At 67.1% G+C, this 57,463-nt stretch carries 48 protein-coding genes and 1 tRNA gene (2 of these 49 only partly in view); 28 read left to right on the forward strand and 21 right to left on the reverse strand.

What is annotated here, in order from left to right; genetic code table 11:
- The first annotated feature begins 100 nt into the window (after positions 1-100).
- On the forward strand, positions 101-1,927 hold the full coding sequence (gene glmS, locus U742_RS0118965) for a glutamine--fructose-6-phosphate transaminase (isomerizing) (RefSeq protein WP_029355902.1): 1,827 nt from the start codon (positions 101-103) through the stop codon (positions 1,925-1,927).
- Between the two features lie 7 nt (positions 1,928-1,934).
- Here the strand turns inward: glmS and U742_RS0118970 are convergent, their stop codons facing one another.
- From U742_RS0118970 to queF, 3 genes are all read right to left on the reverse strand, one after another.
- Entirely contained in the window at positions 1,935-3,029 is a 1,095-nt protein-coding gene (locus tag U742_RS0118970) for a glycosyltransferase family 2 protein (RefSeq protein ID WP_156034274.1), read from the reverse strand.
- Positions 3,030-3,034: 5 nt separating this feature from the next.
- Positions 3,035-3,976, reverse strand: coding sequence for an NAD-dependent epimerase/dehydratase family protein (locus U742_RS0118975; protein ID WP_029355906.1), 942 nt, complete (start codon positions 3,974-3,976; stop codon positions 3,035-3,037).
- Between the two features lie 99 nt (positions 3,977-4,075).
- Positions 4,076-4,528 carry a preQ(1) synthase gene (gene queF / locus U742_RS0118980; protein ID WP_029355908.1) on the reverse strand — a complete coding sequence of 151 codons (453 nt, stop codon included), beginning with the start codon at positions 4,526-4,528 and terminating at the stop codon, positions 4,076-4,078.
- 107 nt (positions 4,529-4,635) lie between these two features.
- Between queF and eno the strand changes: the two genes are divergently transcribed.
- The 10 genes from eno (at position 4,636) to U742_RS0119030 (ending at position 14,429) form a co-directional block, all read left to right on the forward strand.
- Entirely contained in the window at positions 4,636-5,919 is a 1,284-nt protein-coding gene (gene eno, locus U742_RS0118985; RefSeq protein WP_029355910.1) for a phosphopyruvate hydratase, read from the forward strand.
- 189 nt (positions 5,920-6,108) lie between these two features.
- Positions 6,109-6,441, forward strand: coding sequence for an FtsB family cell division protein (locus tag U742_RS0118990; RefSeq protein WP_029355912.1), 333 nt, complete (start codon positions 6,109-6,111; stop codon positions 6,439-6,441).
- Between the two features lie 222 nt (positions 6,442-6,663).
- Positions 6,664-7,764 (forward strand): pyruvate dehydrogenase (acetyl-transferring) E1 component subunit alpha, encoded by a 1,101-nt coding sequence (pdhA, locus tag U742_RS0118995; protein ID WP_081853100.1) that lies wholly within the window; start codon positions 6,664-6,666, stop codon positions 7,762-7,764.
- Positions 7,765-7,781: 17 nt separating this feature from the next.
- Complete coding sequence (locus U742_RS0119000; RefSeq protein WP_029355916.1) at positions 7,782-8,102, forward strand: hypothetical protein; 321 nt, start codon at positions 7,782-7,784, stop codon at positions 8,100-8,102.
- Between the two features lie 37 nt (positions 8,103-8,139).
- Positions 8,140-9,558: a pyruvate dehydrogenase complex E1 component subunit beta gene (locus U742_RS0119005; RefSeq protein WP_029355918.1), complete on the forward strand. Its 1,419-nt coding sequence runs from the start codon at positions 8,140-8,142 to the stop codon at positions 9,556-9,558.
- Between the two features lie 15 nt (positions 9,559-9,573).
- A complete protein-coding gene (locus tag U742_RS0119010; RefSeq protein WP_029355920.1) occupies positions 9,574-10,929 on the forward strand; it encodes a pyruvate dehydrogenase complex dihydrolipoamide acetyltransferase in 1,356 nt (451 codons plus the stop codon).
- A gap of 159 nt (positions 10,930-11,088) precedes the next feature.
- Complete coding sequence (gene lpdA, locus U742_RS0119015) at positions 11,089-12,510, forward strand: dihydrolipoyl dehydrogenase (RefSeq protein ID WP_029355922.1); 1,422 nt, start codon at positions 11,089-11,091, stop codon at positions 12,508-12,510.
- A gap of 33 nt (positions 12,511-12,543) precedes the next feature.
- Entirely contained in the window at positions 12,544-12,822 is a 279-nt protein-coding gene (locus U742_RS0119020; RefSeq protein WP_029355924.1) for a GlsB/YeaQ/YmgE family stress response membrane protein, read from the forward strand.
- 134 nt (positions 12,823-12,956) lie between these two features.
- Positions 12,957-13,943, forward strand: coding sequence for a lipoyl synthase (lipA, locus tag U742_RS0119025; protein ID WP_029355926.1), 987 nt, complete (start codon positions 12,957-12,959; stop codon positions 13,941-13,943).
- Positions 13,944-13,952: 9 nt separating this feature from the next.
- On the forward strand, positions 13,953-14,429 hold the full coding sequence (locus U742_RS0119030; RefSeq protein ID WP_029355927.1) for a type II toxin-antitoxin system RatA family toxin: 477 nt from the start codon (positions 13,953-13,955) through the stop codon (positions 14,427-14,429).
- A gap of 69 nt (positions 14,430-14,498) precedes the next feature.
- On the opposite strand, the gene U742_RS0119035 is transcribed toward U742_RS0119030, so the two are convergent.
- Together U742_RS0119035 and U742_RS0119040 are read right to left on the reverse strand one after the other, a co-directional pair.
- Positions 14,499-15,005, reverse strand: coding sequence for a CinA family protein (locus U742_RS0119035; protein ID WP_029355929.1), 507 nt, complete (start codon positions 15,003-15,005; stop codon positions 14,499-14,501).
- Positions 15,006-15,032: 27 nt separating this feature from the next.
- Positions 15,033-16,199, reverse strand: coding sequence for a bifunctional 2-C-methyl-D-erythritol 4-phosphate cytidylyltransferase/2-C-methyl-D-erythritol 2,4-cyclodiphosphate synthase (locus U742_RS0119040; protein WP_029355931.1), 1,167 nt, complete (start codon positions 16,197-16,199; stop codon positions 15,033-15,035).
- Positions 16,200-16,383: 184 nt separating this feature from the next.
- On the opposite strand from U742_RS0119040, the gene dusB reads away from it, so the two are divergent.
- The 5 genes from dusB to U742_RS0119065 all read left to right on the forward strand — a co-directional run bounded on the left by dusB (position 16,384) and on the right by U742_RS0119065 (position 23,796).
- Positions 16,384-17,415 carry a tRNA dihydrouridine synthase DusB gene (gene dusB / locus U742_RS0119045; protein WP_051661338.1) on the forward strand — a complete coding sequence of 344 codons (1,032 nt, stop codon included), beginning with the start codon at positions 16,384-16,386 and terminating at the stop codon, positions 17,413-17,415.
- Entirely contained in the window at positions 17,415-18,542 is a 1,128-nt protein-coding gene (locus U742_RS0119050; protein ID WP_038362208.1) for a two-component system sensor histidine kinase NtrB, read from the forward strand. The genes dusB and U742_RS0119050 overlap by 1 nt, the downstream gene beginning before the upstream one ends.
- An 8-nt stretch (positions 18,543-18,550) precedes the next feature.
- A complete protein-coding gene (gene ntrC, locus U742_RS0119055; protein ID WP_029355937.1) occupies positions 18,551-19,996 on the forward strand; it encodes a nitrogen regulation protein NR(I) in 1,446 nt (481 codons plus the stop codon).
- 135 nt (positions 19,997-20,131) lie between these two features.
- Positions 20,132-22,411, forward strand: a complete 2,280-nt coding sequence (locus U742_RS0119060; RefSeq protein ID WP_029355939.1) for a sensor histidine kinase NtrY-like — start codon at positions 20,132-20,134, stop codon at positions 22,409-22,411.
- A 23-nt stretch (positions 22,412-22,434) separates the two neighbouring features.
- Positions 22,435-23,796, forward strand: coding sequence for a nitrogen assimilation response regulator NtrX (locus tag U742_RS0119065; RefSeq protein WP_029355941.1), 1,362 nt, complete (start codon positions 22,435-22,437; stop codon positions 23,794-23,796).
- Between the two features lie 60 nt (positions 23,797-23,856).
- Here U742_RS0119065 and bla read toward each other — a convergent pair whose 3' ends face one another.
- Complete coding sequence (gene bla, locus U742_RS0119070) at positions 23,857-24,762, reverse strand: class A beta-lactamase (RefSeq protein WP_029355943.1); 906 nt, start codon at positions 24,760-24,762, stop codon at positions 23,857-23,859.
- Positions 24,763-24,877: 115 nt separating this feature from the next.
- On the opposite strand from bla, the gene trkA reads away from it, so the two are divergent.
- The 4 genes from trkA to hflX all read left to right on the forward strand — a co-directional run bounded on the left by trkA (position 24,878) and on the right by hflX (position 29,622).
- The gene (gene trkA, locus U742_RS0119075) at positions 24,878-26,254 is read left to right on the forward strand and encodes a Trk system potassium transporter TrkA (RefSeq protein WP_029355945.1); all 1,377 of its coding nucleotides are present in this window, start codon (positions 24,878-24,880) and stop codon (positions 26,252-26,254) included.
- Positions 26,255-26,275: 21 nt separating this feature from the next.
- Complete coding sequence (locus U742_RS0119080; protein WP_029355947.1) at positions 26,276-27,724, forward strand: TrkH family potassium uptake protein; 1,449 nt, start codon at positions 26,276-26,278, stop codon at positions 27,722-27,724.
- A 235-nt stretch (positions 27,725-27,959) separates the two neighbouring features.
- A complete protein-coding gene (gene hfq, locus U742_RS0119085) occupies positions 27,960-28,214 on the forward strand; it encodes an RNA chaperone Hfq (RefSeq protein WP_029355949.1) in 255 nt (84 codons plus the stop codon).
- A 115-nt stretch (positions 28,215-28,329) separates the two neighbouring features.
- Complete coding sequence (gene hflX / locus U742_RS0119090) at positions 28,330-29,622, forward strand: GTPase HflX (protein WP_248310437.1); 1,293 nt, start codon at positions 28,330-28,332, stop codon at positions 29,620-29,622.
- A gap of 6 nt (positions 29,623-29,628) precedes the next feature.
- Here hflX and mazG read toward each other — a convergent pair whose 3' ends face one another.
- Positions 29,629-30,456: a nucleoside triphosphate pyrophosphohydrolase gene (gene mazG / locus U742_RS0119095; RefSeq protein ID WP_029355954.1), complete on the reverse strand. Its 828-nt coding sequence runs from the start codon at positions 30,454-30,456 to the stop codon at positions 29,629-29,631.
- A gap of 237 nt (positions 30,457-30,693) precedes the next feature.
- Between mazG and U742_RS22675 the strand changes: the two genes are divergently transcribed.
- Positions 30,694-32,274 (forward strand): GGDEF domain-containing protein, encoded by a 1,581-nt coding sequence (locus tag U742_RS22675; protein ID WP_197028293.1) that lies wholly within the window; start codon positions 30,694-30,696, stop codon positions 32,272-32,274.
- Between the two features lie 12 nt (positions 32,275-32,286).
- On the opposite strand, the gene U742_RS0119105 is transcribed toward U742_RS22675, so the two are convergent.
- The 7 genes from U742_RS0119105 to U742_RS0119135 all read right to left on the reverse strand — a co-directional run bounded on the left by U742_RS0119105 (position 32,287) and on the right by U742_RS0119135 (position 39,578).
- Positions 32,287-33,084, reverse strand: a complete 798-nt coding sequence (locus tag U742_RS0119105) for an MBL fold metallo-hydrolase (RefSeq protein ID WP_029355958.1) — start codon at positions 33,082-33,084, stop codon at positions 32,287-32,289.
- A gap of 12 nt (positions 33,085-33,096) precedes the next feature.
- A complete protein-coding gene (locus U742_RS0119110) occupies positions 33,097-33,870 on the reverse strand; it encodes a TatD family hydrolase (RefSeq protein ID WP_029355960.1) in 774 nt (257 codons plus the stop codon).
- Positions 33,871-33,875: 5 nt separating this feature from the next.
- The gene (gene metG, locus U742_RS0119115; RefSeq protein ID WP_029355963.1) at positions 33,876-35,423 is read right to left on the reverse strand and encodes a methionine--tRNA ligase; all 1,548 of its coding nucleotides are present in this window, start codon (positions 35,421-35,423) and stop codon (positions 33,876-33,878) included.
- 33 nt (positions 35,424-35,456) lie between these two features.
- Positions 35,457-36,500, reverse strand: a complete 1,044-nt coding sequence (locus U742_RS0119120) for a DNA polymerase III subunit delta' (RefSeq protein WP_029355966.1) — start codon at positions 36,498-36,500, stop codon at positions 35,457-35,459.
- Positions 36,497-37,201 carry a dTMP kinase gene (tmk, locus tag U742_RS0119125; protein ID WP_029355968.1) on the reverse strand — a complete coding sequence of 235 codons (705 nt, stop codon included), beginning with the start codon at positions 37,199-37,201 and terminating at the stop codon, positions 36,497-36,499. Before tmk ends, U742_RS0119120 begins: the two co-directional genes overlap by 4 nt.
- Before the next feature lie 2 nt (positions 37,202-37,203).
- Positions 37,204-38,442, reverse strand: a complete 1,239-nt coding sequence (locus U742_RS0119130; protein WP_081853102.1) for a D-alanyl-D-alanine carboxypeptidase family protein — start codon at positions 38,440-38,442, stop codon at positions 37,204-37,206.
- Between the two features lie 77 nt (positions 38,443-38,519).
- A complete protein-coding gene (locus U742_RS0119135) occupies positions 38,520-39,578 on the reverse strand; it encodes a septal ring lytic transglycosylase RlpA family protein (RefSeq protein ID WP_248310438.1) in 1,059 nt (352 codons plus the stop codon).
- A gap of 769 nt (positions 39,579-40,347) precedes the next feature.
- On the opposite strand from U742_RS0119135, the gene U742_RS0119140 reads away from it, so the two are divergent.
- Positions 40,348-40,437 (forward strand) — tRNA-Ser (locus tag U742_RS0119140).
- Positions 40,438-40,657: 220 nt separating this feature from the next.
- Here the strand turns inward: U742_RS0119140 and U742_RS0119145 are convergent.
- Together U742_RS0119145 and U742_RS0119150 are read right to left on the reverse strand one after the other, a co-directional pair.
- Positions 40,658-43,186, reverse strand: a complete 2,529-nt coding sequence (locus U742_RS0119145) for a toll/interleukin-1 receptor domain-containing protein (RefSeq protein ID WP_081853103.1) — start codon at positions 43,184-43,186, stop codon at positions 40,658-40,660.
- A 323-nt stretch (positions 43,187-43,509) separates the two neighbouring features.
- Positions 43,510-44,829: an NAD(P)/FAD-dependent oxidoreductase gene (locus U742_RS0119150; protein ID WP_029355975.1), complete on the reverse strand. Its 1,320-nt coding sequence runs from the start codon at positions 44,827-44,829 to the stop codon at positions 43,510-43,512.
- A gap of 348 nt (positions 44,830-45,177) precedes the next feature.
- On the opposite strand from U742_RS0119150, the gene choX reads away from it, so the two are divergent.
- Positions 45,178-46,122, forward strand: a complete 945-nt coding sequence (gene choX / locus U742_RS0119155) for a choline ABC transporter substrate-binding protein (RefSeq protein WP_029355977.1) — start codon at positions 45,178-45,180, stop codon at positions 46,120-46,122.
- On the opposite strand, the gene U742_RS0119160 is transcribed toward choX, so the two are convergent.
- On the reverse strand, positions 46,117-47,082 hold the full coding sequence (locus U742_RS0119160) for a GlxA family transcriptional regulator (protein WP_029355978.1): 966 nt from the start codon (positions 47,080-47,082) through the stop codon (positions 46,117-46,119). The two genes, choX and U742_RS0119160, sit on opposite strands and share 6 nt — an antisense overlap.
- Positions 47,083-47,174: 92 nt before the next feature.
- Here U742_RS0119160 and U742_RS0119165 point away from each other — a divergent pair, with 92 nt between their 5' ends.
- From U742_RS0119165 to U742_RS0119185, 3 genes are all read left to right on the forward strand, one after another.
- Entirely contained in the window at positions 47,175-48,077 is a 903-nt protein-coding gene (locus tag U742_RS0119165; protein ID WP_029355979.1) for a 3-dehydrocarnitine:acetyl-CoA trimethylamine transferase BcoG, read from the forward strand.
- Between the two features lie 12 nt (positions 48,078-48,089).
- Positions 48,090-49,598 carry a carnitine 3-dehydrogenase gene (locus U742_RS0119170; RefSeq protein ID WP_029355980.1) on the forward strand — a complete coding sequence of 503 codons (1,509 nt, stop codon included), beginning with the start codon at positions 48,090-48,092 and terminating at the stop codon, positions 49,596-49,598.
- A 621-nt stretch (positions 49,599-50,219) separates the two neighbouring features.
- The gene (locus U742_RS0119185) at positions 50,220-51,257 is read left to right on the forward strand and encodes an aliphatic amidase (protein WP_029355985.1); all 1,038 of its coding nucleotides are present in this window, start codon (positions 50,220-50,222) and stop codon (positions 51,255-51,257) included.
- Positions 51,258-51,304: 47 nt separating this feature from the next.
- Here the strand turns inward: U742_RS0119185 and U742_RS0119190 are convergent, their stop codons facing one another.
- From U742_RS0119190 to U742_RS0119205, 4 genes are all read right to left on the reverse strand, one after another.
- Complete coding sequence (locus U742_RS0119190) at positions 51,305-53,596, reverse strand: VWA domain-containing protein (protein WP_029355987.1); 2,292 nt, start codon at positions 53,594-53,596, stop codon at positions 51,305-51,307.
- An 11-nt stretch (positions 53,597-53,607) separates the two neighbouring features.
- On the reverse strand, positions 53,608-54,408 hold the full coding sequence (locus U742_RS0119195; protein ID WP_029355989.1) for a CbbQ/NirQ/NorQ/GpvN family protein: 801 nt from the start codon (positions 54,406-54,408) through the stop codon (positions 53,608-53,610).
- 202 nt (positions 54,409-54,610) lie between these two features.
- Positions 54,611-55,255 (reverse strand): ANTAR domain-containing response regulator, encoded by a 645-nt coding sequence (locus U742_RS0119200; RefSeq protein WP_029355991.1) that lies wholly within the window; start codon positions 55,253-55,255, stop codon positions 54,611-54,613.
- 32 nt (positions 55,256-55,287) lie between these two features.
- Positions 55,288-56,418, reverse strand: a complete 1,131-nt coding sequence (locus U742_RS0119205) for a transporter substrate-binding domain-containing protein (protein ID WP_029355993.1) — start codon at positions 56,416-56,418, stop codon at positions 55,288-55,290.
- A 249-nt stretch (positions 56,419-56,667) separates the two neighbouring features.
- Between U742_RS0119205 and U742_RS23640 the strand changes: the two genes are divergently transcribed.
- A protein-coding gene (locus tag U742_RS23640) for an ImuA family protein (protein WP_038362184.1) crosses the window boundary here: on the forward strand, positions 56,668-57,463 show its 5' portion. 23 nt of this gene lie beyond the right edge of the window; the window shows 796 of its 819 coding nt (coding positions 1-796); it begins with the start codon at positions 56,668-56,670; its stop codon lies beyond the right edge, outside the window.
- Positions 57,452-57,463 carry the start of a Y-family DNA polymerase gene (locus tag U742_RS0119215; RefSeq protein WP_248310422.1) on the forward strand. 1,476 nt of this gene lie beyond the right edge of the window, so only the first 12 of its 1,488 coding nucleotides appear in the window; it begins with the start codon at positions 57,452-57,454; its stop codon lies off the right edge, out of view. The genes U742_RS23640 and U742_RS0119215 overlap by 35 nt, the downstream gene beginning before the upstream one ends.

Here is a 57,463-nt window from a genome sequence, read left to right on the forward strand (position 1 = left end):
ATGAAACGACATCCGAATTGATTTCCGCGCGCTGGTGACGGCCGGTTAAATCCCGATTCAGTAAAATCCACCGATTTATTTGCGGAGATCGCTGGCATCCATGTGCGGCATCATTGGCATCGTCGGCAACGTGCCGGTCGCCGACCGACTCGTCGATTCCCTCAAGCGCCTCGAATATCGCGGCTATGATTCCGCCGGCATCGCCACGCTGGAGGGCGGGCGGCTGACCCGCCGGCGCGCCGAGGGCAAGCTGCGCAACCTCGATGCGGTGCTGCGGCAGTCGCCGCTCGAAGGGCGCATCGGCATCGGCCACACGCGCTGGGCGACCCACGGCCGGCCGAGCGTGTCGAACGCCCATCCGCATGCGACGACGCAGGTGGCGGTGGTCCATAACGGCATCATCGAGAATTTCCGCGAGCTGCGCGAGGAGCTGCGCGACGACGGCGCCAATTTCGAGAGCGAGACCGACACCGAAGTGGTGGCGCACCTGGTCAGCCGCGAGATGCGCAGCGGGCGCGACCCGGTCGACGCGGTGGCCGCCACGCTGCCGCGCCTCAAGGGCGCCTTCGCGCTCGCCTTCCTGTTCGACGGCGAGGACGACCTCCTGATCGGCGCGCGCAAGGGCAGCCCGCTGGCGCTCGGCTATGGCGAGGGCGAGATGTATCTCGGCTCGGACGCGCTCGCGCTTGCGCCCTTCACCGACCGCATCTCCTATCTCGACGACGGCGATTGGGCGGTTCTGCATCACGACCGGATCGAGACCTATGACAGCTCCAACCGCGCCGTGCAGCGGGCGGTGCAGCGCACCTCGACCGGCGCCTTCATGGTCGAGAAGGGCACCTTCCGCCATTTCATGGCGAAGGAGATCCACGAGCAGCCCGAGGTCGTCGCGCACACGCTGGCGCATTATCTCGACATGGCGAACGAGACGGTGCAACTGCCGAGCGCGCTGCCCTTCGATTTCGCCAAGCTCGACCGCCTGTCGATCGCCGCCTGCGGCACCGCCTATTACGCCGGCCTCGTCGCCCGCTACTGGTTCGAGCGCTTCGCCCGGCTGCCGGTGGAGATCGACGTCGCCTCCGAGTTCCGCTACCGCGAGGCGCCGCTCGACAAGGGCGGCCTGACGGTCGTCATCTCGCAGTCCGGCGAGACCGCCGACACGCTCGCCTCGCTGCGCTATGCCCGCGAGCAGGGCCAGCACGTGCTCTCGGTGGTGAACGTGCCCACCTCGACCATCGCCCGCGAGAGCGACGTGGTGCTGCCGACGCTCGCCGGCCCGGAGATCGGCGTCGCCTCGACCAAGGCGTTCACCTGCCAGCTCGCGACGCTGGCGGCGCTCGCCATCGCCGCTGGCCGCGCCCGTGGCGCACTCTCGGCGGCGGATGAGCAGGAGATGGTCCGCGCGCTGGTCGAGGTACCGCGGCTGATGAACGAGGCGCTTAAGCTCGGCGGCGAGATCGAGGCGCTGGCCCGCGCCTTCGCCAAGACGCAGGACGTGCTCTATCTCGGGCGCGGGACCTCCTATCCGCTGGCGCTCGAAGGCGCGCTGAAGCTGAAGGAAATCTCCTACATCCACGCCGAGGGCTATGCCGCCGGCGAGCTGAAGCACGGCCCGATCGCGCTGATCGACGAGAAGATGCCGGTGGTGGTGATAGCCCCGCACGACGCGGTTTTCGAGAAGACCATGTCGAACATGCAGGAAGTGGCGGCGCGCGGCGGCCGGATCATCCTCGTCACCGACGCCACCGGGGCGCGCCACGCCTCGATGCCAACCGAGGCGACGCTGGCGCTGCCGGACATGCATGCGGTGGCGACGCCGCTGGTCTATGCGGTGCCGATCCAGTTGCTCGCCTATCACACGGCGGTGGTGATGGGCACTGACGTCGACCAGCCGCGCAACCTCGCCAAGTCCGTCACCGTGGAATGAAGCCGGCTCACAAGTTCGGCTTCTGCAGCACGACGCGAAGCACGTCGCGCAGATAGCGGCGCGGGCGGCGCAGAGGCGGGTTGCGGCCCAGCGACAGGAAGGCGGCCAGCGGCGCTTTTCCCGGTCGGGACTCGTCCGTCGTCGGCTGCTGCTGCGGGGCCGCGCCGGCTTCAGGGAGATGCGCACCCTCATCGTCCGGCGTGACGTGCCGTCGTGGCGTCGGGAGATGTTCCAGAGGCGCGATCGAGCCCGGATCGTGCGCGAGGCGGTCCATCAGGTCGCGATAGCGGGCGATCTCACGCGCGGACGGGTTGGGCTTGGTCGCGAACTCCAGCGGCAGCAGCGCGGCGCAGTTGGCCTGAAGCCCGATCCGTTCGGCGCAGTGGTTCAGCGTGCAGCGCTTGGCCAGCGATTCCCGATAGTCGGATGCGGCGGTCTGGTTGGAGTGCCAGGCGTTCTCGCCGTGGATGCGATAGCGCACACCATTCGTCGGCAAATAATATTTGCGGGCACCATAGACGCCGGCCGACAGATGCACGCAGGCATCCGCGCAGATGCGCCACATGCGCATGAACGGCTCGGGAAAGTCGGTGCAGCGCAGCGCCCAGTCGCGGCGCATCGACAGCGCCGAAGTCGAGGCGCCGTACCAGGCGCCGGTGAGCCAGGTCATGACGGCAGTATGGCCGAGGTCCTCCTCTTGCTCCGCGAAGGCCTCGACGTCGCTCGCCCGGCCGAATTTGCGGAGATTGGAGAAGACGAAATCGACATCGGGGCGGGCGTCGTAAAGCGTGCCGAGCGCGGCGAGATAATGCGGCTCCCACAGATCGTCGGCGTCGAGGAAGCAGACCACATCGGCTTGTGCGCGCGCCGCGCCGTTGGCGAAGCCGGCGAGCTGCCCGCGATTGGGCGAGAAGACGAGCTCGACGCGCGGGTCGTCGCCATAGGCCGCGGCGAGCCGGGCGGCGGAATCGTCGATCGAGCCGTCGTCGATCACGATGACGCGGTGCGGCGCGCGCGTCTGGCCGAGCGCGCTCTGGACCGCCTCCAGCACGAAGCGGGCGTAGTTGTAGTTGGTGACGACCACGGCGAAGCTTGTCGGCATGGCGCTCACCGGACGAGCTCGGACTGGAAATGGGCGATGGTCCGGCGCAAGCCGTCGTCCAGCGCCACCCCCGGCGTCCAGCCGAGCAGATCGCGTGCCAGCGCGATGTCCGGCCGGCGGCGGCGGGGATCGTCCTGCGGCGCATCGCGGAAGACGAGCCGGGCGCGGTCGCCCGCCAGCTCGCGGATGCGCAAAGCGAGATCGGCGATCGCGATCTCGTCCGGATTGCCGAGATTGACGGGGCCGGTGATGTCGTCGGGCGTCGCCATCAGTCGGACCAGCGCCTCGACCAGGTCGTCGACATAGCAGAAGCTGCGGGTCTGGCGCCCGTCGCCATGGATGGTCATCTCGCCGCCGGCGAGCGCCTGCGTCACCAGATTGCTGATCACCCGCCCGTCGTCGGGGCGCATGCGCGGGCCATAGGTGTTGAAGATGCGCGCGATCCTGACCCGCGTGCCGAACTGCCGGCGGTGATCGGCGAACAGAGTCTCGGCGGCCCGCTTGCCCTCGTCGTAGCAGGCCCGCGGGCCGACCGGATTGACATGCCCCCAATAGGCCTCGGACTGCGGGTGCACCTCCGGATCGCCATAGACCTCGCTGGTCGAGGCCTGGAGGATGCGGGCGCCGCACCTGGCGGCGAGTTCCAGCATGTTCATGGCGCCCAGCACATTGGTGGTGAGCGTGCCGGTCGGATCGGACTGGTAGCGCGGCGGCGAGGCGGGGCTCGCGAGGTTGTAGATTTCGTCGAGCCCGCCTAAAGCAAGCGGCAGGCGGATGTCGTGCTCGACCAGAGTGAAATGCACATTGCCGAGCAGCCGGGCGAGGTTCGCGTGCCGGCCAGTATCGAAATTGTCGAGGCAGATGACGCAGGCGCCGTCCGCGAGCAGCCTGTCGCACAGATGCGAGCCGAGGAAGCCGGCTCCGCCGGTGACGAGTATGCGGCGCATGTCGGGTTCCCGCTCGGCCGGATGCGCCGGGCGGGCGCCATCCTCCTGCATGTCCGGCGAACATTCATGGCGCCAAGAATGGCGTCAAGGCAATGCGACCTAGCCGCGCCCGCGATAGGGCGGCACGCCGGGATCGGGTAGCCAGACATCCTGCGGCGCTGGCCCGCTCTGCCAGAACACGTCGATCGGGATGCCGCCGCGCGGATACCAGTAGCCGCCGATGCGCAGCCAGTGCGGCGCGGCGCAGGCGACGAGGCGGCGGCCGATGGCGACCGTGCAATCCTCGTGGAAGGCACCGTGGTTGCGGAAGCTGGCGAGATAGAGCTTCAGCGACTTCGACTCGACCAACCAGTCCGCCGGCACATAGTCGATGACGAGATGCGCGAAGTCCGGCTGGCCGGTCACCGGGCACAGCGAGGTGAATTCCGGGCAGGTGAAGCGCGCGACATAGCGCGTGTCGCTCTGCGTGTTCGGCACGCGGTCCAGCACCGCCGCCTCGGGGGAGGCGGGCATCGGTGCGGCGCGTCCGAGCTGAAGGTCATCCTGGTTCATCGTCGGCCCTTTCCGTCATGCGACCGACGCCTCTTTCGCATGTCATGGCGGTCGAGTAGAAGCGCGAAGGGAAAGCCATCGCCGGAACGGATGAGGAGCGGGAACGCATGACTGCCATTGTCGATATCGTCGCGCGGGAAATTCTGGACAGTCGCGGCAACCCGACCGTCGAGGTCGATGTGGTGCTGGAGGACGGCTCGCAGGGCCGCGCGGCGGTTCCCTCGGGCGCCTCGACCGGCGCCCACGAGGCCGTCGAGCTGCGCGACGGCGACAAGGGCCGCTATCTCGGCAAGGGCGTCCTGAAGGCGGTCGAGGCAGTGAACGGCGAGATCTTCGACGCGATCGGCGGCATGGATGCCGAGGATCAGGTCAAGATCGACCAGATCATGATCGAGCTCGACGGCACGCCGAACAAGGCGCGGCTCGGCGCCAACGCCATTCTCGGCGTCTCGCTGGCGCTCGCCAAGGCGGCCGCGGCGACGCGGGAGCTGCCACTCTACCGCTATGTCGGCGGCGTCAACGCCCGCACGCTCCCCGTGCCGATGATGAACATCGTCAATGGCGGCGCCCATGCCGACAACCCGATCGACTTCCAGGAATTCATGATCCTCCCCGTTGGCGCGGCGAGCTTCGCCGAGGCGCTGCGCACCGGCGCGGAGATCTTCCACACGCTGAAGAAGTCGCTGAAGGACGCCGGCCACAACACTAATGTCGGCGATGAGGGCGGCTTCGCGCCGAATCTTCCTTCCGCCGACGCCGCGCTCGACTTCGTCATGAAGGCGATCGAGAGCGCCGGCTACAAGCCGGGCGAGGATGTCTATCTTGGCCTCGACTGCGCCTCGACCGAGTTCTTCAAGGACGGCAAGTACGACTATGAGGGCGAAGGCGTGGTGCGCTCCATCGAGGAGCAGGTCGCCTATCTCGCCGATCTCGTCGCGCGCTACCCGATCGCCACCATCGAGGACGGCATGGCCGAGGACGACTGGGCGGGCTGGAAGCTGCTGACCGACACCATCGGCTCCAAGTGCCAGCTTGTCGGCGACGACCTGTTCGTCACCAATGTGAAGCGTCTTTCCGCCGGCATCGCGCAGGGCGTCGGCAACTCGATCCTGGTGAAGGTGAACCAGATCGGCTCGCTGACCGAGACGCTCGAAGCGGTCGAGATGGCGCACAAGGCGGGCTATACCGCCGTCATGTCGCACCGCTCGGGCGAGACCGAGGATTCGACCATCGCCGACCTCGCGGTCGCCACCAATTGCGGGCAGATCAAGACCGGCTCGCTGGCGCGCTCGGACCGCACCGCCAAGTACAACCAGCTTCTGCGCATCGAGCAGGAGCTCGGCCCGCAGGCGGTCTATGCCGGGCGCTCGGCGTTGAAGGCGCTGCGCTGAGGCACTGCGAGGGGCCGGGAGCTGCTCCGGCCCTCGATTGACGAGAATCGATCAGATGGCATGGCCGGGCTCGTCCCGGCCATTGGCATGTCTGGGGCAGGGGGCCGGCTCAAGGTTGGGCGTCACGTAACCTGCGATGATGCGTACGGTTAACGGAGCCTCAACCGGCGGCGGTTAGGCTCCGTTTCCATGATCACACGGACTCGCTGGCGCTCCATCCTCCAGACACTGACGCTCCATCTCGGGGCGGCGGCGCTGATCGGCTATTTCGCGGTGCAGGGCTACAAGGGCCAGTACGGCCTCGAAGCCAAGCGCGCCTTCGAGCAGCAACTCGCCTCGCTGACCGCCGAGCGCGACCGGCTGAAGGCGCAGCGCGAGGCGCTCGCCTACAAGGTCAGCCTGCTCTCGCCGGACGAGATCGATCCGGATCTGCTCGACGAGGAGGCGCGCTCGCTGCTCAACCTCGTCAATCCCAAGGATCTCGTGCTGCTGCGGCAGCCCTCCGCTGCTGCCGCGCCATAATGATGTCGACCAGACATCGACGCTTGAGGCGGGAAATGTTGCGCAGACAGTTACTTAACTTGAAATAAGCTAATCTGCATTATTAACTGAATTCAAGTTCAAATCAAAAACCTCTGCGCCTGCAACATGTTGTGCGGCGCAGCATTGCGTTTGCAGCGTAGCGCGTTGCGTAAACATGCGCTAAGACATCCTCAAAATTCGGGAACGAGCTGAGGATGCGCCATGGCGTTAGCCGCGAAGAAAGCCGCTACCAAACCCGCCTCGAAAGTTGCCGCCCCCAAGGCTGCAACCGCTAAGCCGGCCAGCAGCAGGGCCGCCTCTTCGCCGTCCACCGCCCGGCGCTCCGACAAATCCTCCATCGCCGAGTTCGACCGCGAGCAGGAGCTTGCCGCCTACCGGCAGATGCTGCTCATCCGCCGCTTCGAGGAGAAGGCGGGCCAGCTCTATGGCATGGGCCTGATCGGCGGCTTCTGCCACCTCTATATCGGCCAGGAAGCCGTCGTCGTCGGCATGCAGATGACCCTGAAGCCGGGCGACCAGGTCATCACCGGCTATCGCGACCACGGCCACATGCTGGCCTGCGGCATGGACCCCAAGGGCGTGATGGCCGAGCTCACCGGCCGCCGCGGCGGCTATTCCAAGGGCAAGGGCGGCTCGATGCACATGTTCAGCATCGAGAAGGGCTTCTACGGCGGACACGGCATCGTCGGCGCGCAGGTATCGCTCGGCACCGGCCTCGCCTTCGCCGACCATTACCGCCAGAACGGCGGCGTCTGCCTCACCTATTTCGGCGACGGCGCTGCCAATCAGGGGCAGGTCTATGAGAGCTTCAACATGGCGGAGCTCTGGAAGCTGCCGGTCGTCTACATCATCGAGAACAACAAATACGCCATGGGCACCGCGGTGAACCGCGCCTCCGCCCAGACCGACTTCTCCAAGCGCGGCACCTCCTTCAACATCCCCGGCGAGCAGGTCGACGGCATGGATGTGCGCGCGGTGAAGGCGGCCGGCGAGCGGGCAGTCGAGTTCGCCCGGTCCGGCAAGGGCCCCTACATCCTCGAGATGCTCACCTACCGCTATCGCGGCCACTCCATGTCCGATCCGGCCAAGTACCGGTCGAAGGAGGAGGTGCAGAAGATGCGGACCGAGCACGACCCGATTGAGCAGGTCCGCAACCGGCTGATCGAGAAGAAGTGGGCGACCGAGGACGAGCTGAAGGCCATCGACGCCTCCATCCGTGACGAGATGAACGCGGCCTCGGACTTCGCCAGCAACGATCCCGAGCCCGACGCCTCCGAACTCTATACCGACATCCTGCGCTGAACCGGCCGGGGCGGGCGATGCTCTCCACCCTGTTCTGGGCGCTGATGGTGGCCGGAAGCGCGGCGGTGGCCGTGCTGTGGGTGTTCGCCGCCAAGTTCGGCTACGACCTGCTCCGCGCGGCGCAGGCCGGCGGCACGGGGGAGGCGACGGCCGGCCGCTGGGCCGCGCTGCCGTTCTGGCCCTTCGCCGCGCGCGGCCTCTCCACGGCGACGCCGGAGGAGGCCCAGCGCCTCAACAAGATGATGGTCGGCGTCATCGCCGCCATTCTCGTCGCCGCGGGTTCCGCGGCCGTCTACAGCAATCTGACGTTCGTGCCGCCGGCACAGACGCAACAGTGACGCGCGATCCGACGCACGTTCTTTGGGGAACGCCGCCATGCCGACCGAAATTCTGATGCCCGCGCTTTCTCCCACCATGGAGAAAGGAAACCTCGCCAAGTGGATCAAGAAGGAGGGCGACGCCGTCAAGTCCGGCGACGTCATCGCCGAGATCGAGACCGACAAGGCGACCATGGAGGTCGAGGCGGTCGACGAGGGCACGCTCGGCAAGATCCTGATCCCCGAGGGGACGCAGGACGTCGCGGTGAACACGCCGATCGCGGTGATCCTCTCCGACGGCGAGGACGCCTCCAGCCTCACCAACGGCGCCGCGGCCGCGCCGCGTCCGGCACCGGCCGCCGTGCCCGAGGAGGTCGCCGAATCCTCGCCGCCCGACGGCAAGCCGCTGGCCGAGCCGAAGACGCCGGCGCCCTCCGCCGTCGCCGCGCCCCCGCAGGTGGCCGAGCCGGAGCCGGACGTGCCGGAAGGCACCGAAATGGTCACCATGACCATGCGCGAGGCGCTGCGCGACGCCATGGCCGAGGAGATGCGCCGCGACGCCGACGTCTTCGTCATGGGCGAGGAGGTCGCCGAATATCAGGGTGCCTACAAGATCACCCAGGGGCTGCTGCAGGAATTCGGCGCGCGCCGGGTGATCGACACGCCGATCACCGAGCACGGCTTTGCCGGCGTCGGCGTCGGCGCCGCCATGGCCGGCCTGAAGCCGGTGGTCGAGTTCATGACCTTCAACTTCGCCATGCAGGCGATCGACCAGATCATCAATTCGGCGGCGAAGACGCACTACATGTCGGGCGGGCAGATCGGCTGCTCGATCGTGTTCCGCGGCCCGAACGGCGCCGCCGCCCGCGTCGCCGCCCAACACAGCCAGGACTACAGCGCCTGGTACAGCCACATTCCGGGCCTCAAGGTGGTGGCGCCCTATACCGCCGCCGACGCCAAGGGCCTGCTGAAGTCGGCGATTCGCGATCCGAACCCGGTGATCTTCCTCGAGAACGAGATTCTCTATGGGCATTCCTCGCCGGTGCCGAAGCTCGACGATTACGTCGTTCCGATCGGCAAGGCGAAGGTCGTGCGGCCCGGCAAGGACGTGACGATCGTCGCGTGGTCGATCGGCATGAGCTATGCGCTGAAAGCCGCCGAGGAGCTCGCCAAGAAGCACATCTATGCCGAGGTGATCGACCTTCGCACCATCCGCCCGCTGGACATCGACACCATCATCGCATCGGTGAAGCAGACCGGGCGCTGCGTGACGGTGGAGGAGGGCTGGGCCCAGTCCGGCGTCGGCGCCGAGATCGTCGCGCAGCTCATGGAGAAGGCGTTCGACTATCTCGACGCCCCGGTGCTGCGGGTGACCGGCAAGGACGTGCCGATGCCCTACGCGGCCAATCTCGAAAAGCTCGCGCTCCCCTCGGTGCAGGACGTCATCGATGCCGCGCGGGCGGTCACCTATCGCTGAGGCCGGAGATCGCCCATGCCCATCGAGATCCTGATGCCGGCCCTGTCTCCGACCATGGAGAAGGGCAATCTCGCCAAATGGCTCAAGAAGGAAGGCGACAAAGTCGCCCCCGGTGACGTCATCGCCGAGATCGAGACCGACAAGGCGACCATGGAGGTCGAGGCGATCGACGAGGGAACCCTCGCAAAGATCGTCGTGCCCGAGGGCTCGCAGGACGTGCCTGTAAACCAGCTCATCGCCGTGCTGGCGGCCGATGGCGAGGACGTGAGGGCCGCGGCCGCCTCGGGCGGTTCCGCACCAAAAGCAGCCGCCGCGCCCGAGCCGGCCAAGGTCGAAGCTCCGAAGGCAGAGCCTGCCAAGGCCGAGGCGCCCGCTGCCCCGGCTCCGGCCGCGCCGGCTCCCGCAGTCGCCCCGGCAAGCAATGGTGACCGCGTCTTCTCCTCGCCGCTCGCCCGACGCCTCGCCAAGGATGCCGGCATCGACCTCTCGAAGGTGAAGGGCTCCGGCCCGCGCGGGCGCGTCGTCGCCGCCGATGTCGAGGCCGCCAGGTCCGGCGGGACGGCGGTCGCCGCCGCTCCCGCGGCCAAGGCTCCGGCCGCACCGCCCGCGCCCGTGCAGGCACCGAGCACGGTTCTGGAGCAGGCCAGGGCCTATTACGAGCCGGGCACCTATGAGGAGGTTCCGCTCGACGGCATGCGCCGCGTCATCGCCCAGCGCATGACCGAGGCGCGCCAGACGGTGCCGACTTTCTATCTCAACGTCGACTGCGACGTGGATGCGCTTCTGAAGCTGCGCGAGGAGCTGAACAAGTCGGCGCCCGAGAAGGACGGCAAGCCGACCTACAAGCTCTCGGTCAACGACTTCGTCATCAAGGCCTATGCGCTGGCCTTCCAGCAGGTGCCGGAAGCCAACCAGGTGTGGGGCGGCGACCGCTATCTGCGCCTCAAGCACTCCGACATCGGCGTCGCGGTGGCGATCGACGGCGGCAAGGGCCTGCTCACGCCGATCATCCGCAAGGCGGAGCTGAAGACGCTGTCGGCGATCTCCAACGAGACCCGCGAGCTGGCGCTGCGCGCCCGCAACAAGAAGCTGGCGCCCAACGAGTATCAGGGCGGCTCCTCGGCGATCTCGAACCTCGGCATGTTCGGGATGAAGAACTTCACCGCCATCATCAACCCGCCGCACGCCACCATTCTCGCGGTCGGCACCTCCGAGCAGCGCGCGGTGGTGAAGGGCGGCCAGCTCGCGGTTGCCACCCAGATGACGGTGACGCTCTCCTGCGACCACCGGGTGATGGACGGCGCCGGCGGCGCGCAGCTCCTCACCGCCTTCAAGACCATCATCGAAAAGCCGATGTCGATGCTGGTGTGACGACCCAATTCGTCATGGCCGGGGAAAGCCGAGGCTGCCGCCTTGGCGTCTTCCCAGGAGACGGCGACCACAGGTCGCCTTGCCCGGCCATCCACATTTCTTGGCGGCGGACCGGGCACGGATGCCCGGATCAAGCCCGGGCATGACGAAAGAACTGCGATGGCTGGCACTTCCTACGACGTCATCATCATCGGCTCCGGTCCGGGCGGCTATGTCGCCGCCATCCGCGGCGCCCAGCTCGGGCTCAAGGTCGCGGTGGTGGAGCGGAGCTTCATCGGCGGCATCTGCCCGAACTGGGGGTGCATCCCGACCAAGGCGCTGCTGCGCTCGGCCGAGATCTACCACTACATGGAGCACGCCAAGGACTACGGCCTGTCCGCCGAGAAGTTCGGCGCCGACATGCCGGCCATCGTGAAGCGCTCGCGCGGCATCGCCGAGCAGATGAGCAACGGCGTCGGCTTCCTGCTCAAGAAGAACAAGGTCGACGTGATCTGGGGCGCCGCCTCAATCCCCGCGCCGGGCAAGGTCACGGTCGCCGCCACCGATGCCGCAGCGCCGAAGGGCACGCTCGGCCCCGGCGACTACGCCGCCAAGCACATCATCATCGCCACCGGCGCCCGCCCGCGGGCGCTGCCCGGCATCGAGCCGGACAAGGACCAGATCTGGACCTATTTCGAGGCGCTGGCGCCCAAGGCACAGCCGAAGTCGCTGCTGGTCATGGGGTCTGGCGCCATCGGCATCGAGTTTGCCTCCTTCTTCCGCACCCTCGGCTCCGAGGTGACGGTGGTCGAGCTCTTACCGCAGATCCTGCCCGTCGAGGACGAGGAGATCGCGGCGGCCGCCCGCAAGCGCTTCGAGAAACAGGGCATCAAGATCCTCACCGGGGCCAAGGTCACCAAGGTGACCAAGGCCGCTGGCGGGGTGACCGCCACCATCGAGACCGCCGACGGCAAGACGCAGAACATCAGCGCCGAGAAGCTGATCTCGGCGGTCGGCGTGGTCGGAAATATCGAGAATCTCGGCCTGGAGAAGCTTGGGGTGAAGACCGATCGCGGCTGCGTCGTCATCGACGGGCTGTGCCGCACCAACGTGCCCGGCATCTACGCCATCGGCGACGTCGCGGGCCCGCCCATGCTGGCGCACAAGGCCGAGCATGAGGGCGTGATCTGCGTCGAGGGCATCGCCGGCAAGCATCCGCATCCGATGGACAAACTGATGATCCCCGGCTGCACTTACTGCATGCCGCAGATCGCCTCGGTCGGCCTCACCGAGAAGAAGGCCAAGGAAGCCGGCTACGAGGTCAAGGTCGGCCGCTTCCCCTTCATCGGCAACGGCAAGGCGGTGGCGCTCGGCGAGGCGGATGGCCTCGCCAAGACGGTGTTCGACGCCAAGACCGGCAAGCTGCTCGGCGCGCATCTGGTCGGCGCGGAGGTCACCGAGCTAATCCAGGGCTTCGTCGTGGCGATGAATCTGGAGACCACCGAGGAAGAGCTGATCAACTCCGTCTTCCCGCACCCGACGATTTCCGAAACAATGCATGAGAGCGTGCTCTCGGCCTATGGGCGCGCGATCCACATCTAAGGGGCGTCGGCACCGCGCCGGCAAGGGGATAGAATGGACACGTTTTCCGCGTTGAACGAGCCCGGCGTCGGCTGGCTCACCATGATCGTCATCGGCCTGCTGGCCGGCTGGATCGCCGAGCGGGTCACTGCGAGCAATCAGGGGCTGCTCGCCAATCTGATCTTCGGCCTGATCGGCGCCTTCGTCGGCGGCAAGCTGGCCGAGTTCGCCGAGATTCCGGTGTTCGGCTTCTTCCGCACGCTGATCGCGGCGACGGTGGGCGCCATCATCGTGCTGTTCATCTGGCGCAAGCTGCGCGACCGTACGTCCTGAGGAAACCGGCGGCGCGGGGCCTTTTCCGCGCCGCCATGCGCTTTCGGCGCAGCGGATGCGTCTTTCGCAGGGTTTCCTCACGGCCGCTTCGCGCTTAACTGAGGGGAACATCCCCAAGGTCTGACGGGTCCCGCATGGTTGTCGTCGTCAATACGCTGAACCGGGCTCTCGATAAGCCGCGCCACCCCGAGAAGGCCAAGCGCGCCGAGACGCCGGTCCTGAAGAAGCCGGACTGGATCCGCGTGCGCGCGCCGGGCACGCCCGGCTGGGCGGAGACCGCCAGCATCGTGCGCGCCAACGGCCTCGTCACCGTGTGCGAGGAGGCGAGCTGCCCGAATATCGGTGAGTGCTGGCAGAAGAAGCACGCCACCTTCATGATCATGGGCGACACCTGCACGCGCGCCTGCTCCTTCTGCAACGTGCGTACGGGTATGCCGGGCCCGCTGGACGCGGACGAGCCGACGAAGGTCGCCGAGGCGGTGCTGAAGCTCGGGCTCGAGCATGTCGTCGTCACCTCGGTCGACCGCGACGACCTCGCCGATGGCGGCGCCGAGCATTTCGCCCGCACCATCCGGGCGATTCGGGCCGCGAGCCCGAAGACCACGATCGAGGTGCTCACCCCCGACTTCCTGCGCAAGGACGGCGCGCTGGAGGTGGTGGTCGAGGCGCATCCCGACGTGTTCAACCACAATCTCGAATGCGTGCCCTCGCTCTATCTCACCGTGCGGCCGGGCGCGCGCTATTTCCATTCGCTGCGGCTGCTGCAGCGGGTGAAGGAGCTCGACGGCTCCATCTTCACCAAGTCCGGCATCATGGTCGGCCTCGGCGAGGTCAGGAACGAGGTGCTGCAGCTCATGGACGACCTGCGCTCGGCGGAGGTCGACTTCATGACCATCGGCCAGTACCTCCAGCCGACCCGCAAGCACCATGAGGTGAAGGCCTTCGTCACGCCCGAGGAGTTCAAGTCCTACGAGACCATCGCCTATACGAAGGGCTTCCTGATGGTCTCGTCGAGCCCGCTGACGCGCTCCTCGCATCATGCCGGCGAGGACTTCGCCCGGCTGCGTGCGGCGCGCGAGGCGAAGTCCGGCCGTGCGCCTGCGGTCATGCTGCCGGCCTGAGACCGGGGCATGCCGTCATTCCGCAATTCGCGGCGGGTTCGCCATTCGGCCAGCGACATGTTCGAGCTGGTGGCCGATGTCGAGCGCTACCCCGAATTCGTCCCGCTCTGCGAGAGGCTGCATGTGCGCCGGCACGTGGCGAGCGGGGAGGGCGTCGATATCCTCGTCGCCGACATGACGGTCGCCTACAAGATGTTCCGCGAGAGCTTCACCAGCCAGGTGACGCTGGACAGGCCGCGGCTGACCATCGTGGTCGAATATCTCGACGGCCCGTTCAGCCATCTGGAGAACCGCTGGACCTTCCGGCCGCGCAACGGCGACGAGTCCGGCAGCGACGTCGAGTTCTACATCAGCTACGAGTTCCGCTCGCGCACCCTCGGCCTGCTGATGGGCGCGATGTTCGATGCCGCCTTCCGCCGTTTCGCGGACGCCTTCGAGAAGCGGGCGGACGAAATCTATGGCCGCCCCAGCCTCGCGGGGGCTTAAGGGCGAGCGCTTGCGTGTGCTGAACAACCGCGCGAGGAAAATCAGATAATCATTTGAATAAAATGATGTTCAATCGCCTGCTAGCTCCGCCAGCATGGCGAGTGCCGCAAGGACGGAGAGCCGTCGTACGCCGGCACGGCTCTGGCCGGCGAAGACCTCCCGGCGCTCGATTAGGCGCCCGCCCTGCCGCGCCGCGGCGAAATGCACGAGCCCGACCGGCTTCGCAGCCGAGCCGCCGCCCGGCCCGGCAATGCCGGTGACCGAGACGCCGAGCGAGGTGCCGGCGACCTTCAGGAGCCCCGTTACCATCTCGCGCGCGGTCTCGGCGCTGACCGCGCCATGGGCCTTGAGCGTCTCCGGCGAGACGCCGAGCACGGCGATCTTGGCGGCGTTGGAATAGGTGACGAAACCACGATCCACCACATCGGAGGAGCCGGCGATCTCGGTCAGGGCGCCAACGACCAGCCCGCCGGTGCAGGATTCGGCGGTGGCGACGGTGAGGCCCCGCGCGCGGCATAGATCGAGCACGCGGATGGCGGCCGCGATGATCTCTTGGGATTCGGTCGGCTCGTCCATCGCATCGGCCTCGCTGCACGGTCGGTTTCAGTCGGTCCAGGGCAGGCGGACGGTGGCTGCAGCGAGCGCGGCGATGCCCTCGCGCCGGCCGGTGAAGCCGAGCCGCTCGCTGGTCGTCGCCTTCACGCTGACGCGGCCGATCGGCAGGCCGGCGATGGCGGCGATCCGCTCGCGCATCGCCTCGCGGTGCGGCCCGATCTTCGGCGCCTCGCAGATCACGGTGGCATCGAGATGCGCGATCCGGCCGCCGGCTTCCCGCACCAATCCTATGGCATGGGCGAGGAAGAGCTCGGAATCCGCGCCCTTCCATTGCGGGTCGGAGGGCGGGAAGTGCTGGCCGATATCGCCGGCGCCGATGGTGCCGAGTAGCGCGTCGGTGAGCGCGTGGAGCACCACATCGGCATCAGAATGGCCGGAAAGGCCGAATTCGTGCGGTATCTTGAGGCCGCCGAGCGTTACGTGGTCGCCGGGACCGAAGGCATGGACGTCGAAGCCGGTGGCGGTGCGCACGTCGGCGAGAGAAGCGAGGGCGGTCCGTTCGGCCGTCACGAAATCCTCCGGCGTGGTCAGCTTCACATTCTCCGCTGCGCCCTGGAAGGCGGCCACGGCATGGCCGGCGGCCTCGGCGACCGCCGCGTCGTCGGTGAGGTCGGCCGCGCCGACATGGGCGCGGTGGGCGGCGAGGATCAGCGCGTAGCGGAAGGATTGCGGCGTCTGCACGGTGCGCAGCCGGGCGCGGTCCGGTCCGGTAGCAAGTCGGCCCTCGGCGTCGAGCGCCTTCACCGTGTCGACGAGGGCGAGCGCCGGCACGGCGGCGCCGTGCTCCTGCGCGGCGGCAATAGCGCGCCCGATCAGCTCGGCCGAGACGAAGGGCCGCGCGGCGTCGTGGATCAGCACGAGGTCGGGGGGATCGCCGGCGAGCGCCTCCAGCCCGGCGCGGACGGAGGCCTGCCGGGTCGCGCCGCCGGCCACCGGCGTGAGGATGCCGGCAAGGTCCCTGGTCGCCAGCGCGCAGAGCTCTTCGTCATCCGGGTGGATGACGAGCTGGATGCGGCGGATCGCGGGATGGGCAGCGAACTGCGTCAAAGTGCGGCGCAGCACGGATTGGCCGCCGATTTCGCGGAACTGCTTGGGCAGGCCTTCGCCCGCCCTCTGGCCACGGCCTGCCGCGACGACAATCACGTCCGTGCGCATGGGAGAATTCTGCCCGTCCCTTGTTCAAACCGGCGCTTGTCCGGCCCAGTCGTTTAGCGCAAATGCGGGGCTGGTATGCAAGTTGTGCCTTTTGCCGATCAGGAGGCTTGATGACAGCCTCGCGGTGGCTATTATGTAGGCACCGCCGCTCCGGCTCATTTAATGTGCATCGAGTGATTATCTCTTGATCCGTGCTGCAACTGCAAACGCGCCCCTGAGCATCGGATCGATCGAGCTGCCGAACCCGGTACTGCTCGCGCCGATGGCCGGGATCACCGACGCACCGTTTCGGCGGATGGCGCATCGCTTCGGTGCGGGTCTGGTGATCTCCGAGATGGTGGCGAGCGAGGCCTTCGCGAGCGGTCATAGCGAAACCGTGCTCAGGGCGGAAGGGGCGGGCGCCGGTATCCACGCCGTGCAGCTCGCCGGCAACCAGCCCGGCCCGATGGCGGAGGCGGCGCGGCTCTGCGAGGCGGCGGGCGCTGCCATCATCGACATCAACATGGGCTGCCCGGCCAAGCGGGTGACGACCGGGCTCGCCGGCTCCGCGCTGCTGCGTGATCTCGACCTCGCGACGCGAATCATCGCGGCGGTGGTCGGCGCCGTCCGCGTGCCGGTGACGCTCAAGACCCGGCTCGGCTGGGACGATTCGGCGCTGGTGGCGCCCGAGCTCGCCCGGCGGGCCGAGGCGATCGGCGTCGGCCTCGTCACCATCCATGGCCGCACGCGCTGCCAGTTCTACACAGGCCGCGCCGACTGGACGGCGATCCGCGTGGTGAAGGACGCCGTGGGCGTCCCGCTCATCGCCAATGGCGATCTCGTGCGGGCCGAGGACGCCACCGCCATGCTGGCGCAATCCGGCGCCGACGGCGTGATGATCGGGCGCGGCGCGCAGGGACGTCCCTGGTTCCCCGGACAGGTGGCAAGCTACCTTCGGAGCGGCGCGGTGCCGCCAGACCCCTCGCTCGACCTGCAGCGCGACGTGCTGCTGGAGCTCTACGAGGGCTGGCTCTCGCATTACGGCCGCGAGCTCGGCATCCGCACCGCGCGCAAGCATATCGGCTGGGCGCTCGAGGCCGCGGCCGAAACCGCCGGGCGCACGCCGGAGGCGGCACGGGATTGGCGCAAGCGGCTGCTGACGCTCGATCAGCCGGAGCAGGTGAGGGCGGGCATTCGCGCTGCCTTCGAAGACATGTCATGGAGGGCCGCGGCGTAATGTCGGCGAAATCGGAACGCGCGGCCCAGGCCCGTGGCATTCTCACCGACGCCATCGTCAATGCGCTGCCGCACCCGGTGGTGACGGTGGCGGCGGACGACCGCATCGTCGACGCCAATGTCGCCGCCGAGGCCTTCTTCGAGGTCAGCGCCGCAGTGTTGTCGCGGCACAGGCTCCACGAATTCGTGCCCTTCGGCAGCCCGCTGCTGTCGCTGATCGAGCAGGTCCGGATGCGCGGGGCGCCGGTGAACGAGTATCGGGTCGACCTCGGCACGCCGCGCAATGGCGGCGAGCGCATCGTCGACATCCATGTCGCGCCGCTGTCGGAATATCCCGAGCACGTGGTGGTGATGCTCCAGGAGCGCACCATCGCCGACAAGATGGATCGTCAGCTCACCCATCGCGGCGCGGCGCGCTCGGTCACCGCGCTCGCCTCGATGCTGGCGCACGAGATCAAGAACCCGCTCTCCGGCATACGCGGCGCGGCGCAGCTTCTCGAAATCTCGGCCAGCGACGATGACCGCTCGCTGACCCGCCTGATCACCGACGAGGCCGACCGCATCGTGAAGCTGGTCGACCGCATGGAGGTGTTCTCCGACGAGCGGCCGGTGGAGCGCGAGGCGGTCAACATCCACGCGGTGCTGGAGCATGTGCGCACGCTCGCCTCGTCCGGCTTCGCGCGGCACATCCGCTTCGTCGAGGAATACGACCCCTCGCTGCCGCCGGTGCTGGCGAATCGCGACCAGCTCATCCAGGTGTTCCTCAACCTCGTGAAGAACGCCGCCGAGGCTATCGGCGACAGCCCGGACGGCGAGATCCAACTCACCACCGCGTTCCGGCCAGGCGTGCGCCTCACCGTGCCCGGCAGTGCCACGCGGGTGAGCCTGCCGCTCGAATTCTGCGTGAAGGACAACGGGCCGGGCGTGCCCGAGGACCTGATGCCACACCTGTTCGACCCGTTCGTGACCACCAAGCCGACCGGCACCGGCCTCGGCCTCGCGCTGGTCGCCAAGATCGTTGGCGACCATGGCGGCATCATCGAATGCGACAGCCAACCCCGCCGGACCACCTTCCGGGTCCTTATGCCCATGTATCGCGGTGCCCGTGACGGCACCGAGCAGAATTGAGACACGCCATGCCGACGGGAAGCATTCTGGTCGCCGATGACGACGCCGCGATCCGCACCGTTCTCAACCAGGCGCTCTCGCGCGCCGGCTACGAGGTGCGCTCCTGCGGCAATGCCGCCACGCTCTGGCGCTGGGTCAGCCAGGGCGACGGCGACCTCGTGATCACCGACGTGGTGATGCCGGACGAGAACGCCTTCGACCTTCTGCCGCGCATCAAGAAGGTGCGCCCGGACCTGCCGGTCATCGTGATGAGCGCGCAGAACACCTTCATGACGGCGATCCGCGCCTCGGAGAAGGGTGCTTATGAGTATCTGCCCAAGCCCTTCGACCTGAAGGAGCTGATAGCCATCGTCGGGCGCGCGCTGTCCGAGCCGAAGCGGCCGGACTCGGCGCTGAAGAACGCCGGCGACGACGCCGACGCCATCCCGCTGGTCGGCCGCTCGCCGGCCATGCAGGACATCTACCGCGTGCTGGCGCGGCTGATGCAGACCGACCTCACGGTGATGATCGCCGGCGAGTCCGGCACCGGCAAGGAACTGGTCGCCCGCGCGCTGCACGACTACGGCAAGCGGCGCAACGGGCCCTTCGTCGCCATCAACATGGCGGCGATCCCGCGCGACCTGATCGAATCCGAGCTGTTCGGCCACGAGAAGGGCGCCTTCACCGGCGCCAATTCCCGAAGCGCCGGCCGCTTCGAGCAGGCCGAGGGCGGCACGCTGTTCCTCGACGAGATCGGTGACATGCCGATGGAGGCGCAGACCCGGCTGCTGCGCGTGCTGCAGCAGGGCGAGTACACCACGGTCGGCGGGCGTACCCCGATCAAGACCGACGTGCGCATCGTCGCGGCCACCAATAAGGACCTGCGCATCCTGATCCAGCAGGGCCTTTTCCGCGAGGACCTGTTCTTCCGCCTCAACGTCGTGCCGCTTCGCCTGCCTCCCTTGCGCGAGCGCACCGAGGATGTGCCGGACCTGGTGCGTCACTTCTTCCAGCAGGCTGAGCGCGAGGGGCTGCCGCGCAAGCAGATCGACGCCGCCGCGCTCGACCGGCTGAAGCGCTATCGCTGGCCGGGCAACGTCCGTGAACTGGAGAACCTCATCCGCCGGCTCGCCGCGCTCTACCCGCAGGAGATCATCACCGCCTCGATCATCGAGGCCGAGCTGGCGACACCGATCACCACCGCCTCTCCGGAAGAGCCGGCGGGCGACGAGACGCTGGCCAATTCGGTGGAGCGCCACCTCAACACTTATTTCGGCGGTTTCGGCGAAACGCTGCCGCCGCCCGGTCTCTATCACCGCATCCTGAAGGACGTGGAATATCCGCTCCTGTCGGCGGCGCTGGCGGCGACGCGGGGCAACCAGATCAAGGCGGCGGAGCTGCTGGGGCTGAACCGGAACACGCTGCGCAAGAAGATCCGGGACCTCGACATCCAGATCATCCGTACCAGTCGCTGATGAAGGCCACGCGTTCGTGACGGTGGATGCGGGCGAATAAATCGCGCGCGCCACAGTTCCTGTCACATTTTTGCACCAGTGTCGTACCATTGCATCACCGGCGCCGATTCCTCCGGCGCCCCGTGATGGTGGTGCATGACCGAAGCCTCTTCCCCGGAGATCGATACCCGCGAGCCGCCCGATTTCGGCGGACCGGGCTTTCGTTTCTCGATCTGGGGTCTGGCGCCGCTCGCCGTACTTGTGGCGCTCGTCACGGCGCTGATCAGCTTCATCATCCTGATCGGCATCACGCCGCTGGTGCCCTCGCAGGAAGTCGTCGTCACCGTGCTGTGCCTGAACGGCGTGATGTCGCTGGTGCTCATCGGCATTATCGGCCGCGAGATCTGGCGCATCGTGAAGGCCCGGCGGCGGGGCAGGGCGGCAGCGCGGCTGCATGTGCGGGTGGTGGCGCTGTTCGGCATCGTCGCGGTGGTGCCGGCGATCCTCGTGGCTCTGCTCGCCAGCATCACGCTCGACCGCGGCCTCGACCGCTGGTTCTCAGTGCGCACCCGCGCCATCGTCGACAACGCCGTGTCGGTGGCGCAGACCTATGTGCGCGAGCACGCCTATTCGATCCGCGGCGACATATTGAGCATGGCGCGCGACCTGCAGCGCATCCGCCCCCTATGGGACCAGGACCGTAGCCGCTTCCGCCAGGCGATGACGGCGCAGGCCGCCGTGCGCGGCCTGCCGGCGGCGATGGTGATCCAGCGCGACCTCACCGTCGTCGACCGGGCGACGATCCGGGTCGGACGCGAATTCGTCGTGCCGCCGAACCTCGCCATCAAGGACGCGACCGAGGAGCAGCCGCTGATCTATCTGCCCAATGAGGCGGATTTCGTCGGCGCGGTGATCCCGCTCAAGGATTTCGGCGATCTCTATCTCTATGTCGCGCGGCCGATCGACCCGCGGGTGATCAAATATCTCAACGAGACCCGCGCGGCGGTCGCCGACTACAACAGCCTGGAGCAGCGGCGCATCGGCGTGCAGGTGGCCTTCGCACTGCTCTATGCGGTGATCTCGCTCACCGTGCTGCTGAGCGCGGTCTGGCTCGGCATCCATTTCGCCAACCGGCTGGTCTCGCCGATCCGGCGGCTGATCGGCGCGGCGGACCTCGTCGCCGCCGGCAACCTCTTTGTCGAGGTGCCGGTGCGCCGCTCGGAGGGCGATCTGTCCAGCCTCGCCGAGACCTTCAACAAGATGACGCACGAGCTGCGCACGCAGCGCGACGACCTGGTGAAGGCGCGCGACCAGATCGACAGCCGCCGCCGCTTCACCGAGGCGGTGCTCTCCGGCGTCGGGGCGGGCGTGATCGGCGTCGATTCGCAGGGACGCATCACCATCATCAACCGGCCGGCGGAGAAGCTGCTCGTGGTGAACGAGGGCGAGGTGCTCGGCGAGCCGCTCGCCGGGATCGTGCCGGAGATCGCGCCGCTCATCGCCGAGGCGATGCAGCCCGGCCAGCGCAACACCACGCAGGCCAACGCCACGGTGAGCCGCGGCGGGCGCGAGCGGGTGCTGGCGGTGCGCTTCACCACCGAGCAGTCGCGCGAGGGCGACCATGGCTGGGTGGTGACGCTGGACGACATTACCGAGCTGGTCTCGGCGCAGCGCACCTCGGCCTGGGCGGACGTGGCGCGGCGCATCGCCCACGAGATCAAGAACCCGCTGACCCCGATCCAGCTCTCCGCCGAGCGGCTGCGCCGGCGCTACGGCAAGGTGATCGGCGAGGACCGCGAGGTGTTCGACCAGTGCACCGACACCATCATCCGGCAGGTCGGCGACATCGGCCGGATGGTCGACGAGTTCTCGTCCTTCGCGCGCATGCCGAAGCCGGTGGTCGAGATGCAGGACCTTGCCGAAACCGTGCGGCAGGTCGTGTTCCTGATGCGCGTCGGCAATCCCGAGATCACCATCGACTGCGAGCTGCCGGACAAGGCGGTGCCCGCGCGCTTCGACCGGCGGCTCATCTCGCAGGCGCTGACCAACATCGTGAAGAACGCGACCGAGGCGCTCGGTGCCGTGCCGCCCGAACAGATGAACGGCCCGGCGCACATCACGGTGCGGCTGCGGCTCGACGATGCCGAGCGGACCGGCATGGCGACAATCGACGTGCTCGACAACGGCATCGGCCTGCCGACCGAAAACCGCGCGCGGCTGCTCGAACCCTATGTGACGACCCGCGAGAAGGGCACCGGCCTCGGCCTCGCGATCGTCGGCAAGATCATGGAAGAGCACGGCGGCGGCATCGAGCTCGACGACAATCCCGAGGGACGCGGCGCGTGGATACGCCTGCGGCTTTCGCTCGACGGCGGACCTTCCGCGGCAATAACGGCAACCGGCGAGCGGGCGGCTGCGGCCGGCCGGGCCGGCTAAACCGGACAAGGAGAAAACAACCCATGGCGACCGATATCCTGATCGTCGATGACGAGGCCGATATTCGTGGGCTGGTCGCCGGCATCCTGGAGGATGAAGGTTACGGAGCGCGTACCGCCAAGGACAGCGACGAGGCACTCGCCGCCATCGAGGCGCGCCGGCCGAACCTGATCTTCCTCGACATCTGGATCGAGCGCAGCAAGCTCGATGGCCTCCAGCTTCTGGAGAAGATCAAGGTCGATCACCCCGACGTGCCGGTGGTGATGATCTCCGGCCACGGCACCATCGAGACGGCGGTGGCGGCGATCAAGCAGGGCGCCTACGACTTCATCGAGAAGCCGTTCAACTCGGACCGGCTGATCCTCGTCGCCAACCGGGCGCTGGAGACGCTGCGGCTGAAGCGGGAGGTGCGCGACCTCAAGCAGCGCGCGCCGATCGCCCAGAAGCTGATCGGCCATTCGACCGCCATCAACCAGCTTCGCCAGACCATCGAAAGGGTCGCGCCGACCAACAGCCGCATCCTGATCGTCGGGCCATCGGGCTCAGGCAAGGAGCTCACCGCGCGCATGGTGCACGCCGCCTCGGCGCGTGCGACGGGGCCGTTCGTCATCATCAACGCCGCCGCCATCACGCCGGAGCGGATGGAGATCGAGCTGTTCGGCGTCGAAGGCGGGGAGGGGCGTCAGGTCGGCGCGCTGGAAGAGGCGCATGGCGGCACGCTATTCATCGACGAGATCGCCGACATGCCGCGCGAGACGCAGAACCGCATCCTGCGCGTGCTGGTCGACCAGAACTTCCTGCGCGTGGGCGGCGCGACGCGGGTCTCGGTGGACGTGCGCATCATCTCCTCGACCGCGCGCAATCTGGAGCGCGAGATCGCCGAGGGTCGCTTCCGCGAGGACCTCTATCACCGGCTCGGCGTGGTGCCGATCCGGGTGCCGCCGCTCGCCGAGCGGCGCGAGGACGTGCCGGAGCTGGTCGACTATTTTCTGGAGCAGATATCGCAGGGCACCGGACTGCCCCGCCGGCGCATCGCCGACGACGCGCTCGCAGTGCTGCAGTCGCATGACTGGCCGGGCAATATCCGCCAGCTCCGCAACAATATCGAGCGCCTGCTGATCCTCGCCACCGGCGATCCGGACGCGGTCGTCACCTCGTCCATGCTGCCGCCCGATGTCGGCTCCTTGGTGCCGAACCTGCCAACCGGAAATGGCGGCGAACATCTGATGGGCCTGCCGCTGCGCGAGGCGCGCGAGGTGTTCGAGCGCGAATATCTGGTCGCCCAGATCAGCCGTTTCGGTGGCAACATCTCGCGCACCGCCGAGTTCGTCGGCATGGAGCGCTCGGCGTTGCACCGCAAGCTGAAGGCGCTCGGCATCGGCTAGGCGCCGGTTCCAGCCGTCATGGCCTGGACAAGCCCGGGCATGACGACGCTCTGTTGGCTTTCACGCGCCCTGCGAGACGGCGATCGCGCGCGCCGCCTCGGCGATGGCGGCGTTCCGGCTCGCGGCATCGCCGCGGCTCTGCGTCAGGTAGATCGCGACCACCAGCGGCGCGCGCCGCGGCGGCCAGGCTATGCCGACGTCGTTCGCCGTGCCGTTCTCGCCCGTGCCCGTCTTGTCGCCGACGCGCCAGTCGCCCGGCACACCGGCGCGCAGCCGCGTGTCGCCGGTCTTGTTGCCGACCAGCCAGCCGGTCAGCCGGGCGCGCGAGGCCGGCTGGAGGGCGTCGCCCAGCACCAGCCGGCGCAGATTTCCGGCCATGGCGGCCGGCGTCGTGGTGTCGCGCTCATCGCCCGGCGCCGCTTCGTTCAGCGCCGTCTCCCAGCGGTCGAGGCGGGTGAGGCGATCGCCGAGCGAGCGGGCGTAGGCGGTGAGGCCGGCCGGCCCGCCTATCGCCTTGAGCAGCAGATTGCCGGCGGTGTTGTCGCTCAGCGTCACCGCCGCCTCGCACAGCGCGTCGAGCGTCATGCCGTCGTCGACGTGCTTCTCGGCTGCCGGCGAATAGGTGACGAGATCGGCACGCGTGTAACGGACCACCCGGTCAATCCGCTCGCTGCCGGCGTCGACCCGGGCGAGAACGGCGGCGGCGGCCAGCGCCTTGAACGTGCTGCACATCGGGAAGCGCTCGGCCTCGCGATAGCCTTCGACCGCGCCGTCCGTGCCGTCGATGAGCGCGACGCCCAGCCGTCCGCCTGTCTTCGCCTCGATGCCGCGCAGGCTCGCCGTCAGGGCCTCCCGCGTCCCGGTCTGGCTGGATTGCGCCGCCCGCGCGGCGCCCGGGCGGAGGAGGAGCGTACCCGCCGCAAGGCCGGTCAGCGCGAAGGCGAAGTCCCGTCTCGCGATCCTCATATGTACTGATCCTGTCTGGCGTCTCCAGGCTCTCGCGAACCTGCTATAGAGTGAATCGACGGCCAGATCGGACATGCGTCCGGCGGCGGTTCAATGGCGGCGGAGAGACGTCTCTATGAAGGTGGTCATTTGCGGCGCGGGGCAGGTCGGCTTCGGCATCGCCGAGCGGCTGGCCGCGGAGCAGAACGACGTGTCGATCATCGACACCTCGCCGCGCCTCATCCAGGCGATCACCGACACGCTCGACGTCCGCGGCTTCGTCGGCCACGGCTCGCACCCGGACGTGCTGGCCCGCGCCGGGCTCGAGGCCGCCGACATGCTCATCGCCGTGACGCTGCACGACGAAGTGAACATGGTCGCCTGCCAGGTCGGCCATGCGCTGTTCGACGTGCCGACCAAGATCGCCCGGGTGCGCGCGCAGAGCTATCTGCAGGGGCATTGGCGCGACCTGTTCTCCCGCGACCACCTGCCCATCGACGTGGTGATCTCGCCGGAGATCGAGGTCGGCGAGATGGTGCTGCGCCGCCTCTCGCTGCCCGGCGCCATCGACACGGTGAATTTCGCCGACGGGCAGGTGGTGGCGGTCGGCGTGGTGTGCCTGGATGAATGCCCGGTGCTCGACACACCGCTGCGCCAGCTCACCGAGCTGTTCCCGGATCTGCGGGCCGTGGTGGTGGCGGTGAACCGGAAGGGCAGGGTGTTCGTGCCGCGCTCCTCCGACGCGCTGGTGGCCGGCGACATCGCCTATTTCATCGCGCATAGCGACCATGTCACCCGTACGCTGTCGATCTTCGGCCATGACGAGCTGCCGGCGCAGCGCATCGTCATCGGCGGCGGCGGCAATATCGGGCTCTATGTCGCGCGCGAGCTGGAGCGCCGCAATCCGAAGGCGCGCACGAAGATCATCGAGGACAATGCGGCGCGGGCGGAGGCCATCGCGCAGGAGCTCGGCCGCACCGTGGTGCTGCACGGCAGCGCGCTCGACCGCGCCATATTGGAGGAGGCGGCGGTTGGTGACGCCGACACGATGATCGCCGTCACCAATGACGACCGCGTCAACATCCTGTCCTGCCTGCTGTCCAAGGAACTCGGCGCGCAGCGCATGCTCTCGCTGCTGAACGATCCGAACTATCCCGGCTTCGCGCGCGGGCTCGGCATCGACGCCTATGTCAATCCACGCCAGATCACCGTGTCCAAGGTGCTCCAGCACGTCCGCAAGGGCCGCATACGCGGCGTCCACTCGTTGCTCGACGGCGCCGGCGAGATGATCGAGGCGGAGGCGCTGGAGACCTCGCCGCTGGTCGGCAAGCCGCTGCGCTCGCTCGATCTCTTCGACGGCATGCGGATCGGCGCGGTGGTGCGGGCCGGCAAGGTGATGCTGCCGCGCGGCGACACCGTGGTGCAGGCGGGCGACCGGGTCGTGCTGTTCGCGCTGCAGGACAAGGTGAAGCGTGTCGAGCAGCTATTCCGCGTCAGCCTCGAATTCTTCTGAGGGCAGGGAGGTCGCGCGGGGATGATCGCGGTCGCCCAGCGAAGCGTTCTGGCGGCAGGCGTGGTGGCGGGCTTCATGCTGTTCGCCGCGCTGATCGGCATCGCCCATGGCGAGCGCGAGATGTTCGCCTATGTGCTGACCGCCGCGCTGATCGTCTTCGCCGCCGGCGCCGTGCATTTCGGCACGCGCAGCCAGCCGGCGCGGTTCGACCGGCTGTCCTCCTACGTGCTGCTGGTGATGCTCTGGGTCGGGATCCCGGTCGTCGCCGCCATTCCGGTCGCGATGACGACGCCGCTCGGCCCGGTCGACGCCTGGTTCGAGGCGGTGGCGGCGCTGACCACCACCGGCGCCACGCAGATCCACGAGATCGAGAATCTTCCGGCGTCGACGCTCGCCTGGCTGCTGTCGCTGCAATGGCTCGGCGGCCTCCTGACGCTGGTCGGCTTCATCGCCGTGCTGGCGCCAGCCGGCATTGGCGGGCTGCCCGATCGCGCCACCCACGCCGCCCAGCACTGGCAGAGCGAGGCGACCGCGCTCGACGACGCGCTGAGGCAGGTGCTCCCGATCTATGTCGGCGCCACGCTCGCCTGCATGCTGGCGCTGTTCGCGCTCGGGGTGAGCGGCTTCGAGGCGTTCGGCCTCGCCAGCGCGGTGGTCTCCACCGGCGGCCTGCTGCCGGACGCCGACGGCATCGCCGCCTATGGCGACGAGGCGGTGAAGATCGTGCTCATGGTCTTCATGCTGATCGGCGGCACCAGCATTCTGTGGCACCGCATGCTGGTGACGCGCCGTTTCCGCCTCGCCCTGGCCCAGCACGAGAATCTCGCCGTCATCGCCGTCGCGGGGATGATCGGGCTGCTGGTGGCCGCCGCCTGGTTCCGGGCGCCGGGCGAGGAGTGGCCGCTCACGATCGCGCTCGAGGACGGCCTGTTCACCGGCATATCGCTCGTCACCACCACCGGCATCGAGCCGCATGCCGGCGCCTTCGCCTCGCTACCGCTGTCGCTGGTGACGCTGCTGGTCTTCGTCGGCGGCGCCAGCTTCTCGACCTCGGGCGGCATCAAGATGTACCGCCTCGGCCAGATGGTGGTGCAGAGCATCATCGAGGTGGAGCGGCTGATCCACCCCCATGAGGTGCGTCCGCGCCGGCTCGGCATGCAACGCGCCTCGCTGCAGACGATGAAGGCGATCTGGCTCTGCTTCGCCGTGGCCTGCATCTGCGTCGTCACGCTCGCGGCGCTGATCGCGCCGGCGATGCCGAGCTTCGAGGCCGCCTATGTCGCCGCGATCGCCGTGCTCACCAATGCCGGGCCGATCTACCTCGTGCCGTGGCAGCCCGGCGTGATCTGGCCGGAATGGGGAACGCTGCCGGTCTATGCACAGGTCGTGCTGGCCGCCGGCATGATTCTCGGGCGCCTGGAAATACTGGTGGCGCTGGGTCTCGTGCACTTCGCCTGGTGGCGCGGCTAGGATTGTTATTGGCAAACAGACGCTTCGCCGGAGGTGCGGCGATGCGACCCGCCGTCAAAATCCGTCGGTCGGGGCGCCGCGGGCGGGTGGCGTCAATTGATCTTGCGCGATAGACATGGTGTGCGATGCTTGCAACGCACGTCTTCTTATGCTGCGGCCTTCCCCGGACGGGCTGTTCCGCACTGTATGAAGACGACCGCGCCGGCGCACCATCAAACAACGGATCAAAAAAACCATGGCCGCGGATCGTTCCCAGAACCTCCAGGACACCTTTCTCAACCACGTCCGCAAGAACAAGACACCTCTCACCATCTTCCTGGTCAACGGCGTCAAGCTGCAGGGGGTGGTGACCTGGTTCGACAATTTCTGCGTCTTGCTTCGCCGCGACGGGCATTCGCAGCTCGTCTACAAGCACGCGATCTCGACCATCATGCCCGGCCATCCGGTCCAGCTCTTCGAGGCGCCGGACGAGGCCGGAGAGAAGGCTTGATTTGGAACTGAAGAGCGCCCTTCGGCGCAAGACCTCGAAGGTCGCGCCGGGAAGCGAGGCCGATACCGCCACGGGTTCGGGCGAGCCGACGCGCGTGGTGGTCGTCGAGCCGTATCTGGTGAGGGCGAAGCCCGGCGATGCCGCGCCGCGCCGCTCGCCGGAGGCGCGGCTCGACGAGGCTGTCGGCCTTGCGCTGGCGATCGATCTCAACGTCGTCGGACGGGTCGTGGTCGCGCTCTCCATGGTGCGGCCGGCGACCTATATCGGCTCGGGTAAGACGGAGGAGATCGGCGACCTGGTGAAAGCCGAGGAAGCCGGCCTCGTCTTCGTCGACGCGCCGCTCAGCCCGGTGCAGCAGCGAAACCTCGAAAAGGCGTGGTCGGCCAAGGTCATCGACCGCACGGCGCTGATTCTCGAAATCTTCGGCCAGCGGGCGCGCACCAAGGAAGGCGTGCTGCAGGTCGAGCTCGCGCATCTGAACTATCAGCGCAGCCGGCTGGTGCGCTCGTGGACCCATCTCGAGCGCCAGCGCGGCGGCTTCGGCTTCCTCGGCGGTCCGGGCGAGACGCAGATCGAGGCCGACCGCCGGCTGATCGGCGAGCGCATCATCAAGATCGAGCGCGAGCTCGAACAGGTGAAGCGCACGCGTGCGTTGCATCGGGCGAGCCGCCGGAAGGTGCCGTATCCGGTGGTCGCGCTGGTCGGCTACACCAACGCCGGCAAATCGACGCTGTTCAACCGGCTCACGAGCGCGCAGGTGAGGGCGCAGGACCTGCTCTTCGCCACGCTCGATCCGACACTGCGGCAGGTGACGCTGCCGGGCGGGGACCGGATCATCCTCTCCGACACGGTGGGCTTCATTTCCGACCTGCCGACGCAGCTCGTCGCCGCCTTCCGCGCCACGCTGGAGGAGGTCATCGAAGCCGACATCATCCTGCACGTACGCGACATGGCGCACGAGGACGCCGAGGCGCAGGCGCAGGACGTCGACGACGTGCTCGCGGACCTCGGCATCGATCCGGCGGACCATGGGCGGGTCATCGAGGTATGGAACAAGATCGACCTGCTCGATGAGGACGGTCGCGAGGGGCTGCTGAACATCGCCGCCCGCCGCCCCGGCGAGAGCCGGCCGATTCCGGTGTCGGCGCTGACGGGGCAGGGCATCGAGGAGCTTCTGCGCGCCGTGCAGCAGCGCCTCGGCCGCGAGCGCGTGACGCTCCATATCGGCCTCGATCCGGAGAACGGGGAGGGGCTGAGCTGGCTCTACCGGCATGCGGAGATCCTCGAACGCCGCGAGGCCGAGGACGGGCGCGTGCATCTTGCCGTGCGCGTGCCCGAGGACCGTGTCGAGCAGCTCGAGCGGCGCTTCGGCGCGAGCCGGGCAGGGCGCCGGCGGACCGCCGACTGAACGGCCCTACTCCGCCGCTTTGCCAGCCTGCCAGAGCGCTTCCATCTCCTCCAGCGTCGCGGCGGCCGGATTGCGCCCCTGGCGTGCCAGGGCTTCCTCTATACCATTGAATCGTCGAACAAATTTCTCGTTCGTGCCGCGCAGCGCCGCCTCCGGGTCGACGCCGAGATGGCGCGCGAGATTGGCCATGGCGAAAAGCACGTCGCCGATCTCCGCGGCGGCGGCGGCATGGTCGCCGACGGCAAGCTCGGCCTCGACCTCCGCGATCTCCTCGCGGATCTTGTCGAACACCGGCCCGGTGTCCGGCCAGTCGAAGCCGACCTTCGCCGCCTTGTCCTGAAGCTTGACGGCGCGGGTGAGGGCGGGTGCGGCGAGGGGAACGCCGCTCAGCACGCCCCCGCCCCGCATGCCGTCGTCCGGCAGGCCGCGGGCGGCGCGGCGCTCGGCGCGGATGCGTTTTTCCTCCGCCTTGATCTCGGCCCAGGCCGCGTTGACCGTGCCGACGTCGCGGCGCCCGGCATCGCCGAAGACATGCGGATGGCGGCGGATCATCTTCGATGTGATGGCCAGCACGACGTCGCCAAAATCGAACGCGCGCTGCTCCTGCGCCATACGGGCGTGGAAGACGACCTGAAGCAGGAGATCGCCGAGTTCGTCTGCGAGATCGTCGAGATCGCCGCGTGCGATGGCGTCCGCCACCTCATAGGCCTCCTCGATCGTGTAGGGCGCGATCGAGGCGAAGTCCTGCTCCAGGTCCCATGGGCAACCGGTGCCGGGCGTGCGCAGCGCGGCCGTGATGGCGAGCAATTGGTCGATATCGCGCGAAGGCTTCAAGGCAAGCTCCGTCTGCCGGCTCGATGGCCGGTGGCATGTCGAGGCGATCCTAACAGTTCGCGGCGGATTGGGGAGCGGGGAGCGCCACGGCATGGCACCCAGTCGCCACTATCAACAGTTCGCAGAAGACATATTATGGAAAATAAAATTCGGTCCAATTTTCCACATCTCCCAATCCGGCCTTTAATACCTAGGGTGGTATCCACGGAAGCAGGAGAATTCTGGAGCCGACCCATCGTGCGTCACCTGTTGCCGCGTATAAGCCTGCGTCTCCTGCTGCTGCTCGCGGCGCTGGTTGGACTGGTGCCGCTGTGCATCGTCCAGACGATCCGTCTTCAGGAAGACAAGGCCGCCGCGCTCGTCAATGCGGAACGGCACGTGCAGAAGCTCGCGCAGAATGTCGTGTCGCGGCACGACGAGTTCGCCCAACGCAGCCTTGGGCTGCTGAACGTGCTGGCGAAGATGCCCGAGGTGCGCCAGGCGCAGCCGGCCTGCGGCGACATCCTGCGCGAATTGCAGGCCACCCAGCTCTGGATCACCTCGCTCGAGCTGGTGGACGCGGCCGGCCGCGGCATCTGCGGCACCCAGGCCGATGGCTTCACCGTCAGCGGCCGGGCCTATTTCCGCGAGATGACTCGGACGAGGTCGTTCACGCTCTCGGAGGTTATCGACGGCAGCGAGGACACGCGCGACGTCATGGTCGCCCTGCTGCCGCTGCTCGGCACCACGGGCGAACTCGAACGCGCGCTGGTGCTCGGGCTCGACACCAACTGGATAAGCCGGGTCTCCGCCGAGATGTCCGGCATCCCCGGCGCGACCATGTTCGTGATCGACCGGCAGGGTCGCCACATCTTTTCCTCGTCCCACGCCGAGATGCTCTCGGATGAGGACGCGACGTTCTACCGGCAGCTCGGCGAGACGCCGGACGGTGCCGTCAGCCTGACGCCGCCCCTGGGCGAACCCTCGCTTTTCGGCATCCGGCGCATCGCCGACATCGGCGTGACGATCGCCGTTGGTGTGCCGCGCGCCATCATCGAGGCGCCGATCGAGCGCCGCTTCGCCCTTGAGATCCTGCTGATCGTGGCCGCCGGCCTCGCATCCTTCGCCGTCACGGTGCTGTTCGTCGAGCTCGCCGTGGTGCGCGGCCTGCAGCTCCTCAAGCGCTTCGCATCGGGCCTGCCGGCCAGCACGCCGGGCGCCACGGTGGCGCTGCCGCCCTCGGTCGCCGAGGTGAACGATCTGGCGCACAGCTTCAACAGCATGGTCACGCAGCTCGAAGGGCTTGCCTATCACGACCGGCTCACCGGCCTCGGCAACCGCCGGCTCCTCGACCGGCTTCTCGCCAACGCCGCCAATTCGCCCGGTCCCTTCGCCGTGCTGGCGATCGATCTCGACGCCTTCAAGCCGGTCAACGACGCCTATGGCCACCGCGCCGGCGACCAGGTGCTGGTGCAGATCGCCGAACGCCTGCGGGCGGCGATTCCCGAGGCTGCGCTCGTGGCGCGCACCGGCGGCGACGAGTTCATCGTGGTGCTGCATCGCGACCGGGCGGCCACCCGGCGCATCGCGGTGAGCCTGCGAGACGCGGTCTCCCACCCCTGCCCCGTCGACGATGTTCTGGTCCAGGTCGGGTGCTGCGTCGGCGTCGCCTTCGTCGAGGACGGCGTCATGATCCCCGATGCGACCGAGATGCTCGACCGGGCCGACGAAGCGCTCTACGAGGCCAAGCGGGCCGGACGCTCCCGCATCGTGGTGGCCAGCAGCCAGGTGGAACGGCTGCCGCGCCAGCGCCTGGCGGGCGGCGTCTATGCCGGTTGAGACAGCGCCCGGTCAGAGCGCGATGCGCATGCCGTCATAGGCCGGCTCGACGTTCGAGGGCAGCTCGCGCGCCAGCGTGGCGAAGTCGAGATCGTTGTGCAGATTGGTGAGGATCGCCCGGCGCGGCTTCAGACGCGCGATCCAGCCGAGCGCGTCGCTGACCGAGAAGTGGCTCGGATGCGGGTGATAGCGCAGCGCGTCGACGATCCACATGTCGAGCCCTTCGAGGAAAGGCAGGCTCTCCGGCGGCAGGTCGTGCAGATCGCTCGAATAGGCGAGACCGCCGATGCGGAAGCCATAGGCGATGATCGTGCCGTGATATTGCCTGAAGGGGATCGCCTCGATGCGGCCTCCCGGCCCATCGATCACCACCGGCTCGCCATGGCGGAAGCGGTGCTCGTTCAGGATCGGCGGATAGTCGCTCCCGGGCGGTGTCTCGAAGCAGTAGCCGAACCGGCTCATCAGGACGGGCGAGGTCTCCGCATCGACATAGACGTCGAGCCGGTGCCGGTTATGGATGGAGAGCGGGCGCAGATCATCGATGCCGTGGGTGTGGTCGGCGTGCTCATGGCTGAACAGCACGGCGTCGAGCCGGTCGACGCGGGCGTCGAGCAGTTGCTCGCGCAGGTCCGGCGAGGTGTCGATCAGCACGCGGGTAGGGGTGCTCTCCCCTTCCCTGCGCTCCACCAAGAGCGAGCAGCGCCGCCGCCGGTTGCGCGGGTCGTTCGGGTCGCAGGCGCCCCACCCCTGCCCGACGCGCGGCACGCCTGCCGAGGAGCCGCAGCCGAGGATGGTGAAGTCGGTTCCCATCGTGCTCCGCGCTCAGCTTGCCTTGGCGAACAGGCGGAAGAAGTTCGCGGTCGTCAGATCGGCCAGCGCCTCGGGCGACAGACCCCGCGTCTCGGCCAGAACGCGGGCGGTCTCGACCACGTAGGAGGGCTCGTTGCGCTTGCCGCGCCAGGGATTGGGCGCGAGATAGGGGGCGTCGGTCTCGACCAGCAGGCGGTCGGCGGGCAGCTCCTTCGCGATGTCGCGCAGCGGCGCGCCGGTCTTGAAGGTCAATATGCCGGAGAAGGACACGTAGCCGCCGAGCGCCACCGCGCGCCGGGCGAGGTCCGGTCCCGCTGTGAAGCAGTGGAGCACGAAGCGGAAGCCGCCCTTGGCACTTTCGTCCTCCAGGATCGCGGCGACGTCCTCGTCGGCCTCGCGGGCGTGGATGACGAGCGGCAGGCCGGTCTCTCGCGCGGCGGCGATGTGCAGGCGGAAGCCGGCATGCTGGTCCTCGCGTGGCGCGTTGTCGTAATGATAGTCGAGCCCGGCCTCGCCGATCGCCACCACCTTCGGATGGTCGGCTTCGCGCAGCAGCTCGGCGAGCGTCACGTCGCGCTCCTCGCCGGCATTGTGCGGGTGGGTGCCGACCGAGCAGAACACGTCGTCGAAGCGCTCGGCGATCGCCCTCACCTCGCCCGAGCGGCGCACCCGCGTGCCGATGGTCACCATGCGGCCGATGCCGGCAGCGCGGGCGCGGTCGACCACCGCGTCGATCTCGGCGGCGAAATCCGGGAAGTCGAGATGGCAGTGGCTGTCGACCAGCATGAAGCTCATTCCGCCGCCGGCTCGACATAGCGCGGGAACACCCCGACCGGCGCCGGCAGCGCGGTGCCGCCCTTGAGCCGGCCGGCCGCGCCGAGGCTGGAGAATTCGCGCGCCTCCGGCGGCACGGCGATGAGGTCGAGCAGCTTGGCGGCGCTGCCCGGAATGAAGGGCTGGGCGAGCAGCGCCACCTGCCGGATCACCTCGGCGGTGGTCCAAAGCACGGTGCCGAAGCGTTCCGGGTCGCTCTTGCGCAGCTCCCACGGGGCGCTCGCGGCGAAATAGCGGTTGGCGTCCGCCACCACGGCCCAGATCACCGCCAGCGCCTGGTGGATCTGCTGGCCCGCCATCACCTCGCGCGCCTTGTCGGCCATGGCGTCGGCGCCGGCGAGGATCGCCGCGTCGTCCGGCGAAAGCGCGCCGGGCTCGGGCAGCACGCCGCCGAGGTTCTTGGCGATCATCGAGAGCGAGCGCTGGGCGAGATTGCCGAGGTCGTTGGCGAGATCGGCGTTGGTGCGCGCGACGATCGCCTCGTGGCTGTAGGAGCCGTCCTGGCCGAACGGAATCTCGCGCAGCAGGAAATAGCGCAGCGCGTCGACGCCATAGGCTTGGGCGAGATCGAAGGGGTCGATGACGTTGCCGACCGACTTCGACATCTTCTCCCCGCGATTGTGGATGAAGCCGTGCGCGAACACGGTCTTAGGCGGCTCGACGCCGGCCGACATCAGGAAGGCCGGCCAGTAGACCGCGTGGAAGCGGATGATGTCCTTGCCTATGATGTGCAGGTTCGCCGGCCAGTAGCGGCGGAACAGCTCGTCCTCGGTGTCGGGATAGCCGACGCCGGTGATGTAGTTGGTGAGCGCGTCGACCCACACATACATCACGTGCTCGGGATCGTCCGGCACCGGGATGCCCCAGTCGAAGGTGGTGCGGCTGATCGAGAGGTCCTGCAGCCCGCCCTTCACGAAGCTGAGCACCTCGTTGCGCCGCACATCCGGCCGGATGAAGTCCGGGTGGTTCTCGTACCAGGCGAGCAGGCGGTCCTGATAGGCGGAGAGGCGGAAGAAATAGCTCTTCTCCTCGGTCCACTCGACCGGGGTACCCTGTGGGCCGAGACGCACGCCCTCCGCGTTCAGCGTGGTCTCCTCCTCAGCGTAGTAGGCCTCGTCGCGGACCGAGTACCAGCCGGAATAGGAGCCCAGATAGATGTCGCCGGCCTCAGCCATGCGCCGCCAGATGGCCTGGCTGGAGGCGATGTGGTCTTCGTCGGTGGTACGGATGAAGCGGTCGTAGGAGACGCCAAGCAGCGCGTCCATTTCCTTGAAGCGGGTGGCGTTCTTGGTCGCCCAGTCGAGCGGCGACAGGCCCTGCTTCTGCGCCGTCTGCATCATCTTCAGGCCGTGCTCGTCCGTGCCGGTCAGGAAGCGCACGTCATGGCCGTCGAGCCGCGCGAAGCGGGCGATGGCGTCGCTCGCAATCTTCTCATAGGCGTGGCCGATATGTGGCGCGCCGTTCGGGTAGTCGATCGCGGTGGTGATGTAGAAAGCGGGCTTCACGCTCAATCCTGCGTCGCAAGGGAGCCCCGCGCGTCAGGGGCGCACGGCCTCTTCGAGCGACGCGAAGATCCTGAAAACGAATGTTTTGCGGTCGAGATTATAGACATCCGCGTCGACCGCGGCGCGGCGAACCTTCTCCCACACCTCCGGCAGGCGTGCAAGGCGCAGGACCGGCCGCTGGCGGCGGCCGGTCGCGTGGTCGGCGATCCAGTTCTCCACCGTCTCCACGAACCCCTCGAAGGCCCCTCCCCGGTCACCCTGGAGGCGTTCGCCGAGGGCGTGCAGCGCCTTGTCGTCGACCACCGGGAGCCGGTCGAGCAGGCCTTGCGTCGCCTCGCGGATGGCGAGGCCATCGCCGGCGAGCAGCGTCAATGCCTCGCGCACGCTGCCCTCGCTGGCGGCGGCGGCGTCCGCGATCCGGCTGCGGTCGATGTCCGGCATGCCGGCGGCGAGTTCCTCGACCGCCCGTGCCACCTCCTCGACGCTAAGCGGGCGCAGCGGCACGGCGCGGCAGCGCGAGCGGATGGTCGGCAGCAGGCGCCCCGGCGCGTGGCTGATCAGCAGGAACAGCGAGCGTGCCGGCGGCTCCTCCAGCGTCTTCAAAAGCGCGTTGGCGCCCTGCGCGTTCATCTCGTCGAGCGTGTCGACGATGCAGACGCGCCAGCCGCCCAGCGCCGCGGTCGAGCCGAAGAAGCTGCGCACCCGCCTCACCTGCTCCGCCGGGATCATGGTCGGCAGGCGGCCACCCTCCCCCGGCACGCGCCGCAGGACCAGCATGTCGGGATGCGATTGCGCGGCGACCTGCCGGAACACCGGATGGTCCTTCGGGACGTTGATCGGATCGTCCTGATCGTACCGAGCATGTTGGCCGGCCAGCACGAAACGGGCGACCCGATAGGCGAAGGTGGCCTTGCCGACGCCCTGCGGTCCGCCGATCAGCAGCGCATGCGGCAGCCGCCCGGCGTCCCACGCCTCGCGGACCATCGCTTCGGCAGTGTGGTGGCCGTATAATACCTCACGGTCGCGTGGATGCGGTGTTCCCTCCAGCCGATCGGCTTCCGGCGTCTCTCCGCTCATCCGGCCTTTTCCATCTTCTGCGAGGCGTTCAGGAGGCGCTCGCCGACGGCGTCCCATACCGCAGCCGCGACACTCTCGGCCGCGCCATGGGCATCGACCAGCACGCAGCGGGCGGGCTCGCGTTCGGCAAGCTCGCGGAAGGCATCGCGCAGGGTGCGGTGAAACTGGATGTCCTCGGCCTCGAAGCGGTCGGCCCCGGCGCCCGAGCGGGCGGCGGCACGGGCGAGCCCTTCTTCGGCCGGCAGATCGAGGATGAGGGTCAGGTCCGGGCGCGTGTCGCCGACGGTCACCCGCTCCAGCGCCTCGATCATTCGCGGGTCGAGATTGCCGAGCGAGCCCTGATAGACCCGCGTGGAATCGGCAAAGCGGTCGGAGATCACCCAGGCGCCGCGTGACAGCGCCGGCAATATCGTGACGTCGATGTGGTCGGCGCGGGCGGCGGCGAAGAGCAGCGCTTCCGCCATCGGCCCGAGGGGCTTGGCGGCGCCGGAGAGCAGCACGTGGCGGATCGCCTCGGCTCCGGGAGAACCTCCCGGCTCGCGCGTGGTGACGACCTCAAGGCCTTGGGACCGTAGCCTTTCCGCCAGCAGGCGGGTCTGCGTCGACTTGCCGGTCCCCTCCCCGCCTTCGAAGGTGATGAAACGCCCGCGCGCGGTGCGTTTCGAACGGCGCGGCGACGCCGAGCGGGCTCGCGCCTGCACGATCAGCTCCTCAGCTTCGCGTAACCCTGGCGGACGAGGCCCACCACGAGTTCATAGGCGCCGTCCATGGCGCGGCGCCACAGCGGCCCCTGCTCCACGTCCTCGGCGGCCAGCAGCGGCACGTCGAGCGCGATCTGATCGCCGCGGAACACGCGCAGGCGCGCGAGCTCGGTGCCCTTCGTGACCGGCGCCGGGATCGGCCCTTCATACTGGATGCGGGCGGTGATGCGCTCGCCGCCCTCGCGCGGCACCAGCAGCTTGATCGGCCCGTCGCCGACCAGCGGCGCCCCGCCCCGCGCGCCGCCGTACAGCACCGCCTCGCCGACGATCTGGCCGGGCGCGAACAGGGTGCGCGACTCGAAGGAGCGATAGCCCCATTCGAGCAGCTTGCGGGCGTCCTCGGCGCGCTCCTTGTCGGTCTTGGCACCCATCACGACCAAGATCAGCCGCTGGCCGTTCTGCATCGCCGAGCCGACGAGATTATAGCCGAATTCCTTAGTGTATCCGGTCTTCAGTCCGTCGGCGCCGAGGCTCATGCCGAGCAGCGGATTACGGTTCAACTGTCGGATCTTGTTCCAGGTGAATTCGCGCTCGCTGTAGATCGGATAGAACTCGGGATAGGTGCGGATGATCGTCGTGGCGATCTTGGCCATGTCCCGCGCCGTCGTCTTCTGGTCGGGATTGTCGAGGCCGCTGGCGTTGAGGAAGCGCGAGCCGGTGAGGCCCATGCGAGCGGCCTCGTCGTTCATCTTGCCGCTGAAGGCCAGCTCGTTGCCGGCTATCCCCTCCGCGAGAATGATGGCGGCGTCGTTGCCGGACTGGATGATCTCGCCGCGCAGAAGATCGCCGACCTTGATGCGGCTGTTCAGGGCGGCGAACATGGTCGAGCTGCCGGAAGGTGCGCCGCCGGTGCGCCAGGCATATTCGCTCACCGTCATCTCGTCCTCGACGGAAAGCCGTGCCTCGCGGATCTCGCGGAACACCACCAGCATGGTCATCAGCTTGGTGAGGCTGGCCGGCGCGCCGGGCGTATCGGCATTGCGCTCGAACAGCACGGTGCCGCTGTCGTAGTCGATGAGGATGGCCTGCGGCGAGGCGATGTTCGGTGGTTCCGCCTGCGCCAGGAGTGGGCGGACGGCCGCGACGATGAGCGCGAGCGCCAGGCCGGCCGCCACGACGAGCCGACGGCCGGCCGATGCCGGCGCGCGACAGACATTGCGTGGCACGAGACGAGGCAGCATCGCCAAACCCTATCCTGCGGTACAGGCAGAGTTAACAGCCACGCCGGCCCGCAGCAATGCCGCCTTTCTGACCGACGTCAGTAGAGGCCGCGGCCGGTACTCACCGGGGTGACCATGCCGGCGGGCGCGTAATTGGCGACCGGCTGCGCGCCGACCACCCAACCCGTCGAGGAGAGCGAACCGCTGGTCGCCGCGGGCTTCTGGGGCGCCGTGCTCGCCACCTGAACCGGGCGCGGCGCCGGAGCGGCAGCGGGCGCCGGAGGCGCGACAGGCTGCGGAGCGGCGGCGACGGCGACGGGCTTCGGAGCGGCCGGTTGGGGGGCGGCGGGCTTCTGAGCAGGCGCCGCACTGGTCGTGGCGACGTGAGTCGCCGGCATCGGGATCGAGGTGGTGCGGGAGACGGCCGCCGGAGCCACCGCGACTTCGCTCTCCTGGCCCAGATCGAAGGGGCGGCTCGGCGGCGTCGGCGCATCGCTCGCGACGGGAAGCCGGCCGACCGGCGGCGCGGAGCCGTTGGACGCCACCATCACGGCGCCGCCATCCGACGGCGCAGGAGCCGAACCGTTCTCGCGCAGCGTCGCCATCAGCTTGCGGTCGTCGGAGCCGTCGAGCGGCGCGCGGCCGACATATTCGACGCGCACGCGGGCAGTGCCGCGATTCTTGAAGCCGAGCAGATCGGCCGCCTTGGCCGACACGTCGATCAACCGGTCGCTGTGATAGGGGCCGCGATCGTTCACGCGCACGATCAGCGAGCGCCGGTTCTGGAGATTGGTGATCCGGACATAGGACGGCATCGGCAGGGTCGGATGCGCGGCGGCGATGGAGGCCATGTCGAAGACCTCACCGTTCGCCGTGAGGCGGCCGTGGAAGTCGTCGCCATACCACGAGGCGAGGCCTTCCGCCTTGTAGCGCGCATTCTCCTGCGGAACATAGGTGCGGCCGGCGACCTGATAGGGCTTGCCGACACGATAGGTGCCGCCGCCCTTCGGAACGGGCTGGCCGAAGGCCACCACGCGCGGGCTCGCGGACACGCCGTATTTGGGATCGATCTTGCTGGAGAGCTTGCTGGACGTATTGCAGTTGGCGACCGTCAGCCCCACCCCGACGACCAGCAGGAGCCGGCCGAGATGCGGCATGGAAATGCGCGCCGAACCGATGCCGAAGGCGCGCCTGCGCTCGCGATACTGCCCCATACGTCCCCGACCGCTCCGCGGCGTTCCGTACTGCCTCGCATCGCGTGCCTTCTGGCATCTTCGAAGCGGGTGGAACGCGAACTCAACACACATCGCGCGCCTGTCACACGCGATCACTCTTTATGGCACAGGAGGCTGCCCGAGTGGGGCAAAAATGCGGCGGTCGCATCGATATGGTAAACGGAGCGTGAGCAACGCGCCAATATGGACGCCCTTCCGTTGGGGCATATTTCCAAGGAATTCAGCGGCATTCATACTCTGTAAACGAATGTCACGAACGAAACGTCCTGTTCTTCCAGTACGCTATCTGATCGTGTCTTAGAAGTATGGTTAATTGATTGGCTGGAATATTATTTAATTTCAATTAAAATACTGACTTCTGCAATAATCATAAGTTCTATAGACGCAAAAAACTTGTCTGTGCGTAGCGAATCGGCAGAGCACATATTGTGCAAGATGATGCTCCTCGCCTCGATTGCGTGCGACGAGCAGCTACGCAGCGCCCCCATCCTTGTCATGCTTTGGGCTATTTCTAGACAGCGGAGCTGCCTCTGGTGCCGCTGTACACGGCATCGCATCCCATCATGGCCCTCGATCCGTCCCGGCAACCATGTCACGGCGGGCCGTCGCCGATGGAATCGACCTTCCGGTGCCGTGGTGGCGTGTTCGGCTATGGACGACGGCGCAAAATCCGGCGATATGCGTCGCGCCGGGAAGGGTGGCCGAGTGGTTTAAGGCAGCGGTCTTGAAAACCGCCGTGGGTGCAAGCCCACCGTGGGTTCGAATCCCACCCCTTCCGCCAAACACCGCCGATTGCCGCATAAATGGACAGGGTATCGCCTTACTTATCAAGCAGATAGCCGGTTGCGGGCCGCTGACCTTGGGCGAGGGGTTCTCGCACGCCCCACCGGGCAGTATAGCTCCTTCAAGGGGTAAAAATCGCAGCGGCGCAAAAAATGATCAGCATGGTGCGGTTGATCGCAATCCAGGCTCGGCCGCAAATACCTGTCAGTGCTCACCAATTATTCAGACTGCGACATCATGGAGCCAAGTAGCCGCGTGCTGCGCTCTAACTCTGCAGCCGACTGATACTCTATCAACTGAGTTCGCTCGGCGTCTTCCTCGTCCGTCAAGCCATTCTGCGCTTGTTTGCGATTCAGTATCGACAGACGAAGACCTCGATGGACGGGCGCACTTGTGTCGCGGAGCCGACTCCAAAGCCCTTCAGCCGCTTCGACCTCACCAAATCGAATTTCATATTTGCAGCGTAGCCCGACCTGAGCGTCGTGATTAGTACCACCAAATCGCTTCTGAATACGCCCGAGCGTGGCCAAGGCGCTTTCGCTTCCACCTGCCTCGATCTCACAGTTCGCCAAATTGGCGAGCACCTCAAAGGGAGGGTTCGCTATCTTTTGGTCAGCAATACGGGCGAAGCGTAGTGCATCGTCGGGATTCCCGTTCGCTTGTTCAAATGTAGAGCGGCGATGCTCGGCAAATCCGCTTGAGTCAACGCGCTCAAGCACCTCAAGGGCGCGTTCAGCAGCGGGGAGATCACCGAGCCGAAGCGCAATCGTGCATCTTAGATCGACTACGTACCGATTTTGCAGCGATTGCTGCTCGGCCTGCAGAATATGCTCTTCGGCGGCTGGGAGATTGCCTAATTCAAAAAAGCAGCTTGCCAGTTCCCGGTGAATGGCGACACCTCGACGACCGTTGGCGAGGCTCTTCTTGTAAGCATCGATCGCTTCTGGATACTCCCGCTTTCGCCGTGCGGCGAACCCCCGCACATAGTAGGCTTCCTTAAGTTCGCCGAGGCGAAGTAGCGCGCTAATATGCTCCTCTGCTTCATCGTATTGCTCCTTACGAATGAGAGCCTGCGCAACATAGCGCCGCACGTCGACGTTGTCGGGTCGCGCGTCCAAAGCGGACGAGCCATACTTGATAGCGAGGTCGTAGTCCTGGTCGTGATAGCTCCTAGTTGCGACGTCAATCAGGTCAGCAGCAAATCCAATCGCAAAGCGAGAGTTAGTCTGGCTTCCTGCAAAGAGGTTGGCACGGAAGATTGTTTGTCCAAGATCGAGGCGCGAGTCATCGTCGGGTTCGCTTGCTAGGTATGCTTCGAGAAGTTCGCTCACTTTCTTGCTATCGACGCGTAGTCCGCCGAACGCTCTGTACGCTGCATCACGAATGGGCTCTGAGATGCGATAGTGCATCCCGGCAGGCAAAATAAAAGCGAGGTCGAGCAAGAAGTTCAGGTCATCACTGGCATCCAGCGGCGTTCTCGCGCAGTATGCCACAATAACCTGAAGCGGCAGAGGGCTGAAGCTTGAAAGGAGCTGCAAGATCGTCTGCATGCTTGGTGTTAGAGAACTATTTTCTTTCAAATGGCGAAGAAACTGCTCGGCACTGAAGTTCACCAACGCTCGCTGGTCGGCAACAACTTGCGGGATTCCGCGGAGCCGAGCCTCATCGAGAATGAATCGCACAGCGGGAGGGTAGCCGCGGGCGTAGGTTGCGATCGCGGAAAGCGCTGCCCGATCAAATACCAATCCAATGTCGCGTCCCGCGATGCGCAAAAGGTTCTGTGTTGACGAGTGATCGAGTTCAGGGACGCGCACTGACGGACGCGGGTTCTCGACAGATCCATATAGCCTTCTGCTAGAAACGATCATCGCGTCTGTGTCTATATCAGACGCAATCGCGTTATATAGCGCGTCGAACTCAGGTCTCATCACGCCGTTTTCGGTGGCCAGGGCTCCGTCATCGACAAAGACCGGTAACGTCCCGGCCTGACAAGCTTGGCGCAGCAGAGAGGTTATCTCACTAACTAGGTCTGCCTGCGGCTTTTGCTCCTGTTGCTTCAGGAAAGCCGTCAAATCGGACACACCACCCGGTGAAATTGCTTCGGCAACGCGGATCGAAGTTTCAGGCAGGAGGTCGCCCGCACGGAGGTTGATTAGCAAGGTTGAGGCAAACGACAGGTTATCGCGCGCAACGGCCTGGACGAGGGAGCGTCTGCCGATACCTTTTAGGCCATAAACGATTAAAGGTGGGCGAAAGTTGGGGTCTGTGAAACTCGATATGATTTCGAGCGATTGTTCTATCTCGGCCCGACGCCCGACAAAGTATGTCGGAATGCGCTCTCTGAGACGTTGGCTGATGATGCGCCGGATGTCAGTTGCGATCAGCCCCGGCTGTGTCTCCTTTCTGATAAGCGTCACCCTCATCCATTCGGGAAGATCGGCGTGGGTTAACTCCTGATCAACGATATACGTCGTCACTTTGCTAAGCGCCTTCTTAATGAGCGCTTCGGAGGCGAGTTCGATTTCGAATTTCACCCAATCCCGGCCGAGAGCGGCTCGGCTTGCGAACAGAATGAACACATCTGATCGATCGATACCCTTGGTAATCGCATCGCGGAACTCGTCGCCGGTTTGGAACTCGAACTCATCGTAAATGACAGCAGCCCGCCCGAGATCGCGCGCAACCTCTCTCACGATATTCTTGTCAACATGACCATGAGATAGAAAGGCTCTTGGGAACTTCATCATCTTTGAATCTTCTTCGCTTTGTCGAGTTTTATTGCATTTAGTGGCAGTCGCGGCCAAAGATTTTCGACTATGATGATAGCGTGTGCCGATTTTCAGAGCCAGCCGTGGTTGGACTTGTTTCGGTAAGAAGGGCGGTGCCCCTTATCGCTCGCGCGCGAGGTGAAGTCGTCAGTCATGCGTGTAATGGACACGCTTCAGATAGCGATCTTCGATATGATTTCAGCCCATTAAGGACAAATCTCATGTGTCATTTTGGAGGGCTATAGCGTAGACGTAGTTCTCTGTTTCATCGGCTTCGGCCCGCCATCCGAGCTCCCGCCCGTTCAGGCGGCCCGCTCGCCCTTCTTCATCGCCCGCCGATCCTGCGCCGCGTAGACGGCGAAGGCCAGCGGGATGAACCACGGATAGCCGTTATAGAGCGGGATGGCCGGCGGCGGTTCGAACTCGAAGGCGGAAGGCGGTTCGCTGGCGTCGCCGAGCAGCTTCAGCGCGGCCTTCCTCGCCGTCCAGCGCGCCCACACCACGCCCGATCCGCAGAAGCCGGTGGCGTAGTGGATGCCGCCATGTACGAAGATGCGCGGGATCATGTGCCGGTGCATTGCCACATGGCCGAACCAGCTATGCGAAAGGCCTATGCCGGCGAGCTCGGGGAAGATGCGTTCGAGCTCGGCGCGCAGATGGTCGGTGGGCTCGTGCGGGTCGCCGGTGGTGGTGCCGTCGCGCCCGCCGAACAGAATGCGCCGCCCGTCCGGCGAAGGGCGGTAGTAGTAGCTGAGCTTGCGGCTGTCGACATGCATCATCCGCTTCGGCATCGCACGCGCCATCTGCTCGGGCGTCAGCTCCTCGGTGACGATGATGCGGCTGCGGACCGGCACGATGCGGCGCCGCAACCAGGGATCGGCTCCGTCGGCATAGCCGTTGGTGCAGACCAGGAGGTCGCGCGCCTGCAGGGTTCCGCGCGATGTCGACAGGGTGAAGCCATGCGCGGCCCGCTCGACTTTTTCCACCGTCGTGAGCTCGTGGACGCCGGCGCCGGCGGCGAGCACACGCTCCAGCAGTCCGTTCAGGAACTTGGCCGGATGCAGCCCGCCAATGTCGAAGCGCACGCTGCCGCCGCGATAGAAATCGGTGCCGATATAGGTGTGCTGCTCCGAGCGCGGCACCATCACGCTATCGACGCCGAGGAGGCGCCGGCGCTCCTCCGCCTCACGGGCGAGCGCCTCATAGTCGGCGGCGTTGAGCGCCCCCTTGAATAGGCCGGAGAGGTGGAAGTCGCAGGCGATCTTCTCCTCGTCGAGGAAGCGGTAGAGGTCCTCGCGCGCCGTCTTGCCCTCCTTCACGATCGCGACAGCGCGGGCCTCGCCGAAATTGCGCCCGAGCTCGGCAAGGCTCGGGCGGATCGAGCCGCTGGTCATGCCGCCATTGCGGGTCGAGGCGCCCTCCCCCATGCGCTGGCGGTCGAACAGCGCCACGGAGCGCCCTGCCCGCGCAAGGGTGAGCGCCGCGCTCAGGCCCGCATAGCCGCCGCCGATGACCGCGACATCCACGTTGCGCGGCAGGTCCGTGCCCGGCACGCGGGGAAGCGGCGCCTCGTCCCACCAATAGGGCTGGGCCGCGAGCGACGACGAGGCGGGTGCCGGCATTTCATGTCCTTTGACGGGAGAAGCGGCTCGCCATACCGCGATATGGCCGGATGCGCGGCCGAGTCGCCCTTCGTTGAAGGTCAGCACGATGGCGGCGGATGCTGTCGCGCACAATGGGCGTCAGGCAACGACCGTGTCCCTCTTGTCATGAGTGGCGCGGCGGCTGTTGCGGCTTCGGATAAGCGGCCTCCTGTTTTCCCGCGACAGGGGTGCGGAACCGGGGTCAAGCAACCTTGCGTAGTCGGTCATGACGGCTTCGGAATATGTCAAGCAGCGTGCAGCCCGGGGCGTAGGCTTCCTCTGCGGTGCCGATATCAGCGGCATGATCGCCAACATGAGGGAACAGCAATGATTTCACGCAGTCTCGTTGCCTGCCTCACCTTGTCCGCAACGCTCGTGGCATCCCCTGCCTTCGCCGGCGATCCGGCGTCCTGTGCCAAGCCGCGCTTCTCGGACGTGGGATGGACCGACATCACCGCCACCACGGCGATTGCGAGCCAGATACTGGGCAGCCTCGGCTACAAGCCGGACGTCGCCATGCTGTCTGTCGCCATCACCTTCAAGACGCTGGAGAACGGCGACCGCGACATCTTCCTCGGCAACTGGATGCCGCTTCAGGAGCCGACGCAGGTGCCGCTCGTCAAAGCCGGCAAGATCGAGGTCGCCGCCACCAACCTCAAGGATGCGCGGGTCGGCTTCGCCACCTCCAAGGACGCCTATGCCGCCGGCCTGAAGACCTATGCCGACATCGCCAAGTTCAAGGACCAGCTCGGCGGCAAGCTCTACGGCATCGAGGCCGGATCGAGCGCCAACAGCACCATCTCCAAGATGATCGCCGAAAACACCTTCGGCCTCGGCGGCTTCACTTTGGTGGAGTCGAGCGAGCAGGCCATGCTGGCGCAGGTCTCGCAGCGGATTAAGCAGAAGCAGCCGATCGTCTTCTTCGGCTGGCGGCCGCATCCGATGAACATCAACGTGCCGATGGCCTATCTCGAGAAGGGCAACGACGTCTTCGGGCCCAATGACGGCGGCGCCACGGTGATCACGCTGACCCGGCCGGGCTATTCCAAGGAATGCCCGAATGTCGGCAAGCTGCTCTCCAACCTCGTGTTCGATGTCGCAATGGAGGATCGGCTGATGAGCGACATCCTCGACAAGGGCATGCAGCCCGAGGCGGCGGTGAAGGCGTGGATGAAGGAGAACCCGGCCGCTCTCGACCGCTGGCTCGATGGGGTGACGACCTTCGACGGCAAGCCCGCCGCGGCGGCGGTGAAGAGCGGTCTCGGCCTATAGCCGGGCGCGTCGCGCCGCCGAGGGCGGCGTTCCGAACTGACGCCGGAACGCACGGGAAAGCGATGCGATGGCGGAAAAGCCGGTCCGCTCGGCGATATCCGCGATCGGCAGATTGGTATCGAGCACAAGGCGTCGCGCTGCGTTGAGCCGCAGCGCGACGTAATACGTTCCCGGAGAAACCTCGACGATCTTGTGGAACAGCATTTCGAGCCCCCGCGTCGATACCCCCACCCGCCGCGCGATCGCCTCGATCGTCAGCGGCCGGTCGATATGCGTCTCCATGAGGCGGATCGCTTCCGCGACGCGCGGCTCGTGCTGGCGGATGCGCCCCAGCGAGACGATGGGCTGGACATCGGAGCCGGTCCGCACCTCCTCATAGATGTACAGGCTGGCGACATCGAGCGCCGTCGAATAGCCGTTGCGTGCGCGGATCAGCGACAGCATGCAGTCGAGCGCCGGCGTCGCGCCGCCGGTCGTGAACACCGGCTCGTCCACCACGAAGCGGTCCGGCTGGACGTCGACGTTCGGGAAGCGCGCGGCGAAATCCTCCAGGTCTTCCCAGTGGGTGGTGGCACGGCGGCCGTCGAGCAGGCCGGCGAACCCCATCAGCCAGGAGCCGGATTCGATGCCGCCGACGATCGTCGAGCGCTTCGCGCCGGCGCGCAGCACCCTGAGAATCTGGGGGGTCGCGAAGCTCATCGCGTCGAAGGCCGCGATCACGATCAGGGCGCCCTGCTCCTTCGCCGGATCGAAGGTGCCGTCGACCGGTATCTGCAGCCCGCAACTGGCGATCGGCATCGCGCCATCGATCGAAACCAGCCTCCAGCGATAGGCCGACCGGCCGAGCACGCGATTGGCGCCGCGCATCGGGTCGAGCGTCGCCGCCAGCGACAGCAGCGACAGCCCCGAGAACAGCAACAGCGTCACATCCAGCGGTTCGTCGGAATGGGCAAAGATCATCGCTTCGTGAAATGGAAAATTGGCTGCGTGATAAGTTGCGTCACAGTTGCGGTTTCGCGTCAAGCTCGGTGCATCAGTTCGGGAGCCAGCACATGCCCTTGTCGATGAACCGCGATGTCTTCATCACCTGCGCCGTCACCGGTGCCGGCGACACGGTCGGGCGCTCGCCGCAGGTGCCGGTGACGCCGAAGCAGATCGCCGAATCCGCCATCGATGCCGCAAAGGCGGGTGCCGCCGTGGTGCATTGCCATGTGCGCGATCCGGAGACCGGCGCAGCCTCGCGCCGACGCGATCTGTTCCGCGAGGTCACCGACCGCATCCGCTCCGCCGAGATCGACGTGGTGCTGAACCTCACCGCCGGCATGGGCGGCGACCTCGTCTTCGGCAGCGTCGAGGCGCCGTTCCCGCTGAACGAGGCCGCGACCGACATGGCGGGAGCCACCGAGCGCGTCGCCCATGTCGCCGAGTGCCTGCCGGAGATCTGCACGCTCGATTGCGGCACGATGAACTTCAATCTCGGCGACTATGTCATGACCAACACGCCGTCCATGCTGCGCGAGATGGCGCGGCAGATGACGGCGCTGGGCGTGCGGCCGGAGATCGAGGCGTTCGACACGGGGCATCTGTGGTTCGCCAAGCAGCTCGTCGAGGAAGGGCTGATCGAGGACCCGGTGCTGATCCAGCTCTGCATGGGCATTCCGTGGGGAGCGCCGGACGACCTCAACACCTTCATGGCGATGGTGAACAACCTGCCGTCGAGCTGGACCTTCTCCGCCTTCTCCATCGGCCGCAACGCGCTCGCCTATCCCGCGGCGGCGGTTCTCGCCGGCGGCAATGTGCGCGTCGGGCTGGAGGACAACCTCTATGTCGGCAAGGGTCAGCTCGCCACCAACGCCCAACTGGTCGAGAAGGCGGCGACGGTGGTGAGCGGCATGGGTGCCCGGATCATCGGCCCGGCCGAGGTCCGCGCGAAGCTGAAGCTCACCAAGCGCTGAGGAGCGGTGACCATGACGAGCCTTGCCCCTGTCTCCCGCGCGGCCTGTGTCGGCGGCGGCGTCATTGGCGGCGGCTGGATCGCCCGCTTCCTGCTCGCCGGCATCGACGTGAAGGTGTTCGACCCGCATCCGGAAGCGACACGCATCGTCGGCGAGGTGCTCGCTAATGCCGAGCGCGCCTATGGTCTGCTGACCAACGCGCCGCTGCCGCCGCGCGGCCGCCTCTCCTTCTGCGCGAGCCTCGCCGAGGCGGTCGCCGATGCGCAATGGGTGCAGGAGAGCGTGCCGGAGCGGCTCGACCTCAAGCGGCGCGTGCTGGGGGAGATCGACGCCGCCTGCCCGGCCGATGCGCTGATCGGCTCCTCGACCTCGGGCCTCAAGCCCTCGGACCTTCAGGCGGAGCTGACCCATCCCGGGCGGCTCTTCGTTGCCCATCCCTACAATCCGGTCTATCTGCTGCCGCTGGTCGAGATCGTCGGTGGCACGGCGACGGCGCCTGCCACCATCGAGCGGGCGAAGGCGGTGCTCGACGCCATCGGCATGAAGGGCGTCGTGATCGCCCGCGAGATCGAGGCCTTCGTCGGCGACCGGCTGCTGGAGGCGCTGTGGCGCGAGGCGCTGTGGCTGATCAAGGACGATATCTGCGACGTCGAGACGCTCGACGACGTGATCCGCTATTCCTTCGGCCTGCGCTGGGCGCAGATGGGCCTGTTCCAGACCTATCGCATCGCCGGCGGCGAGGCCGGCATGCGCCACTTCCTCGCCCAGTTCGGCCCCTGCCTGCAATGGCCGTGGACCAAGCTGACCGATGTGGTCGATCTCGACGATGCCCTCGTCGAGAAGATCGGCGCGCAGTCGGACGCGCAGGCCGCCGGCCTGTCGATCCGCGAGCTGGAGCGCATCCGCGATGAGAACCTCGTCGGCATCGTGCAGGCGCTGAAGGCCGGTCGCGGCGGCGAGGGCTGGGGTGCGGGCAAGCTGCTCGGCGATTTCGAACGCCGGTTGCAGGCGCGGGCGGCGCCGGGCACACCGGATGTCTCGGAGCCGCTTGCGCTGGTCGAGACGCGCGTATCGCCGGCCTGGATCGACTATAACGGCCACATGACCGAGCACCGCTATCTGCAGGTGTTCGGCGACACGACTGATGCCCTGCTTCGCCTGATCGGCGTCGACATGGCCTATGTCGAGGGCGGGCACAGCTACTACACGGTGGAGACGCATCTGCGTCACCTCGACGAGGCCAGGCTCGGTGAAGGGGTGCGGTGCACCTGCCAGATATTGGCGGCTGACGAGAAGCGCATCCACCTGTTCCACCGGCTCTTCGCCGGTTCGCCCGCCCGGGAGATCGCCACCGCCGAACAGATGATGCTGCACGTGGACAGCAAGGCCGGGCGCGCGACCGCGGCGCCACCTTCCATTCTCGCGCGCCTCATGCCGATCGCGGCGGCGCATGGGCGACTGGAAAGCCCCTCGGCTGCCGGTCGAGCCGTCGGCCAGAAGCGTGCCGTTCTGGCTGTCTGAGGCGCGGGGAGCGCTTCAGCTTCTAGGTTTTATTGTACCGCTAAAAGGTAATTAGCTCATCTTTCAGAGGCAAGTACTTCACTTTCCTGCACTGAAATCGTGCGCAATTTTGAAATAAAAGATACGCAAAAACACAGATATTTTATGAATTTTGACTTGACGTTGATGGATGAGTACTTTGGTTATCCAAATTTCTCGCGAGGGGACGATGGAAACCATCATATTCGGCATCTTCGCCGTCCTCATACTTATCGGGGCCTATCGCATGGTCATGGCCATGCGATAGGGCTTTCGCCGCCTGCTTTTGGCGGAATGTGGCCTTGTTTCGTGATCGGTCCGCCCGCCGCGCACTTGATGCGGTGCGGGAAAGATGATTACCTTTCAGCATAGACGCTTGGACATCATCGTCGGCAGCGTCATTTCGGGCTGACAGAACTGTCGGTCCGCGCAGGTGACAGCACCGCCCTGCTCCGAGCGAGCACGGGCGGCTTGTAGTTTCACCTGCCCCAACCACCCCAACATCATCCTCATTGTTGCGCCGCAGCGGGCTTCCGTCTGGGCCATGGCGTGGTCGTCGACCACGTCGCAGTGGCGCGCGATCAACGATACGGGAGCACGAAGATGCTGCATGGCGATATTTCATCCAGCAAGGACACCGTCGGCGTCGCGGTGGTGAACTACAAGATGCCGCGCCTGCATACGAAGGCCGAGGTGCTGGCCAATGCCCGCAAGATCGCCGACATGATCGTCGGCATGAAAATCGGCCTGCCGGGCATGGATCTGGTCATCTTCCCGGAATATTCGACCCACGGAATCATGTATGATTCCAAGGAGATGTATGAAACCGCCTCGACCGTGCCGGGCGACGAGACGGAAATCTTCGCGGAAGCGTGCCGCAAGGCCAAGGTCTGGGGCGTGTTCTCGCTGACCGGCGAGCAGCACGAGGAGCACCCGAACAAGGCGCCCTACAACACGCTCATCCTGATGAACGACAAGGGCGAGATCGTCCAGAAGTACCGCAAGATCATGCCGTGGGTTCCGATCGAGGGCTGGTATCCCGGCAACTGCACCTATGTCTCCGACGGTCCGAAGGGGCTGAAGGTCTCGCTGATCATCTGCGACGACGGCAACTATCCGGAAATCTGGCGCGACTGCGCGATGAAGGGCGCCGAGCTGATCGTGCGCTGCCAGGGCTACATGTATCCGGCCAAGGACCAGCAGGTGGTGATGGCCAAGGCGATGGCCTGGGCGAATAACGTCTATGTGGCGGTGGCGAATGCGGCCGGCTTCGACGGGGTCTATTCCTATTTCGGCCATTCGGCGATCGTCGGCTTCGACGGCCGCACGCTCGGCGAGTGCGGCGAGGAGGAATACGGCATCCAGTACGCCCAGCTCTCCACCTCGCTGATCCGCGATGCGCGGCGCAACGGACAGTCGCAGAACCATCTCTTCAAGCTGGTTCATCGCGGCTACACCGGGATGATCAATTCCGGCGAGAGCGAGAAGGGCGAGGCCGCCTGCCCCTACGACTTCTACAAGAAGTGGATCGCCGATCCCGAAGGCACGCGCGAGATGGTCGAGGCCTTCACGCGGCCGACGGTCGGCACCGACGAGTGCCCGATCGAGGGCATCCCGAACAAGGCGGCGACGCACCGCTGACCTCTGCACCGGGCGGCGTTCCGCGCCGCCCGGCCCTCCACGTCCTGTCAGCGTCGCGACAGCCGGAAATAGAGTTCGGAAAGCCGCATCGGTAGATCCTCGATCCGGCGCACCGGCATCGCGTTCGCCTTGCCGAAGATCTTCGCGCCCGAGCCTACGCTGCGCGGATCCAGCGTCACGCCGAAGGTGTCGATGCCCCTCGCGTGAAGGCTGAGCACGGCGCGGCGGGCGTCCTGCGCGAGATCGTCGGGATTCTCGACATCGATATCCGAGGGCTCGCCGTCGGTGAGCACGAGGATCAGCTTGCGGAAGCTGCGCACTGCCGCGATCTCGGTGCCGGCATGGCGCAGCGCCGTGCCGAGGCGGGTCGAGAAGCCGGGTTGCAGGCCGGCGAGGCAGGAGGCCTCGGCCTGTCCATAGCCGACTTCGAAGCGCTTGAGATGCGTCAGCCGGACATCCTCGCGACCTGCGGACGAGAACGCGACGAGGGCGAAATCGTCGCCCAGGCCCGCCATGGCCTCGGCCAGCATCGCGACCGCGATCTTTTCGATGTCGAGAATGCTCGCACCGCTGGCCAGGCGGTCGCGGGTGGATTCCGATGTGTCGATCAGCACCAGCACGGCGAGGTCGCGCTGGTGGCGCGCGGAGGAGATGAAGACCCGTTCGTCCGGGGTCTCGCCGGCGTGCCGGCTGACGGCGGCATCGATCGCCGCGTCGATGTCGAGCGCATGGCCTTCGGCCTGCCGCTTGAGCCGCGTGGCGCGGCCCACCTTCGCCGCCCGTACCAGACGGCCTATGCGGGCGCGAAGAGCCCCTGCCCGTTCGAGCGCGCGTGTGAATTCCCGAACGTCGCCCGCCGCCGGCGCGACGGACCGAACGGTCGTCCAGTCGGGGCGCTCGATCCCGGCGGTGGCGTCCCATTCGGGATAGAGGCCGAGCACGATGCCGCGCTCGTCGGCCGCCTTCGGCCGGGCACGGCCGGAGGATGGGCTCTGCTCGGGCTCGTCCGCTTCGGGTGCCTCGTCGGTTTCGCGCCGCTCGATGCGCGCGGCATCGATCGCGAGGTCGACCTCCTCGATCCGCTCGGCGTCCTGATCGCCGAAATCCCACAGGCAGAGGCCGTCGTCGCGATAGATCGGCTCGACCAGATAGCCGCGCGCGTCGAAGCGGATGCGCCGCTGGGCGATGTCGTTGGCGAGGCGCGTGCCGATGTCGAAGCTGATCGCCGGGTCCTCGATGCGGGGCGATGCGTCGCGGAACAGGTTTCTAGCCTTGTCGATCAGGGCATCGGGGTCCTGATAACCCGGGTCGAACAGTCCCCGCGCGACGCGCGCCAGCAGCAGCGAGGCGAGCGGCTCCGGCACGGGCTCGGCGACATGATAGGGCGCCCACAGGCGCCTCAAGCCGGGGAAACGGCGCATCGCCCGCGTCTCGATGCGCGCATCCTCGATGAGCCCGATGCAGGCCATCTGCACGGGTTTCACCTTGCCGATCGCGAAACGTGGCGCGCCGAGCGCGAGATGTGCCGCGGCGTGGGCGGCGGCGGCGCGGAAAAGGCTGCGCGCGGCATCTCCGTTCACGCCGGCGAAGATGTCGGGCAACCGGATGACAGGTCCGGCAATATTGGTCCTCCGCGACACCTCATTGCCTGCGGGTGTCGGGAGAGGTTGGAGGTTCGGCTGAAAATGCGCGCTGCCGGCCCAAAGCGCTGTCAGAAAGCGTTTCAGGCCCTGCTCCAGCTCGGCAAAGCCGGGCCCGCCGCCAGCCCGCTCGACGAGCCTTTGCGCGAGCGGGTCCTCCAGGCTGAAGAAGCGCAGGCGTTTCGCGCGGTCGGTGCCGACCTTCAGTCCGGTCATGACGAAGGTTTCGAAGCTGTCGGGGCCGCCGGCGGCCAGCAGCCGCTCCGCGCTGGCAGCCGCCAGCGACACGCATTCGGGTGCCGCCCGGGCCAGCCCGACCAGGATGCGCCACCAGGCACTGCGCTCGTCGGGTGTCGCCAGCCGGCCGTCGAGCCTGGGATAGATGTCGAGCATCTCGGTCGCCGCGCGGGCACCGGCGTGACGGCAGATATCGGCGGCGGCGCGTGCCGCCATGCCGAGGGAGGCGGGCGAATGGCGCGTCGAAAGCTCGATGCTCGCCCGCCAGAAGGCCAGAAGGCAGCTCGCCCCTGCATTCACATTGACGAGTTCGAGCGTGCCGGCCGCCCAAGGTTCCAGCGCGGCAGGGTCGTGACGTCGGCTCAGGACCTGCCAGGTCTGCACGAAGCTCGCGCGCAGGGCTTCCCGCCCCCGCATGAGCCGGCCAAGCTCGGCGCCGACCGGTGCGGCCGCAACCGGCATGACGACCTCGTTCATGGCAGGCAGGCCGCGATCGCCGCGTCCAGCGCGTCACGCACATCCGCGTCGTCGGTGATCGGCAGGACGATGGCGGAGCGGATGGCTGCTTCCAGCGGCACCCCGCCGGCGATGAGGCGTCCGGTATGGATCAGCATGCGGGTCGAGGCGCCTTCATCGAGCCCCTGCCCGCGCAGATTGCGCGAACACGCCGCGACCGCGACGAGGGTGTGGGCGAGCTCTCCACCGGTGCCAGCCTCGCGGGCCACGATCTCGGCTTCCAGCGCCGGTGCCGGATAGTCGAAGTCGATGGCAACGAAGCGCTGCTTGGTGGATTCCTTCAGGTCCTTCACCGCGCTCTGGTAGCCGGGGTTGTAGGAGATCACGAGCTCGAAATCGGCATGCGCCTGGATCAGCTCGTTGCGCTTTTCCAGCGGCAAGACGCGCCGCGCATCGGTCAGCGGATGGATCACGACGGTGGTGTCCTGCCGCGCCTCCACGATCTCGTCGAGATAGCAGATCGCGCCGTGGCGCACGGCGAGTGTCAGCGGCCCGTCGTGCCAGACCGTGCCCTCCGGGCTCAGCAGGAAACGTCCGGCGAGGTCAGCCGCCGTCATGTCCTCATGCGCGGCGACGGTGATCAGCGGCCGGCCGAGCTTCCAGGCCATGTACTCGACGAAACGCGTCTTGCCGCAGCCGGTCGGCCCCTTGAGCATCACCGGCAGGCGGCTCGCATAGGCCGCCTCGAATATGGCGACCTCGTCGCCGACGCTCCGGTAATAGGGTTCGATCGAAACGCGATAGGCGTCGAGATTCATCGTGCAGCTCCACGGCAGGCATGTGCGTCTCCCGCGACGCTCGAAGCGGCATCGCGGTATCCGGCGGGCGGTTTGGGAAGGATGAGCGGCATGTCCTGCCGCGCTCGACGCTGTTGTCGAGGAAACGTCTGCCGTTCACGGCAGAGCGAAACGATTAAACCGCCATCGCCGCCTGCGCACAAGCGCCGGCGACGGTCGTTCTTCAGCTCTGCGGCAGTCCGCCGAGCAGGTCGAAGGAGGAGACGATGGCCTCGGCGAAGCTGCTGACGGAGAGGCGCCGCGCCATCGCCTGCGAGCGGATATATTGATACGCCTCCTCGCTGCCCACGCCGCGCGTGCTCATGACGATGGACTTGGCGCGCTCGATGGCGCGCATGGCGCGCAGGTTCTCCTCCAGCTTGGCCGCCTTGCTGCGCAGCCGCCGCTCATAGCGGAACTGGCTGAACCCCATGACGAGGCTTGCCTTGATGGCATTGGCGGTGAACGGGCGGGCGAGCACCGCATCCGGCGTCACCGCTTCCAGCATCGACGACGAGAAGGCTTCGCTATCCGGGGGGAGCATGATCACCAGCGCGGCGGTCGCCTCGCCGATCGGCCACGGCATCCGGCGCGCGAGGCCGGGTGAATAGTCGCAGAAGATGACCTCGCCATCGGCCGGCAGGATGTCCGCCCGACGATTGACCAATCGGGGTAGCACCCGCAGCTTCTTGAGCTCGCGCAGCAGGAGGTCGAGCTGGTCCTCGACGTCGGTCTCGACGACGACGCGCAGGCCCTGAAGCGTGCGCAGCGTGCCGAACCCGCTGTTTTCCACCTTCTCGGGACTGCTCGGCATATCGGCGTCTTTCATGTCGGCTCCGGGGCACTCGGGTCCGGTCGCTTTCACTCGACCGGACCGCACAGGAAGAAGGGATCGGCCAGCACCGGGCCCTGGGATTCGACCACGAGATCGAAGCCGCCGGCACGATTGGCGCGGCCGATGCGCGTCCAGAGGTCGGCGTGTCCGGTCTCGCTGATGCTGACACGTCCCTGCGGCGCGTCGATGGAGGAGCCGAGCACATAGGGCCGCAGCACGTCGGTATCGAGCGTGCCCGCCTTCTCCAGCGCCTGGGCGAACAGGTAGATCTGGAAATAGGCGGTCTCGGCGCACACGTTGGGCGCCGCCTGCTCGCCGTAGCGCTTCTTGAAGCGCGAGACGAAGGACGCGTTGGTCGAACCCTGGATGCTCTCGAAATAGCAGGCGGCGGTGATGTGGGCCTCGCCGACGTCGCAGCCCATGGCGTTGATCTCCGCCTCGGTCGTCGTCAGGCTGGCGATGGGGATGCGCTTGGGATCGAGCCCGGCGTCGGCATAGGCCTGATAGAGATGGCTGGTCCCCTGCCCCACCACCGTGGAGAAGATCACGTCGGCGCCGCTGTTCCTGATGGCGCGGACGATCGGTTCGAAATCGCGGCGCGGGGCATGGATGTCGACATAGTGCTCGGCGGCGACGCTGCCGCCCTGCGAGACGAGATATTCCCGCAGGAAGCGGTTCGTCTGCCGCGGATAGACATAGTCCGAGCCGATCAGGAAGAAGCGCGGACCATAGACGCGCATCAGATAGGAGCAGAGCTTGACGATGGTCTGGTTCGGCGCCGCGCCGGTATAGATGACGTTCGGCGAGGCCTCGAACCCCTCATAGGGTGTCGGGTACCAGAGCAGGCCGTTGAAGCGCTCGACGACGGGCATGATCGCCTTGCGGCTTGCCGAGGTGTAGCAGCCGAAGATGGAGGTGACGCCGTCCTCCACCATTAGCTTCCGGGCGAGATAGACATAGGACATGCTCGCCGAGCCAGGCTCATAGACGATCGGCACTATCTCCCGGCCGTTAACGCCGCCGGCGGCATTGATCTCCTCGACGGCCAGCAGGGTTCCGAAGAGCTGCGTGCGCTCGACCTCGGAGGTGCAGCCGTTCCGGGCGAACAGCACGCCGATCCGCCACGGCTCATTTCCTGGGCGCTGTCTGCCCTGCATGGTGCAAACTCCTCTTGAGCTTGCGGCGGCGAACGATGCTTTTCGCCCGCAAACCGCACCGGCGGGCCTCAGGCCCGCATCCTTTCCCCGGCGAGTTCGTCCGCTTCAGCGCATGATCGGTCCTACACGCAAGGATGATACCAATCGCTCGGCTTCTGTCCCTGGTGACATGAGGGGACGAGGGACTCGCTTTTCGGGAGCGTTCTTCTTAAGATGGAACAAATAGAGAACATTCCTTAAGCCCATGCCATGAACCGAACCGCTACACTGGCCGCATTGCGCCGCCGTCTCGCCGGACTGGCCAGCGGCGACATGCCCGATGGGCACGGACGGGTGGCTTTCGGCCTCCCCGAGCTCGACGGCCACCTCGATGGAGGCCTCGTGCGGGCAGCCCTGCACGAGATCTATGCCGCGGGTGCAGCCGACGTGCCGGCGGCGACGGCGGTCGCGCTCGGACTCGCCTGGCGCGCGGCGCATGGGCGGCCGATCCTCTGGGTGCGGCAGGACAGACTCGCGGCGGAGGCGGGCAACCCTTATCCCCCCGGCCTCGCGGAGTTCGGGCTCGATCCGTCGCGCTTCCTTTTCATGGCGGCCCCGGATGCCGCGGCGGTGCTGCGCGCGGGAGCGGAGGGGGCGCGATGCGCGGCGCTGGGAGCCGTGCTGATCGAGCCGCTCGGCTCGCCGCGCCTTCTCGACCTGACGGCCAGCCGCCGGCTAGTGCTGGCGGCACAGACCTCCGGCGTCATGACCGTGCTGCTGCGGATGGCGCAACCCTCGCCCAGCGCGGCGCAGACACGCTGGCTGGTCGTCGGGCGTCCCTCGCGCGCCCTGGAGGCGAACGCACCCGGCGCGCCGGCTTTCACCCTCCGGCTGCTGCGCCATCGCGGAGGCCTGGGCGAGCAGGAATGGCATGTGGAGTGGAACCGTGATGCAGGATCTTTCCGTTCGGCGGCCGAGCCGTCCGTCGCCCGCAGCATCGGAGACAGCGCGCCGCTATCTCGCCCTCTGGCTCCCCTTCCTGCCGGCGGATCGGGTGATCCGGTCG

This window comes from Allobosea sp. 117, from assembly GCF_000702305.1.
GTDB lineage: Bacteria > Pseudomonadota > Alphaproteobacteria > Rhizobiales > Xanthobacteraceae > Ancylobacter.

Excerpts from the sequence above, each read along its gene's own strand:
- U742_RS0119060 (WP_029355939.1), top strand. The coding sequence starts at position 20,132 with ATGACCGAAGCCTCTTCCCCGGAGATCGATACCCGCGAGCCGCCCGAT.
- ntrC (WP_029355937.1), top strand. The coding sequence starts at position 18,551 with ATGCCGACGGGAAGCATTCTGGTCGCCGATGACGACGCCGCGATCCGC.
- U742_RS0119170 (WP_029355980.1), top strand. The coding sequence starts at position 48,090 with ATGACGAGCCTTGCCCCTGTCTCCCGCGCGGCCTGTGTCGGCGGCGGC.
- U742_RS0118975 (WP_029355906.1), bottom strand. The coding sequence starts at position 3,976 with ATGCGCCGCATACTCGTCACCGGCGGAGCCGGCTTCCTCGGCTCGCAT.
- U742_RS0119135 (WP_248310438.1), bottom strand. The coding sequence starts at position 39,578 with ATGCCGCATCTCGGCCGGCTCCTGCTGGTCGTCGGGGTGGGGCTGACG.
- U742_RS0119165 (WP_029355979.1), top strand. The coding sequence starts at position 47,175 with ATGCCCTTGTCGATGAACCGCGATGTCTTCATCACCTGCGCCGTCACC.
- U742_RS0119105 (WP_029355958.1), bottom strand. The coding sequence starts at position 33,084 with ATGGGAACCGACTTCACCATCCTCGGCTGCGGCTCCTCGGCAGGCGTG.
- U742_RS0119150 (WP_029355975.1), bottom strand. The coding sequence starts at position 44,829 with ATGCCGGCACCCGCCTCGTCGTCGCTCGCGGCCCAGCCCTATTGGTGG.
- lpdA (WP_029355922.1), top strand. The coding sequence starts at position 11,089 with ATGGCTGGCACTTCCTACGACGTCATCATCATCGGCTCCGGTCCGGGC.
- glmS (WP_029355902.1), top strand. The coding sequence starts at position 101 with ATGTGCGGCATCATTGGCATCGTCGGCAACGTGCCGGTCGCCGACCGA.
- lipA (WP_029355926.1), top strand. The coding sequence starts at position 12,957 with ATGGTTGTCGTCGTCAATACGCTGAACCGGGCTCTCGATAAGCCGCGC.
- U742_RS0119035 (WP_029355929.1), bottom strand. The coding sequence starts at position 15,005 with ATGGACGAGCCGACCGAATCCCAAGAGATCATCGCGGCCGCCATCCGC.
- U742_RS0119050 (WP_038362208.1), top strand. The coding sequence starts at position 17,415 with ATGTCGGCGAAATCGGAACGCGCGGCCCAGGCCCGTGGCATTCTCACC.
- queF (WP_029355908.1), bottom strand. The coding sequence starts at position 4,528 with ATGAACCAGGATGACCTTCAGCTCGGACGCGCCGCACCGATGCCCGCC.
- trkA (WP_029355945.1), top strand. The coding sequence starts at position 24,878 with ATGAAGGTGGTCATTTGCGGCGCGGGGCAGGTCGGCTTCGGCATCGCC.
- choX (WP_029355977.1), top strand. The coding sequence starts at position 45,178 with ATGATTTCACGCAGTCTCGTTGCCTGCCTCACCTTGTCCGCAACGCTC.
- bla (WP_029355943.1), bottom strand. The coding sequence starts at position 24,762 with ATGAGGATCGCGAGACGGGACTTCGCCTTCGCGCTGACCGGCCTTGCG.
- hfq (WP_029355949.1), top strand. The coding sequence starts at position 27,960 with ATGGCCGCGGATCGTTCCCAGAACCTCCAGGACACCTTTCTCAACCAC.
- U742_RS0119160 (WP_029355978.1), bottom strand. The coding sequence starts at position 47,082 with ATGATCTTTGCCCATTCCGACGAACCGCTGGATGTGACGCTGTTGCTG.
- U742_RS0119110 (WP_029355960.1), bottom strand. The coding sequence starts at position 33,870 with ATGCTGGTCGACAGCCACTGCCATCTCGACTTCCCGGATTTCGCCGCC.
- U742_RS0118970 (WP_156034274.1), bottom strand. The coding sequence starts at position 3,029 with ATGCCGACAAGCTTCGCCGTGGTCGTCACCAACTACAACTACGCCCGC.
- U742_RS0119205 (WP_029355993.1), bottom strand. The coding sequence starts at position 56,418 with ATGCAGGGCAGACAGCGCCCAGGAAATGAGCCGTGGCGGATCGGCGTG.
- U742_RS0119080 (WP_029355947.1), top strand. The coding sequence starts at position 26,276 with ATGATCGCGGTCGCCCAGCGAAGCGTTCTGGCGGCAGGCGTGGTGGCG.
- U742_RS0119195 (WP_029355989.1), bottom strand. The coding sequence starts at position 54,408 with ATGAATCTCGACGCCTATCGCGTTTCGATCGAACCCTATTACCGGAGC.
- U742_RS0119020 (WP_029355924.1), top strand. The coding sequence starts at position 12,544 with ATGGACACGTTTTCCGCGTTGAACGAGCCCGGCGTCGGCTGGCTCACC.
- U742_RS0119200 (WP_029355991.1), bottom strand. The coding sequence starts at position 55,255 with ATGAAAGACGCCGATATGCCGAGCAGTCCCGAGAAGGTGGAAAACAGC.
- pdhA (WP_081853100.1), top strand. The coding sequence starts at position 6,664 with ATGGCGTTAGCCGCGAAGAAAGCCGCTACCAAACCCGCCTCGAAAGTT.
- U742_RS0119190 (WP_029355987.1), bottom strand. The coding sequence starts at position 53,596 with ATGCCGGTTGCGGCCGCACCGGTCGGCGCCGAGCTTGGCCGGCTCATG.
- U742_RS0119145 (WP_081853103.1), bottom strand. The coding sequence starts at position 43,186 with ATGATGAAGTTCCCAAGAGCCTTTCTATCTCATGGTCATGTTGACAAG.
- U742_RS0118990 (WP_029355912.1), top strand. The coding sequence starts at position 6,109 with ATGATCACACGGACTCGCTGGCGCTCCATCCTCCAGACACTGACGCTC.
- U742_RS0119005 (WP_029355918.1), top strand. The coding sequence starts at position 8,140 with ATGCCGACCGAAATTCTGATGCCCGCGCTTTCTCCCACCATGGAGAAA.
- U742_RS0119185 (WP_029355985.1), top strand. The coding sequence starts at position 50,220 with ATGCTGCATGGCGATATTTCATCCAGCAAGGACACCGTCGGCGTCGCG.
- U742_RS0119010 (WP_029355920.1), top strand. The coding sequence starts at position 9,574 with ATGCCCATCGAGATCCTGATGCCGGCCCTGTCTCCGACCATGGAGAAG.
- U742_RS0119030 (WP_029355927.1), top strand. The coding sequence starts at position 13,953 with ATGCCGTCATTCCGCAATTCGCGGCGGGTTCGCCATTCGGCCAGCGAC.
- U742_RS0119040 (WP_029355931.1), bottom strand. The coding sequence starts at position 16,199 with ATGCGCACGGACGTGATTGTCGTCGCGGCAGGCCGTGGCCAGAGGGCG.
- U742_RS0119120 (WP_029355966.1), bottom strand. The coding sequence starts at position 36,500 with ATGAGCGGAGAGACGCCGGAAGCCGATCGGCTGGAGGGAACACCGCAT.
- U742_RS0119130 (WP_081853102.1), bottom strand. The coding sequence starts at position 38,442 with ATGCTGCCTCGTCTCGTGCCACGCAATGTCTGTCGCGCGCCGGCATCG.
- U742_RS0119000 (WP_029355916.1), top strand. The coding sequence starts at position 7,782 with ATGCTCTCCACCCTGTTCTGGGCGCTGATGGTGGCCGGAAGCGCGGCG.
- U742_RS0119065 (WP_029355941.1), top strand. The coding sequence starts at position 22,435 with ATGGCGACCGATATCCTGATCGTCGATGACGAGGCCGATATTCGTGGG.
- eno (WP_029355910.1), top strand. The coding sequence starts at position 4,636 with ATGACTGCCATTGTCGATATCGTCGCGCGGGAAATTCTGGACAGTCGC.